The sequence below is a fragment of the Streptomyces sp. TRM49041 genome (assembly GCF_008271805.1).
Lineage (GTDB): Bacteria > Actinomycetota > Actinomycetes > Streptomycetales > Streptomycetaceae > Streptomyces.
Genome location: NZ_VSRY01000015.1, coordinates 57,543 through 104,051, shown reverse-complemented (window position 1 = coordinate 104,051; position 46,509 = coordinate 57,543). Strand labels below are relative to the sequence as shown.

Annotated in this window: 37 protein-coding genes and 2 pseudogenes (1 of these 39 cut by a window edge); 16 read left to right on the top strand and 23 right to left on the bottom strand. The window is 73.1% G+C overall.

The annotated features are described in order from the left end of the window. The first annotated feature begins 451 nt into the window (after positions 1 to 451). Entirely contained in the window at positions 452 to 901 is a 450-nt protein-coding gene (locus FVS66_RS01170; RefSeq protein WP_149179057.1) for a PTS glucose transporter subunit IIA, read from the top strand. Positions 902 to 984: 83 nt separating this feature from the next. After that, positions 985 to 2,655, top strand: a complete 1,671-nt coding sequence (gene ptsP, locus FVS66_RS01165; protein ID WP_149179063.1) for a phosphoenolpyruvate--protein phosphotransferase — start codon at positions 985 to 987, stop codon at positions 2,653 to 2,655. Between the two features lie 67 nt (positions 2,656 to 2,722). On the opposite strand, the gene FVS66_RS01160 is transcribed toward ptsP, so the two are convergent. After that, on the bottom strand, positions 2,723 to 3,616 hold the full coding sequence (locus tag FVS66_RS01160; protein WP_149179056.1) for a hypothetical protein: 894 nt from the start codon (positions 3,614 to 3,616) through the stop codon (positions 2,723 to 2,725). Between the two features lie 75 nt (positions 3,617 to 3,691). Continuing rightward, on the bottom strand, positions 3,692 to 5,719 hold the full coding sequence (locus tag FVS66_RS01155; protein ID WP_149179055.1) for an acetoacetate--CoA ligase: 2,028 nt from the start codon (positions 5,717 to 5,719) through the stop codon (positions 3,692 to 3,694). A gap of 216 nt (positions 5,720 to 5,935) precedes the next feature. Here FVS66_RS01155 and FVS66_RS01150 point away from each other — a divergent pair, with 216 nt between their 5' ends. After that, positions 5,936 to 8,299, top strand: a complete 2,364-nt coding sequence (locus FVS66_RS01150) for a glycoside hydrolase family 31 protein (RefSeq protein WP_149179054.1) — start codon at positions 5,936 to 5,938, stop codon at positions 8,297 to 8,299. Between the two features lie 66 nt (positions 8,300 to 8,365). Here FVS66_RS01150 and FVS66_RS01145 read toward each other — a convergent pair whose 3' ends face one another. Next, positions 8,366 to 8,887: an NUDIX domain-containing protein gene (locus FVS66_RS01145; RefSeq protein WP_187645326.1), complete on the bottom strand. Its 522-nt coding sequence runs from the start codon at positions 8,885 to 8,887 to the stop codon at positions 8,366 to 8,368. Between the two features lie 44 nt (positions 8,888 to 8,931). Here FVS66_RS01145 and FVS66_RS01140 point away from each other — a divergent pair. The 3 genes and pseudogenes from FVS66_RS01140 to FVS66_RS01130 all read left to right on the top strand — a co-directional run. Further along, positions 8,932 to 9,744: pseudogene (locus tag FVS66_RS01140) on the top strand (M15 family metallopeptidase); the annotation flags it as partial. 133 nt (positions 9,745 to 9,877) lie between these two features. Continuing rightward, the gene (locus FVS66_RS01135) at positions 9,878 to 10,348 is read left to right on the top strand and encodes a Zn-ribbon domain-containing OB-fold protein (RefSeq protein ID WP_149179053.1); all 471 of its coding nucleotides are present in this window, start codon (positions 9,878 to 9,880) and stop codon (positions 10,346 to 10,348) included. After that, positions 10,306 to 11,544: a lipid-transfer protein gene (locus FVS66_RS01130; RefSeq protein WP_262386727.1), complete on the top strand. Its 1,239-nt coding sequence runs from the start codon at positions 10,306 to 10,308 to the stop codon at positions 11,542 to 11,544. Before FVS66_RS01135 ends, FVS66_RS01130 begins: the two co-directional genes overlap by 43 nt. Before the next feature lie 5 nt (positions 11,545 to 11,549). Here the strand turns inward: FVS66_RS01130 and FVS66_RS01125 are convergent, their stop codons facing one another. The 4 genes from FVS66_RS01125 to FVS66_RS01110 are packed head-to-tail and all read right to left on the bottom strand — an operon-like array spanning position 11,550 to position 15,727. Further along, complete coding sequence (locus tag FVS66_RS01125) at positions 11,550 to 12,170, bottom strand: ATP/GTP-binding protein (protein ID WP_149179052.1); 621 nt, start codon at positions 12,168 to 12,170, stop codon at positions 11,550 to 11,552. Next, positions 12,151 to 12,576 (bottom strand): DUF742 domain-containing protein, encoded by a 426-nt coding sequence (locus FVS66_RS01120; RefSeq protein WP_149179051.1) that lies wholly within the window; start codon positions 12,574 to 12,576, stop codon positions 12,151 to 12,153. Before FVS66_RS01120 ends, FVS66_RS01125 begins: the two co-directional genes overlap by 20 nt. An 11-nt stretch (positions 12,577 to 12,587) precedes the next feature. Continuing rightward, positions 12,588 to 13,016 (bottom strand): roadblock/LC7 domain-containing protein, encoded by a 429-nt coding sequence (locus FVS66_RS01115; RefSeq protein WP_149179050.1) that lies wholly within the window; start codon positions 13,014 to 13,016, stop codon positions 12,588 to 12,590. Beyond that, positions 13,013 to 15,727 carry a nitrate- and nitrite sensing domain-containing protein gene (locus tag FVS66_RS01110; protein WP_149179049.1) on the bottom strand — a complete coding sequence of 905 codons (2,715 nt, stop codon included), beginning with the start codon at positions 15,725 to 15,727 and terminating at the stop codon, positions 13,013 to 13,015. The genes FVS66_RS01115 and FVS66_RS01110 overlap by 4 nt, the downstream gene beginning before the upstream one ends. Positions 15,728 to 16,099: 372 nt before the next feature. Between FVS66_RS01110 and FVS66_RS01105 the strand changes: the two genes are divergently transcribed. Continuing rightward, complete coding sequence (locus FVS66_RS01105; protein WP_262386726.1) at positions 16,100 to 16,606, top strand: hypothetical protein; 507 nt, start codon at positions 16,100 to 16,102, stop codon at positions 16,604 to 16,606. Positions 16,607 to 16,666: 60 nt separating this feature from the next. Here FVS66_RS01105 and FVS66_RS01100 read toward each other — a convergent pair whose 3' ends face one another. From FVS66_RS01100 to FVS66_RS01085, 4 genes are all read right to left on the bottom strand, one after another. Then, entirely contained in the window at positions 16,667 to 21,409 is a 4,743-nt protein-coding gene (locus tag FVS66_RS01100) for a hypothetical protein (protein WP_149179048.1), read from the bottom strand. A gap of 70 nt (positions 21,410 to 21,479) precedes the next feature. Beyond that, entirely contained in the window at positions 21,480 to 22,427 is a 948-nt protein-coding gene (locus tag FVS66_RS01095) for a hypothetical protein (RefSeq protein WP_149179047.1), read from the bottom strand. 91 nt (positions 22,428 to 22,518) lie between these two features. Then, entirely contained in the window at positions 22,519 to 24,054 is a 1,536-nt protein-coding gene (locus FVS66_RS01090; RefSeq protein ID WP_149179046.1) for a hypothetical protein, read from the bottom strand. Positions 24,055 to 24,185: 131 nt separating this feature from the next. Next, positions 24,186 to 24,893 (bottom strand): GntR family transcriptional regulator, encoded by a 708-nt coding sequence (locus FVS66_RS01085; RefSeq protein WP_149179045.1) that lies wholly within the window; start codon positions 24,891 to 24,893, stop codon positions 24,186 to 24,188. Between the two features lie 48 nt (positions 24,894 to 24,941). On the opposite strand from FVS66_RS01085, the gene FVS66_RS36705 reads away from it, so the two are divergent. Further along, the gene (locus FVS66_RS36705; RefSeq protein WP_149179044.1) at positions 24,942 to 25,268 is read left to right on the top strand and encodes a carboxyltransferase domain-containing protein; all 327 of its coding nucleotides are present in this window, start codon (positions 24,942 to 24,944) and stop codon (positions 25,266 to 25,268) included. Here FVS66_RS36705 and FVS66_RS01075 read toward each other — a convergent pair. The 3 genes from FVS66_RS01075 to FVS66_RS01060 form a co-directional block, all read right to left on the bottom strand. After that, entirely contained in the window at positions 25,241 to 28,852 is a 3,612-nt protein-coding gene (locus FVS66_RS01075) for a hydantoinase B/oxoprolinase family protein (RefSeq protein ID WP_149179043.1), read from the bottom strand. The two genes, FVS66_RS36705 and FVS66_RS01075, sit on opposite strands and share 28 nt — an antisense overlap. Positions 28,853 to 29,247: 395 nt before the next feature. Beyond that, positions 29,248 to 30,666 carry a HEAT repeat domain-containing protein gene (locus FVS66_RS01065; protein WP_149179042.1) on the bottom strand — a complete coding sequence of 473 codons (1,419 nt, stop codon included), beginning with the start codon at positions 30,664 to 30,666 and terminating at the stop codon, positions 29,248 to 29,250. Between the two features lie 274 nt (positions 30,667 to 30,940). Continuing rightward, positions 30,941 to 31,333, bottom strand: a complete 393-nt coding sequence (locus FVS66_RS01060) for an ankyrin repeat domain-containing protein (protein ID WP_149179041.1) — start codon at positions 31,331 to 31,333, stop codon at positions 30,941 to 30,943. A 225-nt stretch (positions 31,334 to 31,558) separates the two neighbouring features. Here FVS66_RS01060 and FVS66_RS01055 point away from each other — a divergent pair, with 225 nt between their 5' ends. Further along, positions 31,559 to 31,753, top strand: coding sequence for a hypothetical protein (locus tag FVS66_RS01055; protein WP_149179040.1), 195 nt, complete (start codon positions 31,559 to 31,561; stop codon positions 31,751 to 31,753). A gap of 58 nt (positions 31,754 to 31,811) precedes the next feature. Next, on the top strand, positions 31,812 to 33,470 hold the full coding sequence (locus FVS66_RS01050; protein ID WP_149179039.1) for a hypothetical protein: 1,659 nt from the start codon (positions 31,812 to 31,814) through the stop codon (positions 33,468 to 33,470). Positions 33,471 to 33,497: 27 nt separating this feature from the next. Here FVS66_RS01050 and FVS66_RS01045 read toward each other — a convergent pair whose 3' ends face one another. Beyond that, a complete protein-coding gene (locus tag FVS66_RS01045) occupies positions 33,498 to 35,003 on the bottom strand; it encodes a PLP-dependent aminotransferase family protein (RefSeq protein ID WP_149179038.1) in 1,506 nt (501 codons plus the stop codon). Between the two features lie 139 nt (positions 35,004 to 35,142). On the opposite strand from FVS66_RS01045, the gene FVS66_RS01040 reads away from it, so the two are divergent. The 4 genes from FVS66_RS01040 to FVS66_RS01025 all read left to right on the top strand — a co-directional run bounded on the left by FVS66_RS01040 (position 35,143) and on the right by FVS66_RS01025 (position 38,645). Beyond that, entirely contained in the window at positions 35,143 to 35,817 is a 675-nt protein-coding gene (locus FVS66_RS01040) for a hypothetical protein (RefSeq protein WP_149179060.1), read from the top strand. After that, positions 35,814 to 36,593, top strand: coding sequence for a glycerophosphodiester phosphodiesterase family protein (locus tag FVS66_RS01035; RefSeq protein WP_149179037.1), 780 nt, complete (start codon positions 35,814 to 35,816; stop codon positions 36,591 to 36,593). Before FVS66_RS01040 ends, FVS66_RS01035 begins: the two co-directional genes overlap by 4 nt. 39 nt (positions 36,594 to 36,632) lie before the next feature. Further along, entirely contained in the window at positions 36,633 to 37,994 is a 1,362-nt protein-coding gene (locus tag FVS66_RS01030; RefSeq protein WP_149179036.1) for an MFS transporter, read from the top strand. A gap of 276 nt (positions 37,995 to 38,270) precedes the next feature. Then, complete coding sequence (locus FVS66_RS01025) at positions 38,271 to 38,645, top strand: RNA polymerase-binding protein RbpA (RefSeq protein WP_010468770.1); 375 nt, start codon at positions 38,271 to 38,273, stop codon at positions 38,643 to 38,645. Between the two features lie 219 nt (positions 38,646 to 38,864). Here FVS66_RS01025 and fxsA read toward each other — a convergent pair whose 3' ends face one another. The 4 genes from fxsA to FVS66_RS01005 form a co-directional block, all read right to left on the bottom strand. Beyond that, a complete protein-coding gene (gene fxsA / locus FVS66_RS01020; protein ID WP_149179035.1) occupies positions 38,865 to 39,425 on the bottom strand; it encodes an FxsA family membrane protein in 561 nt (186 codons plus the stop codon). Between the two features lie 52 nt (positions 39,426 to 39,477). After that, complete coding sequence (locus FVS66_RS01015; RefSeq protein ID WP_149179034.1) at positions 39,478 to 40,251, bottom strand: polyprenol monophosphomannose synthase; 774 nt, start codon at positions 40,249 to 40,251, stop codon at positions 39,478 to 39,480. A gap of 599 nt (positions 40,252 to 40,850) precedes the next feature. After that, positions 40,851 to 42,488 (bottom strand): amidohydrolase, encoded by a 1,638-nt coding sequence (locus FVS66_RS01010; RefSeq protein ID WP_149179033.1) that lies wholly within the window; start codon positions 42,486 to 42,488, stop codon positions 40,851 to 40,853. A 43-nt stretch (positions 42,489 to 42,531) separates the two neighbouring features. Beyond that, the gene (locus tag FVS66_RS01005) at positions 42,532 to 42,972 is read right to left on the bottom strand and encodes an Lrp/AsnC family transcriptional regulator (protein WP_149179032.1); all 441 of its coding nucleotides are present in this window, start codon (positions 42,970 to 42,972) and stop codon (positions 42,532 to 42,534) included. Between the two features lie 202 nt (positions 42,973 to 43,174). Here FVS66_RS01005 and FVS66_RS01000 point away from each other — a divergent pair, with 202 nt between their 5' ends. Together FVS66_RS01000 and FVS66_RS00995 are read left to right on the top strand one after the other, a co-directional pair. After that, the gene (locus FVS66_RS01000; protein WP_149179031.1) at positions 43,175 to 43,564 is read left to right on the top strand and encodes a hypothetical protein; all 390 of its coding nucleotides are present in this window, start codon (positions 43,175 to 43,177) and stop codon (positions 43,562 to 43,564) included. Between the two features lie 196 nt (positions 43,565 to 43,760). Next, positions 43,761 to 44,033, top strand: a complete 273-nt coding sequence (locus FVS66_RS00995; RefSeq protein WP_149179030.1) for a hypothetical protein — start codon at positions 43,761 to 43,763, stop codon at positions 44,031 to 44,033. Here the strand turns inward: FVS66_RS00995 and FVS66_RS00990 are convergent. The 4 genes and pseudogenes from FVS66_RS00990 to FVS66_RS00975 all read right to left on the bottom strand — a co-directional run. Then, positions 43,996 to 45,168, bottom strand: coding sequence for an acyl-CoA dehydrogenase family protein (locus FVS66_RS00990; RefSeq protein WP_149179029.1), 1,173 nt, complete (start codon positions 45,166 to 45,168; stop codon positions 43,996 to 43,998). The genes FVS66_RS00995 and FVS66_RS00990 overlap by 38 nt on opposite strands. A gap of 230 nt (positions 45,169 to 45,398) precedes the next feature. Beyond that, positions 45,399 to 45,545, bottom strand: a complete 147-nt coding sequence (locus tag FVS66_RS00985) for an SCO1431 family membrane protein (RefSeq protein ID WP_149179028.1) — start codon at positions 45,543 to 45,545, stop codon at positions 45,399 to 45,401. Positions 45,546 to 45,671: 126 nt separating this feature from the next. Further along, positions 45,672 to 45,812: pseudogene (locus tag FVS66_RS00980) on the bottom strand (peptidase C39 family protein); the annotation flags it as partial. Positions 45,813 to 46,137: 325 nt separating this feature from the next. Beyond that, positions 46,138 to 46,509, bottom strand: partial view of an ATP-binding protein gene (locus FVS66_RS00975; protein WP_149179027.1) — the 3' portion only. Its footprint extends 288 nt past the window's final position; the window shows 372 of its 660 coding nt (coding positions 289-660); its start codon lies off the right edge, out of view — the gene reads right to left on this strand; the stop codon is at positions 46,138 to 46,140.

Sequence of the window (46,509 nt, the reverse complement as noted above, 5' to 3'; positions counted from 1 at the left end):
TTCCCTTCGGTCTTTCGTGTTTCCAGCTTAGCAGATCCGTTTTCCGTTTCTGCCACCCGCTGGAGCGGGCTGCCGGGCCGTTCTCCGCTTTCGCGTTTCCCCTTCCGGCGGCGCCGACTCTATCAGGGATCTTCTGCCGTTCTGACCACTCCCCCGTACACCCCTGCACGCAGAGGTGTAGACCAGCAGTGGTGTAGACCAGTTAGGATCTCGCCCTGACAGGCGCCGCTGCCGACCCTCGACTCACAGTCGCGTCGGGCGTCAGGCAGGGCTACGACGGTACCCGTGCCCGCTAGTTGAGGCAAACCATGCCGGTGGTCCCGAGGGCTGCCAACCAGTACTTGATCATGCGGAATCGGGACTTCCTATGACATACGCTCTGAACAGCAGTACGCCGTCCAGGACAGGCAGCGACGGCGACACTCAATCTCCGCCCTCTGGGAGGCCCTCCATGACCACCGTGACGTCGCCCCTCGCCGGCCGCGCCATTGGACTTGCCGCCGTACCCGACCCCGTGTTCTCCGGGGCCATGGTCGGGCCGGGGACCGCCATCGACCCCGTGCGTGAGCCGTCCACGGCCGTCGCACCCGTCGACGGAGTCGTGGTCTCCCTGCACCCGCACGCCTTCGTGGTCGTGGACGGGGACGGGCACGGTGTGCTGACGCACCTCGGGATCGACACCGTCCAGCTGAACGGCGAGGGCTTCGAGCTGCTCGTCAACAAGGGCGACACCGTTACGCGCGGTCAGGACATCGTGCGCTGGAACCCGGCCGCGGTGGAGGAGGCGGGCAAGTCCGCCATCTGTCCGGTCGTCGCGCTGGAGGCCACGCCCGGCTCCCTTGGTGAGCTGCGCGAGGACGGCGACGTGAAGTCGGGCGACACCCTCTTCACCTGGCAGTGATGTCACCGCCGTCCGTACGGCGGCACTGAACGGCAAGTTCCTACGCGGCGGCGGGACCGCCGCTCGATCGGAGACGGGTGAAGATGGAGACAACGCTGCGCGGCGTCGGTGTGAGCCACGGGGTGGCGATCGGCGAGGTACGGCACATGGGTACGGCGGTCCTGGAGCCGCCGGCCAAGCAGATCCCCGCGGATGAGGCGGAGCGTGAGCAGGGGCGCGCCCGCAAGGCCGTCGAGGCGGTGGCCGCCGATCTCATAGCGCGGGGCAACCTCGCCGGTGGTGAGGCCCAGCACGTGCTCGAGGCGCAGGCCATGATGGCGCAGGACCCCGAGCTGATGGCCGATGTGGACCGTCGTGTCGCCGTCGGCTCGACCGCCGAGCGGGCCGTGTACGACGCGTTCGCCGCGTACCGGGCGCTTCTGGCGGGTGCCGGTGAGTACCTGGCCGGGCGGGTCGCGGACCTGGATGACGTGCGGAACCGTATCGTGGCGCGGCTGCTGGGTGTGCCGATGCCGGGTGTGCCGGACAGCGACGAGCCGTATGTGCTGATCGCGCGGGATCTGGCGCCCGCGGACACGGCGCTGCTGGACCCGGCGCTGGTTCTCGGGTTCGTGACCGAGGAGGGCGGGCCCACCAGTCACAGCGCGATTCTGGCGCGGGCGCTGGGTGTGCCGGCCGTGGTGGCCCTGCCGGGGGCCTGCGAGCTGGCCGAGGGCACCGTGATCGCCGTGGACGGCAGCACGGGTGACATCTTCGTCGACCCGAGCGACGAGAAGCGTGCCGAGATGGAGCTGGCCGCGGCGGCGCGGAAGGCCGCGCTGGCGGCGTCGACCGGGCCGGGTGCCACGTCGGACGGGCACAAGATGCCGCTGCTGGCGAATATCGGTGGCCCCGCGGATGTGCCGGCCGCGCTGGAGGCCGGGGCCGAGGGTGTCGGTCTGTTCCGTACGGAGTTCCTGTTCCTGGACGACAGCCAGCGGGCGCCGTCGGAGGAGAAGCAGGTCGAGGCGTACCGGAAGGTGCTGGAGGCGTTCCCGGAGGGTCGGGTCGTCGTGCGTGTGCTGGACGCGGGCGCGGACAAGCCGCTGGACTTCCTGACGCCCGGCGACGAGCCCAACCCGGCGCTGGGTGTGCGGGGTCTGCGGACGCTGCTGGACCACCCGGAGGTACTGCGGACGCAGCTGACGGCGCTGGCGAAGGCGGCCGAGGCGCTGCCCGTGTACCTCGAGGTCATGGCGCCGATGGTGGCGGACCGCACGGACGCGAGGGCGTTCGCGGACGCGTGCCGTGAGGCGGGGCTGCGGGCGAAGTTCGGCGCGATGGTGGAGATCCCGTCGGCCGCTCTGCGGGCGCGTTCGATCCTGCAGGAGGTCGAGTTCCTGTCGCTGGGCACGAACGACCTGGCGCAGTACACGTTCGCCGCGGACCGGCAGGTGGGTGCGGTGTCGCGGCTGCAGGACCCGTGGCAGCCGGCGCTGCTGGACCTGGTCGCGCTGTCGGCCGAGGCCGCGCGGGCCGAGGGCAAGAGCTGCGGTGTGTGTGGCGAGGCCGCCTCCGATCCGCTGCTGGCGTGTGTGCTGACGGGTCTGGGTGTCACCTCCCTGTCGATGGGTGCCGCGTCGATTCCCTATGTGCGGACGACGCTGGCGAAGTACACGCTCGCGCAGTGCGAGCGGGCCGCCGCCGCGGCGCGGGCGGCCGATTCGGCGGAGGAGGCACGGCTCGCCGCGCAGGCGGTGCTCTCCGGAGAGTGAGCCGGTGGGTTGAGGGGTTCCAGGGGCCTTCCCGTGCTACGGGAGGGCCCCTCTCCTTTTCCTGCGGCTAGTGGTGGGTGGGGCGGCCGTCGTCGGGGGCGAGGTCGTAGCCCGCTCGGTATTCGACGCCTGGTTCGGGCGGGAGGGGTTCGCCGGTGTCTGAGTCGGTGCAGTAGGCGTTGAAGACCTCGGCCTCGGTGAGGGGGACGAGCCGGCCGTTGTCCAGGCGCCAGCCGTGGAGGCGGTCTGGGGTGCCGGTGGTGCTGGTGCGCAGGACGAGTCCGCCGGGGGTGGCGCGGGCGATGCCCGCGGCGAGGACGGTGACGAACTCGGCGCCTTCGGCGGAGTCGATGCGGGCGGGGCCGGTCTCCGTGCGGTCGGTGTGGAGGACGGCGAGGAGGTGCTGGTCGGCGGCGGGGATGCTGCACACGAGGTGGTGCGCACCTGGTCCTGCCCGGTCGAGGAGGTGGAGGACGGCGCGGGATGCCTGGTCGAAGGCGGCGCGGCCGATGTCCTGCCCGCAGTCGGCGCACTGGCCGGCCTCGGCGAGGAGCATCGTGGCGTACTCACGGGTGGCGTGGCGGACAGCTGTGTCGATGAGGAGGGGGACAAGGTCCGCGATGGGCTGTCCGGTGTAGGCGACGCGGGCGCCGGTTGCCGCGATCTCGGCGGTGTAGCGGCTGCGGCTGGCCGGGGTGTCGGGGTCGAGGCCGGTTTCGACGCAGTACGCGGCGTAGTCCTCGGGGTCGAACAGGGCGACGGTGGTGTGGGCTCCGCCGGCGGCGAGGGTCCTGAGGAGGCGCTCGGTCTCGTGGAGGTAGCGGGTGTGGTCGTCGAAGGTGAAGGAGCGGTAGCGGCGCATGGCCGCGAAGTCCTGTTCGTCGGCGAGGAGGCCGACGGTGCTCGGTACTTCGCGGCGCAGCGCCCGCCGCAGGGATGCCGTGTTCCTGGTGTGCGCCATGAGTCCCCCTGGTGATCAGCTGTTTATCAATACTTACTCAGCGTAATCGGGGGGACTGACAGCGGGGTCGGTCGGTCAGGCTCGGGGGCGTTGTCCGCGCTGGTGTCCGAGGGTTTCGTAGAAACGGAGAAGGTCGAGGTTGTCGACGGATCCGGGATTGACGGCCTTGTCGAGGGCGGTGCCCTGGAGGAGGCGTTTCACGGGGACCTCGATGCGCTTGCCGGTGAGGGTGTGGGGGATGCCCGGGACTTCGACGATGTCGTCGGGGACGTGGCGGGGGGAGAGTTCGGTGCGGACGGTCTGCTTGACGCGGCTGATCAGGTCGTCGTCGAGGGTGGCGCCTTCCGCGAGGTGGACGAAGAGCGGCATCCAGTAGCCGCCGTCGGGTTCCTCGATGCCGATGACGAGGGATTCCTTGATTTCGGGCAGGCGCTCGACGGCTTCGTAGATGTCGGCGCTGCCCATGCGGACGCCCTGGCGGTTGAGCGTGGAATCGGAGCGGCCGTGGATGACGACGGAGCCGTGGTCGGTGATGGTGATCCAGTCGCCGTGGCGCCACACGCCGGGGTACATGTCGAAGTAGCTGTCGTGGTATCGGCTGCCGTCGGGGTCGTTCCAGAAGTGGATCGGCATGGACGGCATGGGGTTGGTGACGACGAGTTCGCCGACTTCGCCGGTGAGGGGCTTGCCGTGCGGGTCCCATGCCTGGAGGTCTGTGCCGAGGCAGGGGGCCTGGAGTTCGCCGATGTGGACGGGGAGGGTGGGGACGGCTCCGGCGAAGCAGCTGCACACGTCGGTGCCGCCGCTGACGGAGGCGATCCACAGGTCGTGGCCCGCTTCGGCGAATTCGTCGTGGAGCCAGCGGAAGCCGTCCGGGGGGAGCGGTGAGCCGGTGGTGGCGACGCAGGCGATCTTCGAGAGGTCGTGGTCGCGGGCGGGGTGGACACCGGCCTTGCGACAGGCCATGACGTAGGCCGCGGAGGTGCCGTAGAGGGTGGCCCCGGTGCGTTCGGCGACGCGCCACTGGGCGTCGGTGGCGGGATAGCCCGGGCTTCCGTCGTAAAGGACGACCGTGGTGCCGGTGAGGAGGCCGGAGACGAGGAAGTTCCACATCATCCAGCCGGTGGACGTGTACCAGAAGAAGCGGTCGTCCGGGCCGAGGTCGCAGTGGAGGCCGAGCTGCTTGAGGTGCTCGAGGAGGATGCCGCCCTGGGACTGGACGATGGCCTTGGGCAGTCCGGTGGTTCCGGAGGAGTACAGGATCCACAGGGGGTGGTCGAAGGGGACCTGTTCGAAGACGGGGGCCACCGCTTCCGATGTCGCGGTGCCGGCGGTGAGTGCTGCCCATTCGAGGGTGCCTTCGGGAGCGTCCGTGCCCAGGAGCGGGATGTGGACGACCGCGCGGAGGGTGGGCAGTTCGCGGCGGAGTTCGGCGACGGTGTCGCGGCGGTCGTGCTCCTTGCCGCCGTAGCGGTAGCCGTCGACGGTGAAGAGGACGACGGGTTCGACCTGCTGGAAGCGGTCGAGGACGCTGCGGGCGCCGAAGTCGGGGGCGCAGGAGGTCCAGACGGCGCCGACGGCTGCGGTCGCGAGGAGGGCGGTGACGGCCTGCGGGATGTTGGGCAGGTAGCCGCTGACGCGGTCGCCGGGGCGTACGCCGAGGGCGCGGAGTTCGACGGCGAGTGCGCCGACCTGACTGCGGAGTTCGGCCCAGGTGACCGGGGTGGCCTCGTGGGTCTCGTCGACGTGGAGGAGCGCCGGGGCGTCGGGGCGCTGGTCGGCGGCGCGCAGGGCGTGTTCGGCGTAGTTGAGGGTGGCGCCGGGGAACCACTGGGCGCCGGGCATGGCGCGGTCGCCGAGGACGCGCTCGTAGGGGGTCGTGAAGCGGATGTCGAACCACTCGGTGACGGCTTGCCAGAAGGTGTCGAGGTGGTCGGTGGACCAGCGGTGGAGTGCCGGGTATCCGCCGTCCGCGGGGGCTCCGTGGCGCTCGGCGGCCCATGCCTGGAAGCGGGTGACCGCGGCGGAGGCGATGCGGTCCTGGTCCGGCTGCCAGAGCGGCTCGGGTGGCTCGGAGTGCGCTGTCGCTGACGTCGATGTCATGGGGGTGTGCTCCCTGGCTGTACGCGGATCTGCGTGTGTCCCGCGCACGTGCGTGGGTGTGCGCGTGACGCGGCTGACAGGGACGATGCCATGGGCGGCTCCTTCGCACCAGGGTTCCCCACCCATGGTCGGGTTGCTGAACATGTGGTGCCACCACGGGTGAACGGACGTTGAACGCCTCCCGTGCGCCCCCTGGTGGGTGGCAGGGTGATCGGCATGGACGGTCGTGAGCTGGTGCGTTCGGTGTGGGTGTTCGGCAGGGTGCGGGGGCTGCGGGCCATGCGATCGGTGTGGCGGCAGCGGCGTGCGGACGCCGTGGGGCTGCCGCCGCGGGGCCCGGAGCGGGCGCGGGTGCCGGGTCCTGTGGCGGGGGTGGAGCCGCTGCCGGGCGGCGGGATCGTCCGGTTTGCGCGGTCGGAGCTGCGGGTGTGCGTGTCGGTGGGGGGCGCGGTGTTCTGGGGGTGGGACGGGGCGGAGCCGTTTCCGTCGTACGCCCTGGTGGGTGAGGTGCCGGAGCCGGACGCGCGCGTGGTGCTCGAGCCGGACACGGACGGCGGCTGGCGGGTGGTGGCCGAGCGGGTGACGGTCGCGGTGTCGCGGAACGGGGCGGTGGAGGTGCGGACGCCCGGTGGGGTGGTGCTGCGGCGGGATCTGCCGCCGCGGTGGTGGGAGCCGGTGGGCGGGGGTCCCTCGCGGTGGGTGCAGCGGTCGGAGGTGCCGGCGGACGCGCGGTTCTTCGGGCTCGGGGGGCGGTCGTCGGGGCCGCGGCTGCGCGACGGGGTGTACCGGCTGTGGAACACCGATCCGCGCGGGACCTTCGGGCCGGGGACCGATCCGCTGTACATCACGATGCCGGTGCAGTGGGTGGTGGCGGACGCGGGGACGCATCTGGCGTTCCACGACAACGCATGGGAGGGGCAGGTCTCGCTGCGGGAGGGCGAGGAGGGAGCCGGTTCGGGGCACGACCGGCCGGGGCTGAGCGAGGTGCGGATGAGCGGGGGTCCGCTGCGCTGCTGGGTGGTGGTGGGGACTCCTGCGCGGGTGCTGCACGGCTGGACCCAGCTGACGGGCGCGCCCGTGGTGCCGCCGTCGTGGGCGCTTGGGCCGCAGCACGCGCGGTGGGGGTTCGGCAGCGCCGAGGAGGTGCGGCGGGTGGTGGCCGGGTACCGGGACCGGGGGCTTCCGCTGTCGGGGCTGCATCTGGACATCGACCACTACGACGGGCACCGGGTGTTCACGGTGGACCGTGAGCGGTTCCCGGATCTGCCGGGGCTCGCGGCGGAGCTGCGGGAGCAGGGGGTGCGGCTGGTGTCGATCGTCGACCCGGCGGTGAAGGCGGAGCCGGGCGGGGCGGTGTACGAGGGCGGTGCGCGCGTGGGGGCGCGTGGGGCGTATGTACGGGACGCACGGGGCGAGGTGGTGCGCGGGGTGGTGTGGCCGGGTGAGTGCGTGTACCCGGACTTCACGGACCCGGCGGTACGGGAGTGGTGGGGCGGGCTGTACGAGGAGCGGCTCGCGCAGGGGTTCGCCGGGGTGTGGCACGACATGAACGAGCCGGTGTCGTTCGCCCCGTTCGGGGACATGACGCTGCCCCGGTCGGCGCGGCACGCGCTGGAGGGGCGGGGCGGGGACCACCGGGAGGCGCACAACGTGTACGGGCTGGCGATGGCGCGGGCCGGGTACGAGGCGCTGCAGCGGCTCCGTCCGGACGAGCGGCCGTTCCTGTTCTCGCGCGCGGGGTGGGCGGGAATGCAGCGTTACGGCGGGACGTGGTCGGGGGATGTGGCGACGGGGTGGCCGGGGCTGCGGGCGTCGCTGTCGCTGGTGCTGGGGCTGGGGCTGTGCGGGGTGCCGTATTCGGGCCCTGATGTGGGTGGTTTCGACGGGTTTCCGTCGCCGGAGCTTTATGTGCGGTGGTTCCAGCTGGGGGCGTGGCTGCCGTTGTTCCGTACGCATGCGGCGATCGACGCGGGGCGGCGGGAGCCGTGGGAGTTCGGGCCGAAGGTGCTGGAGTACGCGCGCGCGGCGCTGGAGGAGCGGGAGCGGCTGCGGCCGTACTTCGTGACGCTGGCGCGCCTGGCCCGTCGTACGGGAGCGCCATATGTGCGGCCGCTGTGGTGGGGGGCGCCGGAGGACCGGGCGCTGCGGGACTGCGAGGACGCGTTCCTGCTGGGGGACGCGCTCCTGGTGGCGCCGGTGCTGACGCGGGGTACGGACCGGCGGGCGGTGCGGCTGCCGAGGGGTCGCTGGTACGACATGGTGACGGGGCAGGTGTACGAGGGGCCGGGCCAGGTGTTGGTGGAGGCGCCGCTGGCGCGGGTTCCGGTGCTGGTGCGGGCGGGTGCGGTGGTTCCGGTGCGGGGTGAGGACGGGGCGGAGGAACTCGAGGCGTGGGCACCCGCGCCGGGCCGGTCGGGAGGCGGCCTTGTCGTACGGGATGTGGGTGACGGGTGGGAGCAGACGGAGGTGGAGCGGTATGTGACGCGGTGGGTGAACGGCGAGGTCCGGGTGGAGCGGGTGACGGACGAGGGGACGGTGACGGTGGGGCCTGAGGGGGTGCGGGTGCGCGGATTGGGGTGAGTGGCCGAGCAAAGGGGACGTGTCGCCAGGTGCGGTGAGGGTGCTGAGCGGGTGGGTCGCGCAGGGCTAGGTTCGGGTGCGCGGCTGGTCGTACTCCCCCGCGAACCATTTGCGTACGGCCTCGGTGTGCAGGGGGAAGGCGAGGCTGGCGGGCGCGTACAGGGTGTGGTGGCCGGCGGTCTCGGCGGTGGGGGTCGAGGGGGGCAGTTCGGCGGCGGGGCGCTCCGGCAGGAGACCGAAGAGGAGGAGGTGGCCGCCGGGTGAGCTCATGGCGTCCGCCAGGCGTACCTTGTGGGCGGCCGCCTTGATACCTGTCTCCTCCTGGAGTTCGCGTACGACCGCGTCACGCCAGTCCTCCGCGTGGTCGATGAACCCTCCGGGAAGCGCTACACCGCCGCGTCCCGGGTCGATGGTGCGGGTGATGACGACGAGGCCGGTGCCCTGGGGGCCGGTGGCCGGGAGGAGGGCGACGGCCACGGGGAGCGGGTTGCGGTAGGTGACGGTGGAACAGCCGGGGCACGTGCGGGGCCAGGGGGCCGCCTGGTCGGCGTAGGGTGCGCCGCAATGGGCGCAATGGGTGTTCTGCACGAGGCGCACTGTACCGATCGTTGACCGGCTGATAGACGGTGTGCATGACAGGACGTGTCGATTTTGTGCGTGGCGTGGTCGCCACCGTCGCCGCCGGGTTGTTCGCCGTCTCCTCCTCCGCCGCCACCGCGCCCATGGCGTCGGCGAATCCCGAGCCGAAGGCGCCGGAGGAGTTCGTGGCGCTGCGGTCGGTGGATCCGACGATCCTTCAGGAGATGCGCTACACGACGGGACACGACTTCGTGGGTGAGCCCGTGGACGGGTACCGGCAGCCGGTGTGCGTCCTGACCCGGCCGGCGGCGAGAGCCCTGCACCGGGCGCAGGTGCGGCTGCTGCGGCGGGGCTACTCGCTGAAGGTGTACGACTGCTACCGGCCGCAGCGGGCCGTCGACCACTTCGTACGGTGGGCGGAGGATCTCCAGGACGAGCGGATGAAGGCGGAGTTCTATCCGCGGGTGGACAAGTCACGACTGTTCGAGGACGGGTACATCGCGGAGAAGTCCGGGCACAGCCGGGGCTCGACGGTCGATGTGACGCTGGTACGGCTGCCCGCCGCCCCGACGCGGGCCTATGTGCCGGGAGAGCCGCTGGTGGACTGCGCGGCGCCGGAGGAGGAGCGGTTCCCCGACAACTCCGTGGACATGGGAACCGGCTTCGACTGCTTCGACACGCTGTCGCACACCGATGATCCGCGCGTTCAGGGGGTGCAGCGGCAGAACCGGGACCTCTTGCGGAGTGCGCTGGCGGCGGAGGGGTTCGTGAATCTGCCGGAGGAGTGGTGGCACTACACGTACAGGCCGGAGACCTTCCCGGACACCTACTTCGACTTCCCGGTGGCGTGGCGTTCGGTGGCGGGGCTCGGTGGGCACACTCCTGACGGACCGTCAACTAAGTCGGGTGCGTCAGGTCCGTCGGGTGCGTCAGGTCTGTCAGGTCTGTCAGGTGCGTCAGGTCTGTCAGGTGCGTCAGGTGCGTCGGGAGGGGAAGCCCGTGGCGAGGGTGCGCAGGCCGGTGGTTCCGGGATGGTTCACCGACAGCGGGGGTGACGACGGCTTCCGGCTGCTGGGGACGCGGTGCTCGGCGTGCGCGGCGGTGTTCTTCCCGCGTGAGGACGACCTCTGCCGGAACCCCGGGTGCCCGGGCGGCGGTGAGCTGGTGGAGGCGCCGCTGTCGAAGCGGGGGCGGGTGTGGTCGTACACCGACGGGCGGTACCGGCCGCCCGCGCCGTACGTCTCGGACCCGGGTGCGTCCTGGGAGCCGTACACGCTGGTGGCGGTCGAGCTGGCGGCGGAGCGGATGGTGGTGCTGGGGCAGGCCGCGCCAGGCGTGCGGGTCGCGGACCTGGCGGTGGGCATGGAGGTCGAGGTGGTGCCGGGGGTCCTGAACGAGGACCGGGAGGCGGGCACCGTGTGGACCACCTGGCACTGGCGGCCGGTACGGCGTCCCGGTGGGGCGCTGTGAGCGGCGCCGGCGGCGAGGTCGCGGTGCTGGGTGCGGGGATGCACCCGTGGGGCAAGTGGGGGCGGGGTTTCGTCGCATACGGGGTGCGGGCCGCGCGGGCGGCGCTCGCGGACGCCGGCGTCGAGTGGCGGGACGTGGGGTCGGTGGTCGGCGCCGGCACGGTGCGCGGCGGGTACCCCGGGTACGTGGCGGGGGCGACGTTCGCGCGGGCGCTGGGGTGGCAGGGGGCGAGGGTGACCAGCGTGTACGCGGCGTGCGCGTCCGGCGCCCAGGCCGTCGCGGCCGCCCGGGCGCAGATCCTGGCCGGGCTGGCCGATGTGGTGCTGGTGGTGGGCGCGGACTCGGCGCCCAAGGGCTTCTTCGCGCCCGCGGGCGGGGACCGGCCCGAGGATCCCGACTGGCTGCGGTTTCGCGTGCTGGGGGCGACCAACCCGGCGTACTTCGGGCTCTTCGCGCGGCGCAGGATGGCCGTGCACAGGGAGACACCGGAGGACTTCGCGCAGGTCAAGGTGAAGAACGCGGCGGCCGGTGCACTCAATCCGTACGCCCGCTACCGGCGGCCGGTCACCGCCGAGGAGGTCGCCGCGTCGCCCGTGGTAGCCGACCCGCTGCGGCTGCTGGACATCTGCGCCACGTCGGACGGCGCCGCGGCGCTGGTCCTGGCGTCCATGACATACGCGCGGCGCCACGGGGTGGCCGATCCGGTCCGTATCCGGGCGGTGTCGACGGTGACGCCCGGCTATCCGCGGACGGTGCTGGACCTGCCGGACATCGCGACGGACTCCGTCGTGGGCGCGTCCGCGGTGCCGGGCTCGTTCCGGGCGTCGATCGCGCGGGCCGCGTACGAGGAGGCGGGCATCGGCCCGGACGACCTGCACCTCGCCGAGGTGTACGACCTGTCCACCGCGCTGGAGCTGGAGTGGTACGAGGACATCGGGCTGTGCGGGGCGGGTGAGGGCGCGAAGCTCGTCCGGGAGGGCGTGACGGCGCTCGGGGGGCGCGTTCCGGTGAACACGAGCGGTGGGCTCGCCTCGTTCGGGGAGGCGGTGCCCGCGCAGGCCATCGCCCAGGTGTGCGAGCTGACATGGCAGTTGCGCGGCGCGGCCGGTGCCCGGCAGGTGGCGGGTGCGCGGGCCGGGATCGCCGTGAACCAGGGGCTGTTCGGGCATGGTTCGGCGGTGGTGGCGGTGCGGTGAGCGCGTCAGGTGGTGACCGGTTCCGGGGTCGACTCCGGGTTCGCTTCGGTGAAGGTCATCGCATGCTGGACGACCGCCACCAGGACCTCCTTGACGGACTCGCGTTCCCGCGCGTCGCACATCATCAGCGGCACGCCGCCGTCGAGGTCCAGGGCGGCCCGTACCGTCTCGGCCGGGTAGGGCTCGGCGTCGTCGAAGCAGTTGACGGCGACAGCGAACGGGATGCGCCGCCGCTCGAAGTAGTCGATCGCCGCGAAGCAATCCTCCAGGCGGCGGGTGTCCGCCAGCACGACCGCGCCCAGCGCGCCCTGCGCGAGCTCGTCCCAGAGGAACCAGAACCGGTCCTGTCCGGGCGTGCCGAACAGGTACAGCACCAGGTCCTCGCGGAGGGTGATCCGGCCGAAGTCCATGGCGACCGTGGTCGTGGACTTGGTCTCGACGCCGTTCAGATCGTCGACCGGCCGGCCCGCCTCGGTCAGGTTCTCCTCGGTGCGCAGCGGCCGGATCTCGCTCACCGCCCCCACCAGAGTGGTCTTGCCCACCCCGAAGCCGCCTGCGACCAGGATCTTCAGCGTCACCGGCTCGACCGGTGGCGGACCCTTGCGGCTAGAGCGCCCGAAGGCCATTGATCACCTCACGCAGAATGCTCACATCCGGCAGCTCGGCCGGCGGAACGGGACGGGTTACGTGGACGAGTTCGTCCTCGACGAGGTCGCCGACCAGGACCCGGACCACGCCCACGGGCAGGTCCATCCCGGCGGCGAGCTCGGCGATCGACTGAGGGAGCTCGCTGCAGCGTTCGACGATCTCCACATGTTCCGGGGAGAGCGTCTGGTCACGGCCGGGGTCGTCGGCCGCGGGCTCCGGGACGACCACCGCGATCAGGTCGAGACGGTGGCGGGTGGCACTGCTGGTGCGGCCACGCGTCATCGCGTACGGGCGCACCACGGGTCCGGCGTCGTCGTCGAACCAGTGGTGCGCGGCCTCGGTGTGACGGCCTCGCCGTGCCTGTCTCGCTGCTGCGTCGCTCATCGCATCCCCCCTCACCCTCCGGTGGGCAGACCCGACCGGGGAGCCGTCGCGAGGTGGGCGCCGACACGCTTGACCATCAGGGTCATCTCGTACGCGACCAGGCCGACGTCGGAGTCGGCGTCCGCGAGGACGGCGAGGCAGCTGCCGTCGCCGGCGGCGGTGATGAACAGGAACGCGTCCTCCAGCTCGACGACGGTCTGGCGGACCTTGCCGGCGTCGAAGTGGCGGCCCACGCCCTTGGCGAGGCTGTGGAAACCGGAGGCGACGGCGGCCAGGTGCTCGCTGTCCTCACGGCTGAGGTCCTTGGAGCCGCCGGTCGGCAGGCCGTCGCTGGAAAGCACCAGGGCCTTGCGGATGGAGCCGACCCGATCGACCAGTTCGTCGAGGAGCCAGCTGAGCTCGCCGGTTGAGTTGGATGCTGCGGCGTTCGGTGCGGTCATCGACCGTCCCCCTCCGGTGTCGTTCCTGGTGCGGTCTCACTGCGGGCGCGCTGCCAGCCTCGCTGCATCGCGGCCATTCGGTTGCGTACGTCTTCCGCGGCGCGTTCGGTGTCCTCGGCGTTCTCGGCGGTCTGGGCGGTCTGGGCGGTTTCGGCGTTCTCGGCGGTGCGGGCGGTTTCGGCGGCCGAGGACACGGAGGCGGCCGGCGCGGCGGGGCGCTCGGCCTGGTCCCTCAGCTGAGGGACCAGGCTGGCCTGGCGTACGCGGCGGGGAAGGCCACCGAGCGTCAGGGTGGTCTCGTCGGACGCAGAGCCGGACGCAGAGCCGGACGCGGAGCCGGGCGCGGGGGTGCGAGGGGCTTCGGCGACGGGCTGCTCGTCGCGGGCCGTTGCCGGGTGAGTACTGGCGGGGTCGTCCACGCGGCGGCCGTGGCGCGCGACGAGCGCCGGCTTGCGGCGGGGCAGCGGCACGGGGGTCGCGAGCCGGTCGGACGAGGCGTCGGACGCCTGCCGGTGCTGCTCGGTGGCGTTGACCGCGGACGGGGCCGGGGCGGGGGCATCGGCGGGGCGCAGGGGCGGACGGGGGCGGAAGAGGCCGCCACGCTCGGTGTCCGGGCCGCTCTTGAGATCGCCGTTCAGGCCGCTGTTCAGGCCGCTGTCGAGGTCGTCGCCGAGGAGGTCGAGCGGCCCCTCCAGTTCGACGGGGCCGTCCAGGACGGAGGACACCTGTGTGAGCGCGGTGCGCCGGGGTGCGGCCTCGGCACTCCGGCGGTCCGGGGTCTTGCGGTCCAGGCGGAAACCCGCGCCCTCGGTCTCCGGGGCGTCGGTGAGCAGCGCGGCCGGGATGAAGACCACCGCGGTGGTCCCCCCGTACGGGGAGGGCTGGAGCGAGACCCGGACGTTCTGGCGGCGGGCGAGGCGGCTGACGACGAAGAGGCCCAGCCGGTCGGTGTCGGAGAGCTCGAACTCGGGGGTCTCGGCGAGGCGGAGGTTCGCGTCGAGCAGGTCCTCGGCCGACATGCCGAGACCACGGTCGTGGATCTCCAGGGTGAAGCCGTTGGCGACGCGTTCGCCGAACACCTGGACCGCCGTGTGCGGGGGCGAGAAGACGGTGGCGTTCTCGAGGAGTTCGGCGATGAGGTGGGTGAGGTCCGCGACGGCGGGGCCGCCGACGCCGATGCGCGGGAGGCGCCGTACCTCGATGCGTTCGTAGTCCTCGACCTCGGCGACCGCGGCCCGGACGACGTCCATGAGCTGGATGGGCTTGCGCCACTGGCGGGAGGGGGCGGCGCCGGAGAGGATCACGAGGCCCTCGGCGTGGCGGCGCATACGCGTGGTGAGGTGGTCGAGGCGGAAGAGGTCGGACAGTTCCTCGGTGTCCTCGGTGCGCCGCTCCATGGTGTCGAGGAGGCTCAGCTGGCGGTGCAGGAGGACCTGGTTGCGGCGGGCGAGGTTGACGAAGACCTCGGAGACGCCGCGGCGCATGTCGGCCTGTTTGACGGCGGCTTCGACGGCGGCGCGCTGGAGGGTCTTGAGCGCCTTGCCGACCTGGCCGACCTCGTCCTTCTCGTACTCGAGGTGCGGCACCTCGGTCTCGACGTCGACCTGCTCGCCGGAGGCGAGGCGGCGCATCACGCTCGGCAGACGTACGCCGGAGACCTCCTGGGCCTCCTTGCGGAGCCTGGTCAGGTCGCGCACCAGGCCGCGGCCGATGCGTACGGAGACGATGACGGAGAAGAGGACGGCGAGGAAGCCGAGGACGCCGGCGATGCCGGCCTTGAGCAGGACGCCGTACGCGGCGGGCTCGACACGCTCCTGGTAGCGGTCGCCCGCCTCTCGGTTCTCGGTGGCGAGCCCGCCGAGGACGGCGGTCGCGGTGTCCTCCCAGCGTGCGGCGTCGGTCGTGCGCGGGTTGTTGGTGGCGCCGCCGGTGATGATCGCCTCTTCGGCCTCGCGCAGCGGCTGGGTGGCCGGGCTGCGCCAGTACAGCTGGTAGACCTCGCGTTCGGCGGCCGGCAGGACTTCGAGGCTGGTCTCGTAGAACTGCCGGCGACGGGCCACGAGGTCGGAGATCAGGCGAATCTCCTCGGCGGTGAGCCGGTTGCTGATGAGCGAGGAGACGACGAGGGCGTCCTCGCGGGAGAGCGTCTCCCGCGCGCGGGCGAGGCCGACGAGGGCGCGGCCCTGCTTCTCCATCTCTACGTTGTCGAGGGCGTGGAGGTGGACGAGGAAGCTGTAACAGGGGTCTATGAGGCGGTTGTAGAACTCCAGCGCCTGGATGCGGCCGACGGCGCGGGTGTCGACGGAGCGGCGCAGTGTCTCCAGGCCGTCGAGGGCCTCTACGAGCGAGCTGAGCCGCTGGGCGGCGGCGTCGTGCATGGCGCCGGTGACGCGGGCGTCGCGCGCGTTGGCGCGGATGACCGCGAGGGTGCGGTCGGTGGCGGCACGGTCCCGGCGCAGGGTGGTGAGGGCGTCGGCGGTGCGTGGGTCGGCCAGGTAGACCAGGCTCTGGCGGCGTTCCTCCTGGATGACGCGGACCGTGTCCTCGAGGGGATACCCGACCTTTTGCACGATGTAGCCGACATCGAGGAGGTGGCCCGCCTCACGGCCCGTGATGAAGGTGGCGAAGCCCCAGAGACCGGTGAGGGACAGGAGGGGGACGAGCAGCAGCGCCACGATCTTCCTGCGGATCGATTTCCCGCGAAAGTTCATGGCCTCCCCCAGCTCGCCCGGCCGCCCGGCGCGGCACGGGTGCACACATCAACACATCAACAAACGGCGTGAGCCTACTACTGTCCCTGGGACAACTCGAAGGTGCGTCCGGACGATTTTCGGCCGCGAGACAGAACACTGATCATGACTTGTCCTGTTATTCGGCGAGTTGACAAACCACACTGTGGCACAGGACACCTGGCGGGGAGTCATCTTGCTACCAGACGTCGGATGGCTGGAATTGCACGTTCCGGGAATCTTCCTGCGCGTTGGTGCGTCTTCTTGTACGGGGGCGGCAGGATCTGTCGGCGTAAATCAGCTCAAGACGGGCAGCCACCCTGATGTCGGTTGAGTGGTGGGGAGTGACGGTGGATGAGCACGGGGCGGCGTGAGCTGTGGGTGGAGGAGCCGGTCGGGCGGCGCAGGCTGCCGGATCCGGTGCGCACGGCGGCGGTGCGGGCCGTGCTGGTCACCTCACTGACGCTGATACAGGCGGTCGTGGCCTACCTGTTCACGGTGACGGGCTCCTGGCTGGCGTTTCCGCTGGTCCTGAGCGGCATAGGGAGCACGGTGGTGGCGACCTGGGCGGTGCTCGACGTGTGGGTGACCGGGCAGGTCTGGAAGCAGCGGTACGGGGTGGTCTCGGAGCCGAGCAGTACGGCGCGGCAGCTGCGGCGGGAGAGGCGCAGGGCCCGGCGGGCCGCCAGGGAGGCGGCCCGCATACGGAAACAGGTCCCGCAGGCGGCGACGCCGCCCGTCCCGCACGTCCAGGCCGGACCGCAGGCTTCGCAGCAGGCACCGCAGGCTTCGCAGGCACCGCAGGCTTCGCGGGCTTCGAAGGCTTCGCAGCCGGGCCCGGGTGAGCTGTCCCGGGCGTGAGTCGGCCGTGGCGGCTGCCGCAGCTGTGTCTGCTGCTTCCGCAGTGCCTTCTGCGACGCGCTAGTTCTGTGTCGCAGGGGCGGGGGTCCGTTTGAACATGCGCGTCGCGGTGATCTCGCCGTGCACCGCCGGCTCGCCCTCCTGGGCGGGCTGGGGGAGGCCGGGGCGCAGGTGCTCCTCGACACTGATGTACTTCAGGCCCGCCCGCAGGTCCGCGTCGTTGCGCAGCCGGATGACCAGGGGGAACTCGGCGAGCGCGGTCGTGTCGAACAGGCCCGTGGTGTAGAGGAGCTGGACCCCGAGCGCGTCCGACACCGCCCGCTGGAGCTCCAGCAGATACGTGGCGTTGGCGCGGCCGATGGGGTTGTCGAGGAACAGCGTCCCGGCGTGCCGGTGCTTGTCGCGGCCCCGGTCGTTGCTGCGGAGCGCGGCCATCGTGCAGTACAGGGCGATGGCGGCGGTGAGCAGCTGGCCGCCGGAGAACACGTCGCCCATCTGCCCGACGGGGACCCGTTCGGCGCGCAGCACCGCGTCCGGCTTGAGGATCTCCACGGCGACCCCCTTGGGCTGGAGGGCGGCGTGGACGCCGCGCAGCAGCAGGGACATGCCGTCGCGGCGGAGGTCGGAGTTCTTCTTGACGGCGGCGCGGGTCGCCTCGTCGATGACCTCGCCCAGCCGCTCGACGAGCGTCGTCTGGTCCGGCTCCTCGAAGCGGATGCGGAGGAACTCCTGGCCCGACCACTCTCCGAGGCCCTCGGGGAGGCGGGAGAGACGCTGGGCCGAGCGGAGCGTGGTCAGCGCGGACTCGACCAGGCCGCGCAGCCGGTCGACGATCGAGTCGCGGTTGCGTTCCAGCTGGGCCAGTTCGTCGGTGAGGACGCGCAGCCGCGGTGCGAACGCCTGGGCCCACCTGGCGGCGTGCTCGGGCAGGGCGGACGCGGGCAGTTCGCGGATCTGCTGCCGGGCCGGGGTGCGTACCTGCTCGTAGCGGGTGGAGTTGGCGTGCCGTACGAGGATGTCGCACGCCTCGCGTACGCCGGTGTCGGCGGCGGAGAGGTCGGCGGCGCAGCCGCGCAGGGAGCGTCGGGCCTCGGCGGCGGCCCCGCGGGCCTCCTCCAGGGAGTCGGCGTAGGGCTGGGGCTCCTGCGGATCCTCGTCGCCGTGCTCACGGAGCAGGTCGCGGAGGAGCGCGGCCAGCTCGTCGAAGCCGCCGGCGGCGTCCTCGGCGGCGCGGTGGGCATGGAGGAGGTGCGCGTGTGTGGCGCGGGCGGTCTCCAGGTCGTCCGTGCACGTGGCGAGTTCGCCGGTGGCCGTGCGGAGCAGGGTCTGGGCCTGGTCGGCGTCGGCGGGGATCAGCTCGTCGGGCAGGTCGGTGTGCGCCTCTCCGTCGGCGGGGGCGAGCCGCTCCGCCTCGCCACGCAGCCGGCCCAGCTTCTCGCTGGCCTCGGAGGCGCGGGACTCCAGGAGCTGGACGAGGGACTCGGCGCGGGCGGCGGCGGCCTGGCGGGACGGTCCGTCGGCGCCGTCGGGGCTGTCCAGAAGCTGGGCGGCGCGGGTGCGGACCTTGTTGGTGAGCCGGTCCAGCTCGGCGAGGGCGGCGCTCTCGTCGCTCTCGGCGCGGGCCTGCTCGGCGCGCAGGTCGGCGCCGACGCCCACCTTCTCGTACAGCTGCGACGCTGCGCGGTACGCCTCGCGGAGCGCGGGCAGGGAGGGGCGAGGAACGCCGCCGTCGAGGAGGGCGGTGCCGTCCGGCTTCTCCTCGGGGAGATTCTCGGGGGCGCCGGCGATCTCGGCGCGTTCGGCGCGCAGGGCCCGGGCGGTGCGGTGGGCGTCGTCCGCGGCGCGCTGGGCGGCGCGGCGGTCCTCGTCGGCGGCGCGGGCACGCTCCAGGCATGTCCGGGCCTTGGCCTCGGCTTCGGCGGCCTCGTCGGCGAGTTCACGGAGGCGGACCTGCCAGCCGGCCCTTTCGCGGAGCCTGAAGGCGAGGCCGGCGAGGGCGTCGGCGGCACGGCGGGCGCGCTGGGCGGCGTCCTGGCGTTCGTCGCGTACGCGGGCGGTCTCGGCGGCGGCCTCGTCGGCCTCCGCGCGTACCGTGCGGGCCTCGGACAGGGCCGCCTGGGCCGTCTCGGCGGCTTCGCGCGCGGTGGTGGCTGCCCGCGCGAGCTCGGCGAGCATGCCGGGCGGGCAGTCGGCGCGCCACGAGCCGATACGGGCGGCGAGCGCGCGGTCGCCGGCGAGGCGTGCGGCCAGGACGCGGATCTCCTCGTCACGTGCGACGGCGCGGGCGCGGAGGGTCTGGCGTTCCTCGTCGGCGGCGTGCTCGTCGTGCATGGCCGGGTTCGGCGGGACGAGGAAGACCTCGCCGTCGGTGCCGGTCCCCGGCTGCGGCACGGGGGCGAGGAGGGCGGCGGCGGTGCCGACGGCCACGGCGGAGCGCGGCAGCAGGGCGGCGCCGGCGAGGGCTTCGCGGGCCCGCGTGTACGAGAGGGGGTCGGTGACGACGACGCCGTCGACCAGCTCCGGGCGGGCGGCGAGAACGGCGGCGTGGTCGGCCGGGTCGACGGACTGGGCGAGGTAGCGCCAGCCTGGGAGGGCGGGGATGCCCTGTTCGCCAAGGTACTCGACGGTGGCGAGGACGTCGGGTCCCGGCGGCAGGAGGCCGCCGTCGCCGAGGGCGCCGAGGATGCGGGAGTCGTCCGCGGCCGCGGTGCGCAGGTCGAAGAGCTTGCGCTCGGCGGACGCGATGTTCTGGTCGAGGAGTTCGCGCAGGTCGTCGGCGTACCGGTCGAGTTCTTCGGCGGTGAGCGGGCCTTGGGTGGAGCGGCGTGCGGAGGTGCCTTCGGCGGTGGACGGGGCCGCGGCTGTGGACGGGGCCGCGGCTGTGGTGGGGGCGTCGGGGGTGTCCTCGCCGCTGATCTCACCGGTGTTCTGGCGGGGCAGCCGTGCGGTCCTCCGGGTGGTGGGCAGGCTCAGGAGTTCGGCGAGGCGTTCCTCGGCGGCGATGGACTCGGCGGCGCGGCGCTCGGCCTGGTGGGCGTTCTCGGCGGCCTGGGCGGCGTCGGCGGCGCGGGCGGCGGCCAGTTCGGCGCGGCTCTCGTCGGCGCCGGCCTCGCGGGCGCGCTCGGCGGCCACACGGGCGGCCTCGCGGGCGGTGTCCCAGGCGGCGGCTGCGGTCTTCTCGGCATCGCTGGCGGCGAGCGCGGCGCGCGCCGGGTCGGCGTCCGGTGCGGTGTCGTCGAGCCAGCCGGCCCGTACGGCTTCGGCGGTCTCCTGCTCGACCTCCGCGAGGCGCTGGCGGAGGTGGCCGCCCTCGCTGCGGGCGCGCTGGGCCTCGGTGGCGGCGGTGGTGGCGTCGCGGTGTGCGGTCTCGGCGGCGTCCTGGAGAGCGGCGGAGCGCTCCTCCTGCTCGTCGGCGTGGCGTTCGCCGTCCTCGGCGGCGGCGTGCAGCGCGCGGACCAGGTCGGAGGCGGCCTTGGCGCGGGCGGCGAGGGCGGGGGCCGCGTCCCGTTCGGCCTCCTGGATGGCGGCGGCCACGCGCGCGGAGCGGTCGGCCGCGGCGCGATGGCGCAGTACGGCCTCGGCGGCCTGCCAGGCGGCGTGCAGGGTGCGGGCGTCGGTGAGTTCGCGGCGCTGCGCGGCGGCGCCCTTCTCGGCGGCGGTGAGCGCCAGGGAGGCGTGCCGGTAGGCGAGTTCGGCGGCGACGAGGGAGCTGCGGGCGCGGGCCCGCTCGGCCTCGGTGACGGTGTGGGCGGCGGCGGTTACCTGCTGGGCCAGTTCGGCGGCGCGGCCGCGTTCCTCGGCGGCACGGGCGGAGAGGCGGTGGGCGAGGGCGCGGGTCCGGCGCTCGGCTCCCGTGTGGATGTCGCGGGCCCGGGAGCGGGTGCCGGCCGCGTCGACGATGCGGCCGAGGAGGTCGACGGAGCCCGCGGTGAAGTCGCGTTCGGCGGTGAGTTCCGCGCGGCGGCCGAGCTTGTTGCCGAAGCCGCTGACGAGGTCGGCGAGGCCGTCGGTGTCGCGTGTGTCGGTGACGGCGCGCAGGAGGAGGTCGGTGAAGTCGGAGTCCTTCTTGACCGCGAAGAGGCCGGCCGCCTCGCCCTCGTCGGCGTTCATCTCGCGCTGGTAGCGGAAGAGTTCGGGGTCGAGGCCGAGGTCGCCGAGGTGCTCGTTCCAGCGGTCGTGGATCTCCTCCCAGTACACCTCCAGGTGCGGGTACGCCTTGCCCGCCTCGGTGAGGGCGTCGCGGAAGCCCTTCATCGTGCGGCGGCGGCCCTGGGCGCCGGAGGTGCCCTCGCCGGGCGGGCGTACGGAGGTGGCCTCGGCGACGGGGAGGTTGTCGAGGCTGAGGCCGGGCCCCGGGCGGAAGGAGTACCAGGCCTCGGCGAACTTGCGCGGGTCGTTGGAGACCTGGCGGCCGCGCCACTCGCTGACCTTGCCGACCACGACCAGTTCGCCGGTGAGGGTGTGCTGCCACTCCAGGGCGACATGGCCGCAGTCGTCGGCGAGGAGGAACTTGCGGAGGACGCCGGAGCTGGCGCCGCCGAGGGTGTTGCGGTGGCCGGGGAGCATCACCGAGAAGATCAGCTTGAGGAGGACCGACTTGCCGCCGCCGTTCTCCAGGAAGAGCACGCCGGCGGGGGCGGGGCGGCGCGGGGGGCCGACCGGCTCGTCCTCGAAGAACTCCGCCTGGGTGGGCGCGGGGTGGGGCACGGGATCGCCCACTCCGCGCAGGTCCAGAACGGTGTCGGCGTAGCGCGCACCTGCGGGTCCGATGGAGTAGAGGCGGACCCGGGACAGCTCGTACATGGCGGCGGACTCTCGTCGGTGGTTCGAAGGTGCGGGTGGCTGGTTCGGTGGCTGGTTCGGGTTCTCGGGGTCAGGCGTGGAAGGGCAGGCCGGCGTCGGCGGCCAGCTCCAGGTCGTCGCCCTCGGGCGGCGGCAGGAGGGAGGCGGAGCCGTCGGTGACGGGGACGACGCCCAGGTCGAGGAGTTCGGCCATGGCGGCGCTGCCGGCCATGTCGCGGACCTGGAGCTGGTAGCGCGCGGTGGTGCGGTAGGTGCCGCCGGCGTCGTCGCCGGTCCGCTGGAGGAAGCCGGAGTCGGTGAGGAAGGCGACGGCCTTGCCGATGATGCCGGTGGTGGAGCCGGCGAGGCGGCGGGCGTCCTTGGTGGCGCCGGTGGCGCTGCGGCGGTTGTAGATCCGCCAGGCGGCTTCGAGTCCGGGGGCGTCGGAGGCCGGGTCGGTGTTCTCGCCGTCCTGTTCGGCGCGCTCCTCGAGGCGGCGGCAGGCCTGGCGGACGAATGCGTCGACGCCGTTGACGGAGATACGGCCGATGTAGCCGTCGTCGGCGAGGTCCTCGGGGCGCGGGAATGCCAGGGCGGCGATCGCGAGGTGGGCGAGGCCGTGCAGGAAGCGGTCGGCGGAGTCGGCGGAGGCCCGGCGGGCGTAGTCGCCCATGCGGACGGCGAAGACGGAGTCCTCCGCCGCCGTAACGGCCATCCCCGCGCGCGGGGAGACCTCCAGGACGACGAGGCCCAGGCCGGTGGCGACGGCGTCGGCGAGCCGGGCGAAGGCGGGGTCGTCGCGGTAACGGCGGAGCAGCTCTGTGTACTCGGCGTCGCGGGCCGGCAGCAGCTTCGGCTGGAGGCCGAAGGAGACGAGCCGGGCGGCGTCTGCGGCGTCGGCGGGAGTGACGCCACCGGGCACAGCGGATGCGACGGACGCGCCGGTCGCGGCGGGCTCGGCGGACGCGGCGGGCTCGGGCGTCCGTGCGGCGTCCGGCTCGCTCCACGCGTCGGGGTGCTCGGCGTGGTGGTCGCTCACGGCTGGTGCTCCTCGGTGGTGCTGCGGGTTGGGGTCAGGGGCGGGAAGGGGCGTCTCCGGGCGGACCGGCGGCCGGGGCGTCGCGGCGCCGTCATGCGGTGTCCGTGCGGGCGGCGGCCATGCCCGCCGCGTCGAGCAGGGCCGTACCGACGATGAGGTCGGCGCCGCCGAACTCGGGGTCGTCGAGTTCGGTGCCGTCGTCGACGGCGAAGAGGAGGCGTTCCTCGCCCTGGCGGTAGGCCGTGCCGACCGGGGGGCTGGCGGCGTGGACGGCGAGGAGGGCGATCAGGTACGGCAGGTCGGGGTCGCGGCGGCGGGCCTCGGCGAGGAGGCCGGAGAGGCGGCGCGGCGCGTCGTGCTCCAGGTCGAGCAGCTGCATGGCCGCCGCGAGCTGCTCATCGCTGAAGCGGCTGTCGGCGGGCGTGGCGATCAGGTCGGGCTCGGGCATCTCGGCGCCGAGGTGCTCCCGCTCCATGGGAGGCGTGAACAGCAGGTCGACCAGATCGCCGACGCGGACGGAGCCGGGGGTGCGCAGGCCCGTGCCGCGCGCGAAGTACGCGTCGGTGACGCGGATGGCCTGCTCCACGGGGAGCGGCAGGATCGGCGCGACGAGCTGTCCGTACAGGTCGAGGCCGCTTCGGGTGGTGGGCCGGGCGAAGGCCTGGCGGTCCTGTTCGGCACGGAAGAGGGGTCCGGCCTCCAGGAGGCGGGACTGGAGCTGCGTGTGGCGGCGGATGCAGTCCTTGACTATGTCGACGAGCTCGGCGGCGCGGCGCTTGTGCTCGGGGTCCTCGGCCTCGTCGCGGGCCTTGCGGATGTTGGTGAGGATCGCGTTCTCGTGGCGGTACCGGTCTGCCACGTGCGCGAGGGCCTCGTCGATCATGTCGGGGACCGTGGTGAGCCAGTCGACGGCCCGGACGTTGCGCCGGGTGGCCTCCAGGGTCCTGCGGAGGGCCTCCGCGTACTGCACGGTCCGGTAGCGGGCCTGTTCGGCGGCGAGCTGGGCGTCGGCGAGCCGGCCGCGGCTGATCAGGACCTCGAGCTTGACCTCGGCGGCGATCTGCGCGCTGGTGACGTCCGTGTCGAGAGCGCCCACCAGGACGTTGACCGCTTCGTCGGTGGTGCGGAGGTAGACGCTGCCGCCGTAGCCGGGGACCTCCTCGATGAGCTTGAAGTCGTAGTCCCGGCGTACGTACACACCGTCGGGGCCGAACGTGCCGTACACGGCGCGGAAGCCGCGGTCGACGCTGCCGACGTTGATCAGGTTCTCCAGGACCCAGCGGGCGACGCGCTCGTGTTCGGCGGCGGGCCGCCGCGGGGCCTGGGCGGCGACGCGGGGCAGCAGCCGGGCGACGATCTGCTCGTGGTCGGCGCCGGTGTCGAAGTCCATGTTGAGCGTGACGAGGTCGATCGCGGCGAGGGCGACCTCCGCCATGGTGTAGACCGAGTACTCGCCCGCCAGATTCGCCTTGCGCGCGTCCAGGTCGTGCAGCGGCGCGGTGCAGGCGAGCGCGCGCAGGCGTCGCGCCAGTCCTTCGTCGGCGGCCGGGCCCTGCGCGGGCCGCGGCCCCGCGCTGAGCTGGGGCGGAACGAATTCCGTCGGTTCCGTCGGGGCAGGCGAAGTCACGCTGCACAGAGTAGGTCCTCGCACTGACAGCGGTCGAAACGGCGCGGACCGGCCGGGCGCGGCGGGCGGGTCGGACAGGGCGCGGGCAGGGACGGGCAGATCGGCCAGGGCGCCGTGGCGGGCGGGGCGGGTCAGGCCGGGGGCGGGGTGCTGTCGGTCACGCGGTCGGCGTACGCCTCGACGAGCTCGGCACGCGAGTCGTCGAGGTAGTCGGCGAGTAGCCGTTCGGCGGTGGTGCGCTCCCCCGCCCGCAACGCGTCCAGGATCTGCCGGTTTCGCATGAGATAGCGGTCGTGCAGGGTGCGCGGGTCGTCCACCATGTGGAAGGCGAGGCGGAGTTCGGCGAGAACGCCGCGCATGAGCTCGTCGGTGCGCTCGCTGCCGGCGAGGGCGACGAGTTCCCGGTGGAAGTGGATGTTGGCGGTGGAGACACCCTTCCAGTCGCCCCGGCCCGCGTGCCGCTCCCCCTCGGCGACGGCCTCGATCAGCCCGTCGAGGGCGAACGGCGGCTCGCCGAGGTCGTGGACGACGGCGCACTCGACGAGCTGCCGGGTGCGGTAGATGTCGACGACGTCGTCGACCGCGAGGACCCGCACGAACACACCGCGGTTGAGCTCGTGGACCAGCAGCCGTTCATGGGCGAGCAGCCGGAACGCCTCACGCAGGGTGTTGCGGGAGACCCCGAGGGCGCCGCCGATGCTCTCCTCCGACAGCCGGGTGCCCGGAGGGAAGTAGCCCTCGGCGATCCGGGTGCGCAGGATGTCCGCGATCCGCTCGGCCGTGCTCGTGCGCCCCAGCAGCGCACGGCCGTCCGCCAGTCCGCCACCCGTCGTCGCCACCAGCGACCTCTCCTCCGCGTACGGCCGTTCCTGTCGTGGCCATCGTAGTTGTCCACACCCCTTGTCGGATCGTTCAACGATCCTCTACCTTGTCCGACATCGCACGGCTCCACACTCAGGGGCCGGTACACGGGGGTGTATCCGCGCTCGTCGCCGGACGGGTGGCGGCTCATCGGGTGGCGCTGTTGTCGCCGGGGTCGCTGGCGGCGCGCTGCGCACGCTGACCACGCGTGCGTAGGTGCGGTTCGTACCGGCGGGGTGACCTGGGGCCCGGGTCGGGGCCGGGGTAGGGGACCCGGGGTAGGGGGCCCTGAGCCGCATGCCCCGGGTCGCACCGCTCCCTTGGCTCATCCTTCGGCCGGTGGAGGTCCGTAGCCGCCGCCCCCGGGGGTGGTGACGACCAGGACGTCGCCCGGTTGGACGTCCACCATGTCGACGCCGTTCAGGGGCTCGACGGTGCCGTCGGCGCGTTCGACAGCGTTCGTGCCGGGGGCGCCGGGTTCGCCGCCGGCCATTCCGTACGGGGGGACCCGGCGGTGGCCGGTGAGGAGGGCCACCGTCATGGGCTCCAGGAAGCGGATGCGGCGTACGACGCCGTCGCCGCCATGCCAGTGGCCGCGGCCGCCGCTGCCCGCCCGTACCGCGAAGGAGTCCACGCGGACCGGGTAACGCCACTCCAGCACCTCGGGGTCGGTGAGCCGGGAGTTGGTCATGTGGGTCTGCACGGCGTCGGCACCGTCGAAGCCGTCGCCCGCGCCGGACCCGCTGGCCACGGTCTCGTAGTACTGGACGCGGTCGTTGCCGAAGGTGACGTTGTTCATGGTGCCGGAGCCCTCCGCCTGCACGCCGAGGGCCGCGTACAGGGCGCCGGTGACCGCCTGGGACGTCTCGACGTTGCCCGCGACGGTCGCGGCCGGGTACGTCGGCGCCAGCATCGAGCCGTCCGGGACGCGCACCTCCAGGGGCTCCAGGCAGCCGCTGTTGAGCGGGATGTCGTCGGCGACGAGCGTCCGGAAGACGTACAGCACCGCCGCCATGACGACGGACTTGGGGGCGTTGGTGTTGCCCGGCTGCTGCGGTGACGTTCCCGTGAAGTCGAGGACGGCGCCGCGCCGGTCGCGGTCGACCCGCAGGGTGACGTTGATGGCGGCGCCGCTGTCTGTCTCGTAGCGGTACGAGCCGTCGTGCAGGGTGGCGACGATACGCCGGACCGACTCCTCGGCGTTGTACCGTACGTGCCCCATGTAGGCGTGGACGACGTCGAGGCCGAACTCGTCGACCATGCGGTGCAGTTCCTCGATGCCCTTCTCGTTGGCGGCGATCTGGGCGCGCAGGTCGGCGAGGTTGGTGTCCGGGTCGCGGGAGGGGTAGGGGGCCGCGGTGAGGAGCTCGCGGGTCTCCTCCTCGCGGAGCCGCCCGTCCCGTACGAGCAGCCAGTTGTCGAAGAGGACGCCCTCCTCGTGGATCGTGCGGCTGAACGCGGGCATGGAGCCGGGGGTGATGCCGCCGATTTCGGCGTGATGTCCGCGTGAGGCGACGAGGAAGCGCAGCGGGCCCCCGTCCGGGCCGTGGACGGGGGTCACGACGGTGACGTCGGGGAGGTGGGTTCCGCCGTGGTACGGGTCGTTGATCGCGTACACGTCGCCGGGCTTCATGGTGCCCTCGTTGCGGCGCAGCACCTCCTTGATGGACTCGCCCATCGAGCCCAGGTGGACGGGGATGTGGGGAGCGTTGGCGATGAGATTGCCGTCCGGGTCGAACAGGGCGCAGGAGAAGTCGAGCCGTTCCTTGATGTTGACGGAGTGGGCGGTGTTCTCCAGGCGTACCCCCATCTGCTCGGCGATCGACATGAAGAGGTTGTTGAAGACCTCCAGCAGGACGGGGTCGACGTCCGTGCCGACGGCGGTGCGTTCCGGTCGGCGCAGGACCCGGCGCAGGACGAGGTGGCCGGTGTCGGCCGTGGCGGCCTGCCAGCCCGGTTCGACGACGGTCGTCGCGTCGGCCTCGGCGATGACGGCGGGGCCGGGGACGATGTCGGCGGGGCGCAGATCCTCACGCCGGTACAGCGGGGTGTCGACGCGGCCACCCGCCAGATGTACGGGCACGGTGGCGCGGGGCCGGGTGGGCCCTTCGCGCGGCGGCCGCTCCCCGGCGGCCACCGCGCCGTGCGGGCCCGCCCGGCCGACGGCCTCCACCGTGACGGCCTCGACGACCAGTGGTTTGTCCATGGTGAAGGCGTAGCGGGCCCGGTGGGCGGCCGTGAAGCCCTCCCGGAGGGCGTCCGCCGTGCCCAGCGGGACGGGGAGGCTCGCGTCGGTGCCCGCGTAGCGGACCAGCACGCGCGCGTGGGTGCTGATCGCGGTGTCGGGCAGGCCGTCCGCGCGCAACTCGGCCCTGGTGCGGTCGGCCAGCTCGGCGCAGAGGGCCTCCACGCGCGCGTGGGCGGTGTCGTCCAGCTCCGCCTCCACGGACTGCTCCCGCATGGCGGTGGCGTCGGCGAGTCCGATCCCGTACGCGGAGAGAACGCCCGCGAGCGGCGGCACGAGGACGGTGTCGATGCCGAGGGCGTCGGCGACGGCGCAGGCGTGCTGGCCGCCCGCGCCGCCGAAGCTGGTCAGGGCGTAGCGGGTGACGTCGTGGCCGCGCTGGACGGAGATCTTCTTGACGGCGTTGGCCATGTTGAGGACGGCGATCTCCAGGAAGCCCGCGGCGACCTCCTCGGGTGAGCGCCGTACGCCGGTGTGGCGCCGTACGTCCTCGGCGAGTTCGGCGAAGCGCTCCCGTACGACGTCGGCGTCGAGCGGCTGGTCGCCGCCGGGGCCGAAGACCGCCGGGAAGTGCGCGGGCTGGATCCTGCCGAGCATCACATTGGCGTCGGTGACAGTGAGCGGGCCCCCGCGCCGGTAGCAGGCGGGTCCGGGGACGGCGCCCGCCGAGTCGGGGCCGACGCGGTAGCGCTGCCCGTCGAAGTGGAGGACGGAACCGCCGCCGGCCGCGACGGTGTGGATGTTCATCATCGGCGCGCGCATCCGTACGCCCGCGACCTGGGTGCCCAGCTCGCGCTCGAACTCGCCCGCGTAGTGCGACACGTCGGTGGAGGTGCCGCCCATGTCGAAGCCGATGACCCGGTCGAACCCGGCCTGCCCGGAGGTACGGGCCATCCCGACGACGCCGCCGGCCGGGCCGGACAGCACGGCGTCCTTGCCGCGGAAGTGCGCGGCCTCGCGGAGCCCGCCGTTGGACTGCATGAACATCAGGCGGACGCCGGAGAGTTCGGCGGCGACCTCGTCCACGTACCGGCGGAGGATCGGCGACAGGTAGGCGTCGACGACGGTGGTGTCGCCGCGCGGGACGAGCTTGATGAGCGGGCTCACCTCGTGCGAGCAGCTGACCTGCGTGTAGCCGAGGTCGCGGGCGGCGTCGGCGACGCGCTGCTCGTGGTCGGGGTGGCGGTAGCCGTGCAGGAGGACGACGGCGGCGGAGGTGAAGCCGTCGCCGCGGGCGGCCTCGAGGCGGGCGGTGACGGTGTCGAGGTCCAGGGGGCGGACGACGGCGCCGTGCGCGTCGGTCCGCTCCGGGACCTCGACGACCCGGTCGTACACGGCTTCCGGGAGGAGGATGCGGCGGTCGAAGATGCGGGGGCGGTTCTGGTAGGCGATGCGCAGCGCGTCGCGGAATCCCTCGGTGATGACGAGGACGGTCGGCTCGCCGCGCCGCTCCAGGAGGGCGTTGGTGGCGACGGTCGTGCCCATCTTGACCGTGGCGATCCGGTCGGCGGGTACGGGGTCGTCGGGGCCGAGCCCGAGGAGGAGCCGGATCCCGGCGACGGCCGCGTCGCGGTAGCGCTCGGGGTCGTGCGACAGCAGCTTGCGGGTGATGAGGCGGCCGTCGGGCCGTCGCCCCACGATGTCGGTGAACGTGCCGCCACGGTCGATCCAGAACTCCCAGCGCCCGGTCATTCCCCCATTCTCGCCCGCCGGCGCGCACGGCGCGGGGGTACCGCGGGCGGGCGGGTCGGCAGGGCTGGACGACCCGCAGGCGACGGGCGGTGCCCCCTACGGACATCCCCGCGGGCCGCCCCGCGGACGTCCCCGCGAAAGGCCCTGCGGCCACCCCGCACGCACTGTGACCAGCGGGTCGTGGCCATGTGCGGCGAGGTGCCGGGCGGTCTGCAGGGCGCGGTGCGCCACACCGAGGCCATCAGGCCGGGAGAGGCTCGGTGACGATGACGCCACGCATACGGGTGATGCCGTACGGCCCGGCGGGGCCCCGTGGACTCGCGGGCCGTTCCGCCCGGGGCGGCGTCCCGTGGCGTCTGTCCGAGCGGGGGCCGCACGGCGCGCCCCGCGGCACCTCACACGGCGGGCGCGTCGGGCCCGATCCGGCTCCGTACCGCCGTCTGTACCTCGTCCTCCTCGGCCGGATCGGCGGCCAGGCGGCGGAGGCGTTCGGCGACGCGCACGTCACCCGTCTCGGCGTGCAGGGCGGCGACCTCGCGGGTGGTCTCCTCGCAGTCCCAGAGGCACTCGACGGCGAAGCCGGTCCGGAAGGTGGGATCGGTCGCGGCGAGGGCGCGGGCGGTGCGGCCGCGCAGTTCGGAGGAGGCCGCCTCGCGGTAGATGTGCCGCAGTACGGGCGCCGCGCAGGCGATGCCCAGCCGCCCGGCGCCGTCGACGAGCGGGTAGAGCGAGAGACCGTCCGGACCGTCGGTGCGCACGGCCTGGCGGAGGGCGCCGAGGACGAGCGGGGCGTCCTGGTCGCCGCCCCGGGAGGCGAGGACACCGCCCGCGGAGGTGCCCAGCGCGTCGGGGCGGTGCACCCAGCCGCGGGCCCGGTCGACGGCGGCCTCGCCGCACATGCGCTCGAAGGCACTGACGGCGGCTTCGGCGACGGTACGGAAGACGCTGTTCGCGGCGGCCTCGATCAGGTCGAGGACGGCAGGGTCGCGGGCCTCGGCGAGGTAGTGGAGGGCGGCGCAGCGGGCGCCGTCGGGGCCGCTGCGGGCGGCCTCCAGGATGAGGGGCCGGTCGTCGGGGCCGGCGACGGCGGTGAGACAGCGGGCGGCGGGGCCGTGCAGGACGCTGCCGCGCTCAAGGCCCTGTTGGGCCCAGTCGAAGACGGCCTGGACGCTCCAGCCGGGGCGCGGGCCGGTCGGCCGCATCTGCCGCTGCCAGCGGTCGAAGGAACCCTGCTCACCGGCGGCGCGCACCCGGGCGCCGACCGTCTCACGAGGGTCCTCGGCCCACAGCCGCCAGGGCCGTGGCTCGAAGGCGTCGCGTACGGCGGCGGCCAGCTCGGCCTCGCCCTCCGGGGTGGCCGGGAAGCGGGCGAGGACGGGGTCGGCGAGTCCGCGCAGCGCGGTGTCGTCGTCGCGGAGCGCCAGCTCGTCGAGGGCCCACGTCCAGTTGGTGCCGACCGCGGCGTAGCGGCGCAGCAGCAGGAGGGCATCGCGGCGGCCGTATGAGGCGAGGTGGCCGAGTACGGCGAGGGCGAGGCCGGTCCGTGACTCCTCGGTGTCGAGGTGGTCGTCGACGCTGAACAGATGGGCCTCGACCGACTCCAGTCCTCCGTGGAGATCGAGGTAGAGGCGTGCGTAGTAGAGGGAGCGGTTCTCGACCTGCCAGTCGCGGCGAGGGTCGTTGAGGACGCAGTGGTCGAGGGCGGCGAGGGCCTCGTCGCGTGGCGCGGCGAGCGCGTGCAGCGTGCCGTCGCCGCGGCCCCTCTGCAGCAGGCCGAGCAGGGTGCCGCTCGGCGCTATGACTGGTTCGAACATGGAAAACGCCTCACATCAAGCTGTCGACTGGGCGGGCGCGGTCGGGCGTCCCGAAGCAACCGGGGTGGGTTGATCGCCGGTGACCGGCTAGGCCGCGCAGCAACATGAGGAGCCGCCCGTCGTCTTCTGCTTGGTGTCGACCATCTTCCTCTGCCTCTGCCTTCTCTCGGTGGCCCCCTGCGGGCCCGTCGTCATGATGACCCAGCGGTTTCGCCGCCGCGACCACATTTACGGTCCGTGTCCGTCCGGCGTTCGCTGCCCGTTTCCGGGCCGTTCACCGGCTCCCGAACAGCTCCAGGAGGTCTGTCTTCCCAAACATGCGGGCGGTATCCACGGCGGACGGAGTGCCGGCCTCCGGATCGGCGCCACCGTCGAGGAGTGCGCGGACGACGGCGCCCTCGCCCTTGAAGACGGCTCCGGCGAGGGGGGTCTGGCCGCGGCCGTTGGCACGGTTCGGGTCGGCGCCGCGGGCGAGAAGGGCTTCCACGGTCCCTGCGTGGCCGTGGTAGGCGGCGAGCATCACGAGTGAGTCGCCCGTGTCGTTGGTGAGGTCCGAAGGCGCGCCGGCGTCGAGGTAGGCGGCGAGCGCCCGGGCCTCGCCCCGGCGCGCCAGGTCGAAGATCTTCGACGCGAGTTCGATCACCTCGGGGTCGGGCGTTTCGCTCATCGGCGTGGCCACCTTTCCTGCTGTTTCTGCGCTGTCGCCGTGCGTACGGCGAGGTCAGCCGTACGAGTGAACCGACAGGGTACTGCCCGTCGACGCAGGGTTCGACGTGCGCCAGTCAAGTGAAAACGCCAGAGCTTCACCCATTTGCACCTTTTATCGCATAGATGCTTGCTGTGAGCCTGGAATGACTCATGGTGACTGTCCCTTCAACCAGGAGAAACCCTCATGATCCTGTCTATGTCAGGCGTGGTACTGCTCGGAATCATCGTGTTCCTCTTCTTCAAGAAGGACGGGCTCAAGGCGTCCCACGCCCTCGTCTGCGCGCTCTTCGGCTTCTATCTCGCGGGGACGGCGATCGCCCCGAGCATCACGGCGGGCGGGCAGAGCCTCGCCAGCCTGCTGGGCGGCATCAGCTTCTGACGCCCCGGACTCCTCGGCACCTCCCCCTTCCACGACCACCGGAAAAACAGGAGAAGACGTGGCCCGGCGACCACTCCCCCGCATTCTGAGCAGCGGCAGCGCCTCGATCGCTCGCAGCCGAGAGGTCGCGCGCACGGCCGCCGACAACGCCACGGACGTCATCCATCCGCTGATCACTGTCTCGCGTGGTCTGCGGAAGCTCGCGGTGGCCGGGCGCGCCAGGTGGGCGGCGACACCCAAGGAGCGGCGCGGTCCCACGCTGTTCCTGGCCGCCCTGTGCGTCCTGGCCGTCGCGCTGATGCCGTACGGGCCGCTGCTCGGCCTCATCGCGGTGATGGGCGCGGCGGCGTGGAAGGGGAGGGAACGCCCCGTCGTGCGGACGGGGCCCGACGAGGCGGAGACCGAGCGGCTGCGGGCGCTGTACGAGGCCCTGGTGCCGCACTTCTCGGTGCCCGACGACCCCAGCCCGCTCTTCGCCCACGGCGGGGAGTGGAACCGCGTCTTCGAGGACTTCGCGTTCGACGCGGACGCGCGGCCGACCCGGCTGCTCATCTCGTACCCGGCGTACTTCCCGGACGGCGAGGCGGCCTCGCGCGCCAGGATCGAACAGCTTCTGCACGCGAAGTCGGGGCGTGGCCGCGAGTACCTCTTCGACTGGGACGAGGAGGGCAACCAACTCCTGATGAGCGTCCTGCCGGCGCTCCCGACCTCAATCGCGGCGCAACGGTTCGTGACGGTGCCCGGCGAGACGGTACTCGGTTTCACGGACGCCGCGGCGGTCCAGCGGACCGTCCCGGTCCGGGACGGGGACGCGACGCGGGACGCGCCCGCGGTGGTGTGGCGTACGGGGCCGCGCTCGACGGAGCCCCATCTAATGGCGGTCGGCCAGCCGGGCAGCGGCATCAGCACGCTCCTGCGCTCCATCGCGCTCCAGGCGCTGCAGCACGACGGGGACGTGCTGGTCGTCGAGGGCTGCGGGACCGGCGAGTACGCGTGCCTGGCAGGCCGGGCCGGCGTCCTGGGCGTCGAGTGCGGACCGGCCGGCGCGCTGTCCGCCCTGGAGTGGGCGGCCCGCGAGACCGAGCGGCGCCTGGCCGCCGCGCACGAGGCCCGGCAGGCGGGGCGGCCCGCGCCGATGGAGGTACGGCGGCCGCTGTGGATCCTGCTGGACCGGCCGAGCGTCCTCGGCGACCTGGCGGCCACGGAGGGGCGTGCGGACCCGCAGGAGCTCCTCCAGGTGCCGCTGCGGCACGGCAGGGCGGCCTACGTGACGGTGGTGGTGGCCGAGCAGTTCGACACCGTGGGCGCCCTGGGCGAGGCGGTACGGGCCCACACCCGCGCGCGTGTGACGCTCGGTTCGGCCACGCCCGGGCAGATCGCGGCGGCCCTGGGCACCCCGTCCCGCACGACACCGCCGCCCCAGGTCCCGCCCGGCCGCGGCTACGCCCGTCTCGGCACGGCCCCGGTGCTCCGCCTCCAGGTCCCCTTCACCCCGGACCCGTACGACGACGCGACCCCGGAGCCGCACCGCCGCGCGGTCCTGAACCTCCTGCCGGAGCGCCACACCCAGGAGTCGCTCGTGCCGGAGCGCCCGGCCCCGGAGTCCCCCGCACAGGAGACCCCGAACCAGGCGGCCCCGAACCAGGCGGCCCCGGCTCAGGGGGCCCGGCCACAGCAGACCCCGCTCCCGGCGGGCGAGCAGGCGGTGCCCGGCTGACGGCCCGCCCCTCGGGCGACGCGTCCCTCAGGCCACGAACGTCCTCGGCTCCTCGGCGACCGGCCCCGCGTTGGTCCCCGACCGGACCATGCGGGCGGCGGCGGCCAGCCTGCTCGCGGCCTCCTCGGCCACCGGGCCGCTGACCGTGAACGGCAGCCGGACGTACCCTTCGAAGGCGCCGTCCACGCCGAAACGGGGCCCCGACGGGACGCGTACGCCGACGCGTTCGCCGGCCTCCGCGAGGCGGGAGCCGGAGAGGCCACCGGTGCGGACCCACAGGGTGAGGCCGCCCAGCGGCACCTCGAACTCCCATCCGGGCAGCTCGCGGCGGACCGCGGCGACCAGCGCGTCGCGGTTCTCACGGGCCTGGGCACGCCGGAGGGCGACCGCCTCCTCCCAGCCGCCGGTGCCCATCAGCCAGTTGACGCCCAGCTGCTCCAGGACCGGAGTCCCCAGGTCGGCGTAGGCGCGGGCGGCGACCAGGGAGCGGATGACGTCCGGCGCGGCACGTACCCAGCCGATACGCATGCCCGCCCAGAACGCCTTGCTCGCCGAGCCGACGGTCAGCACCGTGCTGCCCGCCGGGTCGAAGGCGCAGACGGGGCGCGGCATCTCAAGACCGTCCTCCAGGTACAGCTCCGACATGGTCTCGTCGACCACGAGGACCGTGCCGGCCGACCGGGCCGCGTCGACCAGCGCGCGCCGCTGTTCCTCGTCGGCCAGGGCGCCGGTCGGGTTGTGGAAGTCGGCGACGACATACGCCAGCCGGGGCGCGGCGTCCCGCAGCACCTGCCGCCAGCGGGCCAGGTCCCAGCCGGCCAGTCCCTCGGCCATGGCGACGGGCACGAGCCGGGCGCCGGCCTCCCGCATGAGCTGGAGGATGTTCGCGTACGAGGGGGACTCCACGGCGATGCGCTCGCCGCGCCCCGCGAACAGATGGCAGATCGCGTCCATGGCGCCCATCGCGCCGGTCGTCACCATGATCTGTTCGGGCATCGTGGGGATGCCCCGCTCCGTGTACCGGTCGGCGAGCATCCGGCGCAGCGCGGGCAGGCCCGCCGGATAGTCGCCGTGCGTGTGGGCGTACGGCGGCAGCTCCTCCAGTGCGCCCTGGAAGCCCCGGGTGAGCCAGGGCTCCGGGGCCGGTAGCGCCGCGCAGCCGAGGTCGATCATCGAGCCGAGCGACTCGGGCGGCAGCGGTTCGAGGCCGCGCGCGGGCAGCGGGTTGCCCGCCGGTACGGTCGTCCAGCTCCCCGCGCCGCGCCGGGATTCCAGGAAGCCCTCCGCGCGCAGCGCCTCGTAGGCCGCCGCGACGGTCGTACGGCTCACCGAGAGCGACAGGGCGAGTTCGCGCTCGGCGGGCAGGCGGGCGGCGACCGGCACCCGGCCCTCCAGGACGAGCAGGCGGATTCCGTCTGCGAGCGCGCGGTAGGCGGGCGGCTTACGGGTGCCGGGCCCCGCGGGTCGGGGCTGCTGCGCGGTCAGCTGGCGGGCCAGCTGGGCGGGACCCACCGCCGAAGTCCACTGAGCCATGACTTCAGTCCACCTTCCTCGAATTGGCCATGGTTGGCATCCGATTCCACGCCAGAGAGTGTCACAAGCCAGTCCACCACATCAGCACACCGGGGAGTACACCTTGTCCAGCCCCAAACCCGAAGACGCGACGCGCGGAATGCGCGGGCGGCGGATTCCGCGCCGGCTCCTCCAGCTCGCCGGCGGCCTCGTCCTGTACGGCGCGAGCTCCGCGCTCCTCGTCCGCAGCGGCCTCGGACTGGAGCCCTGGAACGTGCTCCACCAGGGCCTGTCCCGGCTCACCGGCCTCTCCATCGGCGTGGTGGTCACCGTGCTCGGCGCGGCCGTCCTGCTCCTGTGGATCCCGCTCCGCCAGAAGCCGGGCCTCGGCACCGTCGCGAACGTCCTCGTCATCGGCGCCGCGATGGACGGCACCCTCTTCCTGGTCCCGGACGCCCACGGCCCGCTCGCCCGTACGGCGCTCATGGTCGCCGGGATCGTGCTCAACGGGCTGGCCACCGGCCTCTACATCGCGGCCCGCTTCGGCCCGGGCCCGCGTGACGGCCTGATGACCGGCCTGCACCGGCTGACCGGCCGCTCGGTCCGGCTGATCCGCACCCTCATCGAGGTCGGGGTCGTCGCCACCGGCTTCCTCCTCGGCGGTTCCCTCGGTGTCGGAACGCTGCTGTACGCCCTCACCATCGGGCCGCTCGTCCAGCTGTCCCTCCGGCTGTTCGCCGTACCCGACGCCACCCGGAGCGCCGCTCCGGAGACGGCCGGCGGCAGCACCGTGGTCGCCTCGGGGTCACCGGAACGGGTGATACTGCCGCGGTGACTCGCCTTCCGCGCCCCCGACCGGGCCACCCGTACCTGGACCACCCCTCCCCCATACCGTTCGCCCACCGCGGCGGCGCGGCCGACGGGCTGGAGAACACCCTGACCGCGTTCCGGCGGGCCGCCGACGCCGGCTACCGGTACTTCGAGACGGACGTCCACACCACGGCCGACGGCCGGCTGGTCGCGTTCCACGACGCGACCCTCGACCGGGTGACCGACGCGCGCGGCCGGATCGCCCGCCTCCCCTGGAGCGCCGTCCGGCAGGCGCGCGTGGCGGGGAAGGAGCCGCTGCCGCTCTTCGAGGAGCTGCTGGAGGAGTTCCCGGAGGCCCGCTGGAACGTCGACCTCAAGGCCGAGTCGGCGCTCGCCCCGCTCGTCGCCCTGATCCGGCGGGCGAACGCCTGGGACCGGGTCTGCGTGGGCTCCTTCAGCGAGGGGCGGGTGGCCAGGGCACGCAGAGCCGCCGGGGAGCGGCTCGCCACCTCGTACGGCGTCCGGGGGGTCCTGGGGCTGCGGCTGCGCTCGTTCGGGATATCGGCGGCGCTGCGCGCGGGGGCGGTCGCCGCGCAGGTGCCGGAGACGCAGGGCGGTGTCCGGGTCGTGGACCGGCGCTTCGTGAGGGAGGCCCACGCGCGCGGGCTCCAGGTGCATGTGTGGACGGTCAACGATCCGCGGCGTATGGCCTCTCTCCTGGACCTGGGGGTCGATGGCATCATGACCGATCATCTGGAGACGCTGCGTACGGTGCTCACCGGCCGGGGGGCGTGGGTCTGACCCGGGAGAGCCGGGGCCGGGACGAACGAGGGGGCGCGTGTGACCGCCGAGACCGCCGACCGGGAGGCGGGCGCGCCCGACGCGCCGCCCCCGGACCGCAGACGTGAACAACGCGGCTGGTACTTCTACGACTTCGCGTGCTCGGTCTACTCGACCAGCGTCCTGACGGTCTTCCTCGGGCCGTATCTGACGTCGGTCGCGAAGGCCGCGGCGGACGCGGACGGCTTCGTGCACCCGCTGGGCGTCCCGGTCCGGGCGGGGTCGGTCTTCGCGTACTCCGTGTCCCTCTCGATCGTCCTCGCGGTGCTGGTGATGCCGCTGGCGGGCGCGACCGCCGACCGTACGGGGCGCAAGAAGCCGCTGCTGGCGGCCGCGGCGTATGTGGGCGCGGGCGCGACGGCGGGGATGTTCTTCCTGGACGGCGACCGGTATCTGCTGGGCGCGTTCCTGCTGATCGTTGCGAACGCGTCACTGGCCGTGTCGATGGTGCTGTACAACGCCTACCTCCCGCAGATCGCCGAGCCCGAGGAGCGCGACGCGGTCTCGTCGCGGGGCTGGGCGTTCGGCTACACGTCGGGGGCGCTCGTCCTCGTCCTGAACCTCGTGCTGTACATCGGGCACGAGTCGTTCGGCCTCTCGGAGTCGGCCGCGGTGCGGATCTGTCTGGCGTCGGCGGGCCTGTGGTGGGGTGCCTTCACGGTCGTACCGCTGCGGCGGCTGCGGGACCGCCGAGTGGAGCCGGGCGGCGAGGGTGCGGTCGGGTCGGGGTGGCGGCAGCTGATGTCGACACTGCGCGACATGCGGCGGCATCCGCTGACCCTCTCCTTCCTGCTGGCGTATCTCGTCTACAACGACGGCGTGCAGACAGTGATCTCGCAGGCGTCGATCTACGGCTCGGAGGAGCTGGGCCTGGACCAGACGACGCTGATCACGGCGGTGCTGCTGGTACAGGTCCTGGCCGTGGTGGGGGCACTGGCGATGGGGCGGCTGGCCCGGTCGTACGGCGCGAAGCGGACGATCCTGGGATCGCTGGCGGTCTGGACGCTGATCCTGGCGGCCGGGTACTTCCTGCCGGCCGGGGCACCCGGCTGGTTCTTCGCGCTGGCGGGGGCGATCGGGCTGGTGCTGGGCGGCAGCCAGGCACTGTCGCGGTCGCTGTTCTCGCACCTGGTGCCGCGCGGCAAGGAGGCCGAGTACTTCTCGGCGTACGAGATGAGTGACCGCGGACTGAGCTGGCTCGGGCCGCTGGTCTTCGGGCTCGCCTACCAGCTGACCGGCAGCTACCGGGACGCGATCATCTCCCTGGTGGCGTTCTTCGCTCTGGGATTCGTGCTGCTCGCGCGCGTGCCGGTGCGGCGCGCGGTGGCCGCGGCGGGGAATCCTGTGCCGGAGCGGATCTGATCGAAACCGGACCTGATTTAGACGGCGAAGTCAAAGGCCGGTAGTGTACGCCTTTGGCCTGCCAGGCGGACCGTTACTGCGTGCTCAATTGACGAAAACGCTGGGTGACATCTGCTGCCAGATGTGACAAACCGGGCACTGGTGGGTACAACAAGGGGCGGCACGACGGGCGACGCATTACCCGTAACGGGAATCTTTACCGCCGACCGGACGTTGACCGGATGACGACGACAGCGACACCTGTCCTGTGGGCGACAAGCCCGGGAGGCACGATTCATGAGTGAGCGAGCTCTTCGCGGCACGCGCCTCGTGGTGACCAGCTACGAGACCGACCGCGGCATCGATCTGGCCCCGCGCCAGGCGGTGGAGTACGCATGCGAGAAGGGCCATCGTTTCGAGATGCCCTTCTCGGTCGAGGCGGAGATCCCGCCGGAGTGGGAGTGCAAGGTCTGCGGAAGCCAGGCGCTTCTGGTGGACGGTGACGGCCCCGAGGAGAAGAAGGCGAAGCCCGCGCGTACGCACTGGGACATGCTCATGGAGCGACGCACCCGCGAGGAGCTGGAGGAAGTGCTGGCCGAGCGGCTGGCGGTCCTGCGTTCCGGCGCCATGAACATCGCGGTGCACCCGCGTGACAGCAGGAAGTCCGCGTGACCGGCTAGAACCGGCCACGCGCAGAGCCGCGGGGCGCGGTACGCATCGACGTACCGCGCCCCGCGGCTTTCGCGCGCCCGGGCGCGGGCCCGGGGACGGGCGCGGGCACGGGGACGGGCACGGGCGCGGCAGGCTCAGGGGGTCAGCGGCGGGCTCCCCGCGGCTTTCGCGCGCCCGGGCGCAGGCCCGGGGACGGGCGCGGGCACGGGCGCGGCAGGCTCAGGGGGTCAGCGGCGGGCGCGACCCGTCGTCGTTCCCGGGGCCCGGCCCGCGGCGGTCGTCGTCGCGGATGACCTCGCCCTGGACCACCTTGCCGTCCGGGCGGTGGATACGGGCCTGCTGGAGCACCGCGCCCATCCGGCGGTCGACCGAGCGCTCCACGTACCCGGCGAGGGCCGTGCGGAGCGGCGGGATCAGCAGGAGCAGGCCCAGCGCGTCGGAGATCAGCCCCGGCAGCATCAGCAGCAGGCCCCCGAGCATCAGCATGCCGTTGCCGCCGCTCCCCCGGTCGGCCGTGGACGGCGGCTGCGCGCCCGCCTGCTGACGCTGGAGCTGCTCGGTCAGCGTCGTGAACGCGCGCCGGCCGGCCCGCTTGATCACGGCGGCGCCGAGGACGCCGCCGCCGATCAGCAGGGCGAGCACGGTCAACCCGCCGGCGGCGTCGGCCACCAGGGTGAGCAGCCAGATCTCCAGCACCAGCCAGGCGGCTATGCCGAGGGGGGCGAGGGTGCGGGCGCGGGAGCGCCCACGGACGGGAGGAGGCGGTGCACCGGTCGTCATGCCCCCAGTGTGCCTGGGGCCACGACCGTACGGCGTAAGGGCCCCGGAGGTGTCAGGGGTTCCCCCGGCCCAGCAGGCGGCCCGCCCGGGCGCTCACGCCCCAGGCCGTGACGCGCCACAGCGCCTCGACGACGATGTCCCGGCTCATCTTGGAGTCACCGTGCTCCCGCTCCACGAAGGTGATCGGCACCTCCACGACATGGAACCCGGAGGCGACCGCGCGACGCGCGAGATCGACCTGGAAGCAGTACCCCTGGGACGCCACGTCGGTCAGCCCGAGCCCCTCCAGGGTCTCCCGGCGGAACGCCCGGTACCCGCCGGTGACGTCGCGGATCGGGACGCCGAGGAGCAGCCGGGAGTACGTGCTGCCGCCGCGCGAGAGGAACTGGCGGGACCTGGGCCAGTTCACGACCCGGCCGCCCGGCACCCAGCGGGAGCCGAGCACCAGGTCGGCGCCCTTCAGGGCGGTGAGCAGCCGGGGCAGCTCCTCCGGCTGGTGGGAGCCGTCGGCGTCCATCTCGACGAGGACGCCGTAGCCGTGGTCCATGCCCCAGCGGAACCCGGCGAGGTAGGCGGCGCCGAGGCCCTCCTTGCCCTTGCGGTGCAGGACGTGGACATGCGTGTCATCGGCGGAGAGCTCGTCGGCGATCTTGCCGGTGCCGTCGGGGCTGTTGTCGTCGGCGATGAGGATGTCCGCGTCCGGGGCGGAGGCCCGTACGCGGGAGACGATCGGCCCGATGTTCTCCGCCTCGTTGTAGGTCGGAATGATCACCAAGGCTCTGCCGAGCGGGCCGTACCGCCGCTGACTCTGACCGCCGTCGTTCACTGCTGCCCCTTACGTCCTGTCGCGAATGCCCACCATAGCGAGCCTTGGGCGCGGACGATCGACGACGTCCTGAGACGGGGCGGGGCGGAGGCGGGTGGATGGTGGAGGCGGGTGGATGGTGGAGGCGGGTGACATGGGCCGGCGGGTGGCGGGGCGGGGCGGCCCCGACCTGGGGCCCGGCGTCCTTCGGGCCGACCTGGGGCCCGCTGGCTGCGGGTCGCGCGAGAGCCGTTGTCTACTGAACGTCCGGGCCCCACCGGGTCGCACCCTCCCCCGGCTCTTCGGAGAGCAGGGGGGACGTCCTTCCGGAGCTGCCTCGCCCCGCCGCGCGGCGCGGGCGCTGAACCTGGCTCCCAGTGGTGGTGCGCCGGTGCGGCACACCACCCCGCGATCCAGCGGCGCTCGGCGACTGCGGGCAGGCTCTGCTCTGCCGGTCGGACGTCCGTGGTGGACCCGGCCGAACCTACCCGCCGCTCACCGCTGCCTGTCAACACCCGCCCGACCTGCGGCGTTTGGACGAACGGCCAGGTCAGCGAGGAAGATCCGCAGGTCGTGGCGGAACCCGCGGGGCACCGGCCGGTGACCGGAACATCCCTATGTCACTCGTTCGGTCGTACGAACACGGTCTGTCCGAAGACCACCGTTCGGAGGCATACGGGGAGCGGCGAGCCCGGTGTCAGGTCGGGCAGGCCGGGCGTGCCGGAGCGGGGGTCGGTGGACCAGCGGGCGACCCGGTCGTCGGGGGCCTGGACCACCAGGTCACCGGCCTGCCAGACGGCGTAGTCGGCCGGGGCGCCGGGCACCAGGACACCCGCGTCGTCCCGGCCCGTGGCCCGCCAGCCGCCGCGCGTGTGGGCGGTGAAGGCGGCGCGCACGGAGACGCGGTGCCCGGGGGTGCGGTGGAAGGCGGCGGCGCGGACGGTGCCCCAGGGGTCCAGCGGGGTGACGGGGCTGTCCGAGCCGAAGGCCAGGGGCACACCGGCGCGCAGCAGCGCGGCGTACGGGTTGAGGGTGCGGGCGCGTTCGGCGCCGAGGCGCTGGGCGTACATGCCTTCGTCGCCGCCCCAGGCCGCGTCGAAGGCGGGCTGCACGGAGGCGGTGAGGCCCAGCTCGGCGAAGGCGGCGACGGTCTCGGGGGTGAGCATCTCGGCGTGCTCGACGCGGTGCCGGGCGGCGCGGACCCGATGCAGGCCGACGGTCTCGGCGGCGGCCCGTACACCGTCCACGACGGCGGTGACGGCGGCGTCCCCGATGGCGTGGAAGCCGGCCTGGAGCCCGGCCTCGGTGCAGGCGGTGACGTGCGCGGTGACGGCGGCCGCGTCGAGGTGGGCGGCGCCGGTGTGCGGCGCGTCGGCGTACGGCTCATGCAGCCAGGCGGTGTGGGAGCCGAGGGAGCCGTCGACGAAGAGGTCACCGGCGGCGCCGGCCGCACCGAGCTCGCGGATGCGCCGGGCGTCCTTCTCCCCGGCGACGGTCTCGGCCCAGTAGCCGACGACGCGGGGCAGGAGTTCCTCCTCGGCCAGCTTCAGCAGGCCGGTGAAGTCGTCCTCGTCGCTGATCTCGGGCCCGCCGCACTCGTGGACGGTGCCGATGCCGAGTGACGCGGCGTGGCGCAGGGCGGCCCGCTGGGCCTCGGTGCGCTGGGCAGGGGTGATCGCGGCGTGGGCGGCGGCCCGGACGGCGTGGTGGGCGGCGCCGGTGAGGGGCGCGTCGGGGTGGTAGCCGTCGAGGCCGGCGACACCGGGGACGAGGTCGAGCAGGGCGGTGGTGACGACGGCCGAGTGGACGTCGACACGCGGGAGATAGAGGGGGCGCCCGCCGGTCGCCTCGTCGAGTTCGGTACGGCTCGGATGGCGCCGCCCGGGCCAGCGCGCGGCGTCCCAGCCGTGGCCCAGCAGGACCGGGTCGGCGGGGCGCGCCGCGGCGAAGTCCCGTACGAGAGCGAGCGCTTCGCCGAGCGTCCGGGCGCCGGACAGGTCGAGTCCGGTGAGCGCGAGCCCGGTGGCGGTGGTGTGCACATGGGCGTCGGTGAACGCGGGGGTGACGAGGGCGCCTTCGAGGTCGATCACCTCGTCCACGCCCGAGGCGAAGGCGTCGGCCGCCCCTTCGGAGCCCACCCAGGCGACATGCCCGCGCTCGACGACCATCGCGGTGGCGAAGGGGTCGGCGGGGCTGTGGACGTCTCCACCGCGCAGCAGCACGGTGGTGTGCTCGCGGGTGTGTTCGCGCTCGGTCATGGTGACCAGCGTAGACAGCACCGGGCGATGTCTCCGGACAGGGTCAGACGCGGGGTGGGCGGGCCTCGTACGGGGTGGAGAGGACCACCGTCGTGCGGGTGGAGACGCCGGACTGGGAGCGGATTCTGCTGAGCAGGTTCTCCAGCTCCAGCGGGGTCGCCACACGGACCTTGAGGATGTAGTTCTCCTCACCCGCCACGCTGTGGCACGCCTCGATCTCGGCGATGTCGGCGAGCCGGTCCGCGATGTCGTCGGGGGCGCTGGGATCGAAGGGTTTCACCGAGATGAAGGCAGTGAGGGGCAGTCCGACCGCCTCGGGGTCCACGACGGCGGCGTAGCCGCGGATGACGCCGCGCTGTTCGAGGCGGCGGACGCGCTGATGCACCGCCGAGGTGGACAGGCCGGTGGCCTTGCCCAGGTCGGTGTAGCTCATGCGCCCGTCCTTGACGAGCAACTCGACGATCTGACGATCCAGCTCCTCCATGCGGTCAACCTATTGCCCCGGGTGCCCTCCGGCACAGTCGGCGGCACAGCGTACAGGCACCTGCGAGCGGCATGTGACGAACGCCACACGTTCATGGTCGCGGTGGTTCGAGACCGGACGGTTACCCGGCGAGCGCGCAGGGAATTGCTTGCTGTGGTCGGGGCCGCATGCCTGGTCGGCCCGCCTGAGGGGGAGATTCTCCATGCAGGAGCCTGTTGATTCGGTCGAGACCGAAGAGCTCGACACATACGACACTTTCGAAATGTTCCGGGTCATCTGCCCGGACTGCGCGCAGCCCATCGCGCTGCTCGCGGACGAGGAGGTTCTGCCGGAGCACGCGCTGTGCCCTACGCCGTGGAATCCGTTCGTACTGTCGGTGTGCTCCGGCTCGGGCCGGGCCGTCTCGGACGCGCGCCCCGTCGAGGAGGGCGCCGGAACGCAGGAGCAGGAGATGGGGCTCCTGTTGACGCTCCCTCAGGGTCTCGACTGGCGCACCCAGCCCTTCTCGCACGTGGGCGGCCCCGGGTCCCGCCCGATCAAGGTGCCCCGTATGCGGCGGATGCCGTCGTCCCCGATGCGGAGGGCCGCCTGATCCCCGGCCGGTCCGGCTGATCCGCCCCGGCGCACGTGGGCGCGGCAGGGGCGGATCGGCGTTTCGCGGCCGCCCCGCACACCCTCCGCCCTCCGTCGCTCCGGCACCCCGGTACTCCGTCGCTCCGGGTACACCGCGAACTGGCGCCCTATTGCCACCGGGGGTGACCCCGGGCCCCGGTTCGCGTTGCCCTGGTATGACCTCGCTGTACTCGACGAGCGGCTACGTCCGGGGCCGGCTGGTGGTGGTGCCCGGCGCGGCTCCAGACTTTGACGAATCGGTTCCGCAGGCCGTCGACCCGCCCATCTTCCGCGCGATGCTCCGCCACTGGGCCAGCTGCGGCCGTACGCTGCCGGGCCGCCGCGACCAGGAGTGGACCCGGCTCGCGGCGGCGCCGGTGTGGGCACGCCCGGCGGACGTGCCCGGGGAGGTCAGCCGCTCTCGGGGCCTGCGAGGTGACGGGCGATGACGACCCGTTGGATCTGGTTGGTGCCCTCGACGATCTGCAGCACCTTCGCCTCGCGCATGTAGCGCTCCACCGGGAAGTCGGCGGTGTAGCCGTAGCCGCCGAGCACCTGGACGGCGTCGGTGGTGACCTTCATCGCCGCGTCCGTGCAGAAGAGCTTGGCCATCGCCGCCTCCCGCGAGAACGGCCGGCCGGCGTCCCGCAGCCGCGCGGCGGCGAGGTAGAGGGCGCGACCCGCCTCGATCTGCGTGGCCATGTCGGCGAGCATGAAGCGCAGCCCCTGGAAGTCCGCGATGGGCCGGCCGAACTGCCGCCGGTCCCGCGCGTAGGCGACCGACTCGTCCAGGGCCGCCTGGGCGACGCCGATGGCGCACGCCGCGATGCCCAGCCGCCCGGAGTCCAGCGCGGAGAGCGCGATCGTGAAGCCCTGGCCCTCCTCGCCGATACGGCGGGAGTCGGGGACGCGTACGCCGTCGAAGTGCAGCTGGGACGTGGGCGAGCCCTTCATTCCCATCTTCTTCTCCGGCACGGCGGCGGAAACCCCCTCGGCGTCGCCGGGCACCAGGAACGCCGTGATGCCGCGCGGGCCCTCACCGCCCGTGCGGGCCATCACCGTGTAGAAGTCGGCGATCCCGCCGTGGGTGATCCACGCCTTGGTACCCGTGATCACCCAGTCGTCGCCGTCGCGGACGGCCTTGGTGCGCAGGGACGCGGCGTCGGAGCCGGAGGCCGGCTCCGAGAGGCAGTAGCCGCCGAGCAGTCCGCCGCCCAGCATCGCGGGCAGGTGCTCGGTCTGCTGCTCTTTCGTGCCGAACCCGGCGAGGCCGTGGCAGGCGAGGCTGTGGACGCTGACGCCGAGGCCGACGGTGAGGCGGGCGGCGGCGAGCTCCTCCAGAACCTGGAGGTACACCTCGTACGGCTGGTCGCCGCCGCCGAGGGCGGCGTCGTAGGGCAGGCCCAGCAGGCCCGCTTCGGAGAGTACGGAGAAGACCTCGCGCGGGAAGTGCCCGGCGTCCTCCTCCTCGGCCGCCCGGGGAGCGATCTCCCCCTGGACGATGTCGCGCACCAGGGCGATCAGATCCCTGGACTCCTCCGTGGGCAGCTGACGTTCCACCGGCTGCGGGGCGCGGTCGGGCATAGCGGCGCTCTCCTCCCTGTCGGGCGCTGCGGCGGTCGCGCGCGAAGGGTAGGAGCGGCGCCGCCGGGTCTCACTGCTTCGCCGATGCTGCCCGTCCGGATCACGGAATCGGCAGTTCAGCGGCTGTGGCGGCACGAGTATGCCCGATCGGGTGGCTCCCGTCACCAGCGGAGAGACACCCTTCGATAACGCTCGTTCACTCAGCGGCCCGGGGGAGCCGCGGGAAACGGTCAGAGCAGGCCGGTGCGGGTGACGAGCATGGCGAGGGCGACGACGAGGACCCAGCCGAGGATGTGCTCCAGCAGCTGGGGCCCGTCGTCCTTGGGGCCTCCGGTGCGGGCGCGGGTGAGGGTGGCGGCGGCTGCGTTCGCGGTCATGGCATCTCGCTGTCGTCGTACGGCTGTGTCTCGCCCCCCGCGACAGTCCACAGTGCCAGCGCGCGAGGCCCCGCGGGGAGAGACGTTGCTCACTCCCGCCCTCACACCCGCGCGTGACCGCGTCCGCTACCGGATGCCGACCGCCGCCAGGGCCCCGCGCTGGGCCGGGGACGGGTCGGCAGGCCAGTACAGGTGGCAGACGCCACCAGTGCCCGAGACCTCCTTGCCGGAGGCGCCGTGGCGCCTGGTCCGCAGCCAGATGTTCTCCAAATGGGAGGGCGCCGCTTGCCACGTGACGCCCTCCCGCACAAACATGCAGGTCACAGGTTCCTGGCAGCGGCCGGCCCGGCAGGCGATCGAGCGGGACGACAAGGCGGCTCGAAGACGGTCTTCACGGCCGACTTGTAGACGGCGGCGAAGGCTCGGCCGGCGTTGTCGTCACCCGCCCATCCCTCCATGAGCACTGAGCTCCGTGTAGAGCAACCCCAGCATGTCGTAGATCAGGTCCCGCAACCGCACCATGGACCACGAAGCGTTGACGTTGCTCCCGGCCTTGTGTTGAAGATTTAAGACTTCCCCGCGCCCTCGGCCACTAGGCTGTTCGATGGACCGTACACGTTCCCGAGGGGAGGAGCCCCACCACACCGGGCACATGGAGCGTCTGTGGCCGATTCCTGTCGAAGACGGGCGCGGTGGCTGCCACCGCGTGGATCTGATGCGCTGTCAAGCCCTCTGGATTCGGCTCGTTCCCGACATAGGATGCCCAGGCTCCGTCAGCGTCCTTCCCGTCGGGTGGGTCTGCCAACGCCGTGGCCAGCACGATCCAGGCGGCTTTGGCGCCGCGTTCCGTGACGTGGAACCCCCACTGCCCCTGGGCCAGCTCGTTCACGATGCGCAGGCCCCGTCCCCGCTCGACGAGCGACCCGCCCGCCCCATCCGCCGGTTCGGTATCGGGCGAGGGCGT

Excerpts from the sequence above, each read along its gene's own strand:
- FVS66_RS00990 (WP_149179029.1), bottom strand. The coding sequence starts at position 45,168 with ATGCCCGACCGCGCCCCGCAGCCGGTGGAACGTCAGCTGCCCACGGAG.
- FVS66_RS01065 (WP_149179042.1), bottom strand. The coding sequence starts at position 30,666 with ATGTTCGAACCAGTCATAGCGCCGAGCGGCACCCTGCTCGGCCTGCTG.
- ptsP (WP_149179063.1), top strand. The coding sequence starts at position 985 with ATGGAGACAACGCTGCGCGGCGTCGGTGTGAGCCACGGGGTGGCGATC.
- FVS66_RS01025 (WP_010468770.1), top strand. The coding sequence starts at position 38,271 with ATGAGTGAGCGAGCTCTTCGCGGCACGCGCCTCGTGGTGACCAGCTAC.
- FVS66_RS01100 (WP_149179048.1), bottom strand. The coding sequence starts at position 21,409 with ATGTACGAGCTGTCCCGGGTCCGCCTCTACTCCATCGGACCCGCAGGT.
- FVS66_RS01040 (WP_149179060.1), top strand. The coding sequence starts at position 35,143 with ATGCGCGGGCGGCGGATTCCGCGCCGGCTCCTCCAGCTCGCCGGCGGC.
- FVS66_RS01000 (WP_149179031.1), top strand. The coding sequence starts at position 43,175 with ATGCAGGAGCCTGTTGATTCGGTCGAGACCGAAGAGCTCGACACATAC.
- FVS66_RS01170 (WP_149179057.1), top strand. The coding sequence starts at position 452 with ATGACCACCGTGACGTCGCCCCTCGCCGGCCGCGCCATTGGACTTGCC.
- fxsA (WP_149179035.1), bottom strand. The coding sequence starts at position 39,425 with ATGACGACCGGTGCACCGCCTCCTCCCGTCCGTGGGCGCTCCCGCGCC.
- FVS66_RS01075 (WP_149179043.1), bottom strand. The coding sequence starts at position 28,852 with ATGACCGGGCGCTGGGAGTTCTGGATCGACCGTGGCGGCACGTTCACC.
- FVS66_RS01125 (WP_149179052.1), bottom strand. The coding sequence starts at position 12,170 with ATGGCCTTCGGGCGCTCTAGCCGCAAGGGTCCGCCACCGGTCGAGCCG.
- FVS66_RS01005 (WP_149179032.1), bottom strand. The coding sequence starts at position 42,972 with ATGGAGGAGCTGGATCGTCAGATCGTCGAGTTGCTCGTCAAGGACGGG.
- FVS66_RS01160 (WP_149179056.1), bottom strand. The coding sequence starts at position 3,616 with ATGGCGCACACCAGGAACACGGCATCCCTGCGGCGGGCGCTGCGCCGC.
- FVS66_RS01120 (WP_149179051.1), bottom strand. The coding sequence starts at position 12,576 with ATGAGCGACGCAGCAGCGAGACAGGCACGGCGAGGCCGTCACACCGAG.
- FVS66_RS01155 (WP_149179055.1), bottom strand. The coding sequence starts at position 5,719 with ATGACATCGACGTCAGCGACAGCGCACTCCGAGCCACCCGAGCCGCTC.
- FVS66_RS00995 (WP_149179030.1), top strand. The coding sequence starts at position 43,761 with ATGACCTCGCTGTACTCGACGAGCGGCTACGTCCGGGGCCGGCTGGTG.
- FVS66_RS01105 (WP_262386726.1), top strand. The coding sequence starts at position 16,100 with ATGAGCACGGGGCGGCGTGAGCTGTGGGTGGAGGAGCCGGTCGGGCGG.
- FVS66_RS01045 (WP_149179038.1), bottom strand. The coding sequence starts at position 35,003 with ATGGCTCAGTGGACTTCGGCGGTGGGTCCCGCCCAGCTGGCCCGCCAG.
- FVS66_RS01010 (WP_149179033.1), bottom strand. The coding sequence starts at position 42,488 with ATGACCGAGCGCGAACACACCCGCGAGCACACCACCGTGCTGCTGCGC.
- FVS66_RS01055 (WP_149179040.1), top strand. The coding sequence starts at position 31,559 with ATGATCCTGTCTATGTCAGGCGTGGTACTGCTCGGAATCATCGTGTTC.
- FVS66_RS01110 (WP_149179049.1), bottom strand. The coding sequence starts at position 15,727 with ATGAACTTTCGCGGGAAATCGATCCGCAGGAAGATCGTGGCGCTGCTG.
- FVS66_RS01150 (WP_149179054.1), top strand. The coding sequence starts at position 5,936 with ATGGACGGTCGTGAGCTGGTGCGTTCGGTGTGGGTGTTCGGCAGGGTG.
- FVS66_RS01060 (WP_149179041.1), bottom strand. The coding sequence starts at position 31,333 with ATGAGCGAAACGCCCGACCCCGAGGTGATCGAACTCGCGTCGAAGATC.
- FVS66_RS00985 (WP_149179028.1), bottom strand. The coding sequence starts at position 45,545 with ATGACCGCGAACGCAGCCGCCGCCACCCTCACCCGCGCCCGCACCGGA.
- FVS66_RS01115 (WP_149179050.1), bottom strand. The coding sequence starts at position 13,016 with ATGACCGCACCGAACGCCGCAGCATCCAACTCAACCGGCGAGCTCAGC.